Origin of the sequence: Anderseniella sp. Alg231-50 (assembly GCF_900149695.1) — a bacterium.
Taxonomy (GTDB): domain Bacteria; phylum Pseudomonadota; class Alphaproteobacteria; order Rhizobiales; family Aestuariivirgaceae; genus Anderseniella.
This window is the reverse complement of record NZ_LT703003.1, coordinates 511,387-567,243: the sequence shown is the minus strand read 5'-3', so window position 1 is coordinate 567,243 and position 55,857 is coordinate 511,387. Positions and strand designations below refer to the sequence as shown.

General features: G+C 59.7%; 55 protein-coding genes and 1 riboswitch (2 of these 56 cut by a window edge). Of the genes, 23 read left to right on the top strand and 32 right to left on the bottom strand.

Going from position 1 to position 55,857, the window contains the following annotated elements; translation table 11 throughout:
- From DHN55_RS02775 to DHN55_RS02760, 4 genes are all read right to left on the bottom strand, one after another.
- Positions 1-446, bottom strand: partial view of a DUF1365 family protein gene (locus DHN55_RS02775; RefSeq protein WP_108879859.1) — the 5' portion only. 346 nt of this gene lie to the left of the window's left edge; 446 of the gene's 792 nt are visible here — the first part of the coding sequence; the start codon lies at positions 444-446; the stop codon falls past the left edge of the window.
- Positions 443-1,786, bottom strand: coding sequence for an NAD(P)/FAD-dependent oxidoreductase (locus tag DHN55_RS02770; protein ID WP_337659851.1), 1,344 nt, complete (start codon positions 1,784-1,786; stop codon positions 443-445). The genes DHN55_RS02775 and DHN55_RS02770 overlap by 4 nt, the downstream gene beginning before the upstream one ends.
- Positions 1,787-2,151: 365 nt before the next feature.
- Positions 2,152-3,876, bottom strand: a complete 1,725-nt coding sequence (locus tag DHN55_RS02765) for an adenylate/guanylate cyclase domain-containing protein (RefSeq protein WP_108879857.1) — start codon at positions 3,874-3,876, stop codon at positions 2,152-2,154.
- 264 nt (positions 3,877-4,140) lie between these two features.
- A complete protein-coding gene (locus DHN55_RS02760; protein WP_108879856.1) occupies positions 4,141-5,211 on the bottom strand; it encodes a cytochrome c peroxidase in 1,071 nt (356 codons plus the stop codon).
- A 427-nt stretch (positions 5,212-5,638) separates the two neighbouring features.
- Between DHN55_RS02760 and DHN55_RS02755 the strand changes: the two genes are divergently transcribed.
- The 11 genes from DHN55_RS02755 to DHN55_RS02705 all read left to right on the top strand — a co-directional run bounded on the left by DHN55_RS02755 (position 5,639) and on the right by DHN55_RS02705 (position 18,531).
- Positions 5,639-6,490, top strand: coding sequence for an FAD binding domain-containing protein (locus DHN55_RS02755; protein ID WP_108879855.1), 852 nt, complete (start codon positions 5,639-5,641; stop codon positions 6,488-6,490).
- Positions 6,487-9,243, top strand: coding sequence for a molybdopterin cofactor-binding domain-containing protein (locus DHN55_RS02750; RefSeq protein WP_108879854.1), 2,757 nt, complete (start codon positions 6,487-6,489; stop codon positions 9,241-9,243). Before DHN55_RS02755 ends, DHN55_RS02750 begins: the two co-directional genes overlap by 4 nt.
- Positions 9,236-10,759 carry a 6-hydroxynicotinate reductase gene (locus tag DHN55_RS02745; RefSeq protein WP_108879853.1) on the top strand — a complete coding sequence of 508 codons (1,524 nt, stop codon included), beginning with the start codon at positions 9,236-9,238 and terminating at the stop codon, positions 10,757-10,759. Before DHN55_RS02750 ends, DHN55_RS02745 begins: the two co-directional genes overlap by 8 nt.
- Positions 10,756-11,613: a UPF0280 family protein gene (locus tag DHN55_RS02740; RefSeq protein WP_108879852.1), complete on the top strand. Its 858-nt coding sequence runs from the start codon at positions 10,756-10,758 to the stop codon at positions 11,611-11,613. Before DHN55_RS02745 ends, DHN55_RS02740 begins: the two co-directional genes overlap by 4 nt.
- Positions 11,606-12,190 carry an amino acid synthesis family protein gene (locus tag DHN55_RS02735; RefSeq protein WP_108879851.1) on the top strand — a complete coding sequence of 195 codons (585 nt, stop codon included), beginning with the start codon at positions 11,606-11,608 and terminating at the stop codon, positions 12,188-12,190. Before DHN55_RS02740 ends, DHN55_RS02735 begins: the two co-directional genes overlap by 8 nt.
- Positions 12,187-12,774: an amino acid synthesis family protein gene (locus DHN55_RS02730; RefSeq protein WP_108879850.1), complete on the top strand. Its 588-nt coding sequence runs from the start codon at positions 12,187-12,189 to the stop codon at positions 12,772-12,774. Before DHN55_RS02735 ends, DHN55_RS02730 begins: the two co-directional genes overlap by 4 nt.
- 38 nt (positions 12,775-12,812) lie before the next feature.
- The gene (locus DHN55_RS02725; protein ID WP_108879849.1) at positions 12,813-13,868 is read left to right on the top strand and encodes a Rieske 2Fe-2S domain-containing protein; all 1,056 of its coding nucleotides are present in this window, start codon (positions 12,813-12,815) and stop codon (positions 13,866-13,868) included.
- 48 nt (positions 13,869-13,916) lie between these two features.
- Positions 13,917-15,122 (top strand): ABC transporter substrate-binding protein, encoded by a 1,206-nt coding sequence (locus DHN55_RS02720; protein WP_108879848.1) that lies wholly within the window; start codon positions 13,917-13,919, stop codon positions 15,120-15,122.
- 73 nt (positions 15,123-15,195) lie between these two features.
- Positions 15,196-17,055 carry an ABC transporter permease subunit gene (locus DHN55_RS02715; protein WP_108879847.1) on the top strand — a complete coding sequence of 620 codons (1,860 nt, stop codon included), beginning with the start codon at positions 15,196-15,198 and terminating at the stop codon, positions 17,053-17,055.
- Complete coding sequence (locus DHN55_RS02710; RefSeq protein ID WP_108879846.1) at positions 17,052-17,825, top strand: ATP-binding cassette domain-containing protein; 774 nt, start codon at positions 17,052-17,054, stop codon at positions 17,823-17,825. Before DHN55_RS02715 ends, DHN55_RS02710 begins: the two co-directional genes overlap by 4 nt.
- Entirely contained in the window at positions 17,818-18,531 is a 714-nt protein-coding gene (locus DHN55_RS02705) for an ABC transporter ATP-binding protein (protein WP_337659850.1), read from the top strand. The genes DHN55_RS02710 and DHN55_RS02705 overlap by 8 nt, the downstream gene beginning before the upstream one ends.
- A gap of 38 nt (positions 18,532-18,569) precedes the next feature.
- Here the strand turns inward: DHN55_RS02705 and DHN55_RS02700 are convergent, their stop codons facing one another.
- The 4 genes from DHN55_RS02700 to cpaB all read right to left on the bottom strand — a co-directional run bounded on the left by DHN55_RS02700 (position 18,570) and on the right by cpaB (position 22,288).
- Positions 18,570-19,376 (bottom strand): creatininase family protein, encoded by an 807-nt coding sequence (locus DHN55_RS02700; protein WP_337659849.1) that lies wholly within the window; start codon positions 19,374-19,376, stop codon positions 18,570-18,572.
- Between the two features lie 117 nt (positions 19,377-19,493).
- Positions 19,494-19,808, bottom strand: a complete 315-nt coding sequence (locus DHN55_RS02695) for a hypothetical protein (protein WP_337659848.1) — start codon at positions 19,806-19,808, stop codon at positions 19,494-19,496.
- Positions 19,789-21,231, bottom strand: coding sequence for a pilus assembly protein N-terminal domain-containing protein (locus tag DHN55_RS02690; protein WP_108879844.1), 1,443 nt, complete (start codon positions 21,229-21,231; stop codon positions 19,789-19,791). Before DHN55_RS02690 ends, DHN55_RS02695 begins: the two co-directional genes overlap by 20 nt.
- A gap of 79 nt (positions 21,232-21,310) precedes the next feature.
- Positions 21,311-22,288 (bottom strand): Flp pilus assembly protein CpaB, encoded by a 978-nt coding sequence (gene cpaB / locus DHN55_RS02685; RefSeq protein ID WP_108879843.1) that lies wholly within the window; start codon positions 22,286-22,288, stop codon positions 21,311-21,313.
- A gap of 256 nt (positions 22,289-22,544) precedes the next feature.
- On the opposite strand from cpaB, the gene DHN55_RS02680 reads away from it, so the two are divergent.
- The 3 genes from DHN55_RS02680 to DHN55_RS02670 all read left to right on the top strand — a co-directional run bounded on the left by DHN55_RS02680 (position 22,545) and on the right by DHN55_RS02670 (position 24,231).
- Positions 22,545-23,129, top strand: a complete 585-nt coding sequence (locus DHN55_RS02680) for a tetratricopeptide repeat protein (RefSeq protein WP_108879842.1) — start codon at positions 22,545-22,547, stop codon at positions 23,127-23,129.
- Between the two features lie 7 nt (positions 23,130-23,136).
- Positions 23,137-23,748, top strand: coding sequence for a hypothetical protein (locus DHN55_RS02675; protein ID WP_108879841.1), 612 nt, complete (start codon positions 23,137-23,139; stop codon positions 23,746-23,748).
- Positions 23,749-23,856: 108 nt separating this feature from the next.
- Complete coding sequence (locus DHN55_RS02670; protein WP_337659847.1) at positions 23,857-24,231, top strand: DUF1636 domain-containing protein; 375 nt, start codon at positions 23,857-23,859, stop codon at positions 24,229-24,231.
- Positions 24,232-24,233: 2 nt separating this feature from the next.
- Here DHN55_RS02670 and cobU read toward each other — a convergent pair whose 3' ends face one another.
- Complete coding sequence (cobU, locus tag DHN55_RS02665) at positions 24,234-24,758, bottom strand: bifunctional adenosylcobinamide kinase/adenosylcobinamide-phosphate guanylyltransferase (protein ID WP_108881671.1); 525 nt, start codon at positions 24,756-24,758, stop codon at positions 24,234-24,236.
- An 80-nt stretch (positions 24,759-24,838) separates the two neighbouring features.
- Between cobU and cbiB the strand changes: the two genes are divergently transcribed.
- Complete coding sequence (gene cbiB / locus DHN55_RS02660; protein WP_108879840.1) at positions 24,839-25,783, top strand: adenosylcobinamide-phosphate synthase CbiB; 945 nt, start codon at positions 24,839-24,841, stop codon at positions 25,781-25,783.
- Between the two features lie 24 nt (positions 25,784-25,807).
- Here cbiB and DHN55_RS02655 read toward each other — a convergent pair whose 3' ends face one another.
- The 9 genes from DHN55_RS02655 to DHN55_RS02615 all read right to left on the bottom strand — a co-directional run bounded on the left by DHN55_RS02655 (position 25,808) and on the right by DHN55_RS02615 (position 37,647).
- Complete coding sequence (locus tag DHN55_RS02655; protein WP_108879839.1) at positions 25,808-26,464, bottom strand: hypothetical protein; 657 nt, start codon at positions 26,462-26,464, stop codon at positions 25,808-25,810.
- Positions 26,465-26,611: 147 nt separating this feature from the next.
- Positions 26,612-27,499, bottom strand: coding sequence for an ATP-grasp fold amidoligase family protein (locus tag DHN55_RS02650; RefSeq protein ID WP_108879838.1), 888 nt, complete (start codon positions 27,497-27,499; stop codon positions 26,612-26,614).
- Between the two features lie 178 nt (positions 27,500-27,677).
- Positions 27,678-29,150, bottom strand: a complete 1,473-nt coding sequence (locus DHN55_RS02645) for a cobyric acid synthase (protein WP_108879837.1) — start codon at positions 29,148-29,150, stop codon at positions 27,678-27,680.
- Between the two features lie 15 nt (positions 29,151-29,165).
- Positions 29,166-29,774, bottom strand: a complete 609-nt coding sequence (cobO, locus tag DHN55_RS02640) for a cob(I)yrinic acid a,c-diamide adenosyltransferase (RefSeq protein WP_108879836.1) — start codon at positions 29,772-29,774, stop codon at positions 29,166-29,168.
- Positions 29,771-33,541: a cobaltochelatase subunit CobN gene (gene cobN / locus DHN55_RS02635; RefSeq protein ID WP_108879835.1), complete on the bottom strand. Its 3,771-nt coding sequence runs from the start codon at positions 33,539-33,541 to the stop codon at positions 29,771-29,773. Before cobN ends, cobO begins: the two co-directional genes overlap by 4 nt.
- Before the next feature lie 4 nt (positions 33,542-33,545).
- Positions 33,546-34,640: a cobalamin biosynthesis protein CobW gene (gene cobW, locus DHN55_RS02630; RefSeq protein WP_108879834.1), complete on the bottom strand. Its 1,095-nt coding sequence runs from the start codon at positions 34,638-34,640 to the stop codon at positions 33,546-33,548.
- A gap of 108 nt (positions 34,641-34,748) precedes the next feature.
- Positions 34,749-35,399, bottom strand: a complete 651-nt coding sequence (locus DHN55_RS02625) for a HupE/UreJ family protein (protein WP_108879833.1) — start codon at positions 35,397-35,399, stop codon at positions 34,749-34,751.
- Between the two features lie 119 nt (positions 35,400-35,518).
- A riboswitch (cobalamin riboswitch) is annotated at positions 35,519-35,765 on the bottom strand.
- A 29-nt stretch (positions 35,766-35,794) separates the two neighbouring features.
- On the bottom strand, positions 35,795-36,577 hold the full coding sequence (locus DHN55_RS02620; protein ID WP_108879832.1) for a cobalt-precorrin-6A reductase: 783 nt from the start codon (positions 36,575-36,577) through the stop codon (positions 35,795-35,797).
- Positions 36,574-37,647, bottom strand: coding sequence for a cobalt-precorrin-5B (C(1))-methyltransferase (locus tag DHN55_RS02615; RefSeq protein ID WP_108879831.1), 1,074 nt, complete (start codon positions 37,645-37,647; stop codon positions 36,574-36,576). The genes DHN55_RS02620 and DHN55_RS02615 overlap by 4 nt, the downstream gene beginning before the upstream one ends.
- Positions 37,648-37,849: 202 nt before the next feature.
- Between DHN55_RS02615 and cobA the strand changes: the two genes are divergently transcribed.
- Both cobA and DHN55_RS02605 read left to right on the top strand, forming a co-directional pair.
- The gene (cobA, locus tag DHN55_RS02610) at positions 37,850-38,722 is read left to right on the top strand and encodes a uroporphyrinogen-III C-methyltransferase (protein WP_108881670.1); all 873 of its coding nucleotides are present in this window, start codon (positions 37,850-37,852) and stop codon (positions 38,720-38,722) included.
- Positions 38,722-40,017 (top strand): cobyrinate a,c-diamide synthase, encoded by a 1,296-nt coding sequence (locus DHN55_RS02605; protein WP_108879830.1) that lies wholly within the window; start codon positions 38,722-38,724, stop codon positions 40,015-40,017. Before cobA ends, DHN55_RS02605 begins: the two co-directional genes overlap by 1 nt.
- On the opposite strand, the gene cobM is transcribed toward DHN55_RS02605, so the two are convergent.
- From cobM to DHN55_RS02565, 8 genes are all read right to left on the bottom strand, one after another.
- Positions 39,995-40,789, bottom strand: a complete 795-nt coding sequence (cobM, locus tag DHN55_RS02600; protein ID WP_108879829.1) for a precorrin-4 C(11)-methyltransferase — start codon at positions 40,787-40,789, stop codon at positions 39,995-39,997. The genes DHN55_RS02605 and cobM overlap by 23 nt on opposite strands.
- Entirely contained in the window at positions 40,786-42,627 is a 1,842-nt protein-coding gene (gene cobJ / locus DHN55_RS02595; protein WP_108879828.1) for a precorrin-3B C(17)-methyltransferase, read from the bottom strand. Before cobJ ends, cobM begins: the two co-directional genes overlap by 4 nt.
- The gene (gene cobI, locus DHN55_RS02590) at positions 42,614-43,318 is read right to left on the bottom strand and encodes a precorrin-2 C(20)-methyltransferase (protein ID WP_108881669.1); all 705 of its coding nucleotides are present in this window, start codon (positions 43,316-43,318) and stop codon (positions 42,614-42,616) included. Before cobI ends, cobJ begins: the two co-directional genes overlap by 14 nt.
- Positions 43,315-44,514 (bottom strand): precorrin-6y C5,15-methyltransferase (decarboxylating) subunit CbiE, encoded by a 1,200-nt coding sequence (gene cbiE, locus DHN55_RS02585; RefSeq protein ID WP_108879827.1) that lies wholly within the window; start codon positions 44,512-44,514, stop codon positions 43,315-43,317. The genes cobI and cbiE overlap by 4 nt, the downstream gene beginning before the upstream one ends.
- Positions 44,511-45,146 carry a precorrin-8X methylmutase gene (locus tag DHN55_RS02580; protein WP_108879826.1) on the bottom strand — a complete coding sequence of 212 codons (636 nt, stop codon included), beginning with the start codon at positions 45,144-45,146 and terminating at the stop codon, positions 44,511-44,513. The genes cbiE and DHN55_RS02580 overlap by 4 nt, the downstream gene beginning before the upstream one ends.
- Positions 45,143-46,252 carry a CbiX/SirB N-terminal domain-containing protein gene (locus DHN55_RS02575; RefSeq protein ID WP_108879825.1) on the bottom strand — a complete coding sequence of 370 codons (1,110 nt, stop codon included), beginning with the start codon at positions 46,250-46,252 and terminating at the stop codon, positions 45,143-45,145. Before DHN55_RS02575 ends, DHN55_RS02580 begins: the two co-directional genes overlap by 4 nt.
- Complete coding sequence (locus DHN55_RS02570) at positions 46,249-46,470, bottom strand: DUF6732 family protein (protein ID WP_108879824.1); 222 nt, start codon at positions 46,468-46,470, stop codon at positions 46,249-46,251. The genes DHN55_RS02575 and DHN55_RS02570 overlap by 4 nt, the downstream gene beginning before the upstream one ends.
- A 255-nt stretch (positions 46,471-46,725) precedes the next feature.
- Positions 46,726-47,889 (bottom strand): hypothetical protein, encoded by a 1,164-nt coding sequence (locus DHN55_RS02565; protein ID WP_108879823.1) that lies wholly within the window; start codon positions 47,887-47,889, stop codon positions 46,726-46,728.
- Between the two features lie 319 nt (positions 47,890-48,208).
- Between DHN55_RS02565 and DHN55_RS02560 the strand changes: the two genes are divergently transcribed.
- Positions 48,209-48,676: a DM13 domain-containing protein gene (locus tag DHN55_RS02560; protein WP_108879822.1), complete on the top strand. Its 468-nt coding sequence runs from the start codon at positions 48,209-48,211 to the stop codon at positions 48,674-48,676.
- 8 nt (positions 48,677-48,684) lie between these two features.
- Here the strand turns inward: DHN55_RS02560 and DHN55_RS02555 are convergent, their stop codons facing one another.
- The 5 genes from DHN55_RS02555 to DHN55_RS02540 form a co-directional block, all read right to left on the bottom strand.
- Entirely contained in the window at positions 48,685-48,993 is a 309-nt protein-coding gene (locus tag DHN55_RS02555; RefSeq protein WP_108879821.1) for a YciI family protein, read from the bottom strand.
- Between the two features lie 43 nt (positions 48,994-49,036).
- A complete protein-coding gene (locus DHN55_RS22565; RefSeq protein WP_443111080.1) occupies positions 49,037-49,144 on the bottom strand; it encodes a hypothetical protein in 108 nt (35 codons plus the stop codon).
- Positions 49,138-49,476, bottom strand: coding sequence for an SRPBCC family protein (locus tag DHN55_RS02550; protein ID WP_337659846.1), 339 nt, complete (start codon positions 49,474-49,476; stop codon positions 49,138-49,140). The genes DHN55_RS22565 and DHN55_RS02550 overlap by 7 nt, the downstream gene beginning before the upstream one ends.
- On the bottom strand, positions 49,473-49,793 hold the full coding sequence (locus tag DHN55_RS02545) for a metalloregulator ArsR/SmtB family transcription factor (protein WP_108879820.1): 321 nt from the start codon (positions 49,791-49,793) through the stop codon (positions 49,473-49,475). Before DHN55_RS02545 ends, DHN55_RS02550 begins: the two co-directional genes overlap by 4 nt.
- 128 nt (positions 49,794-49,921) lie before the next feature.
- The gene (locus tag DHN55_RS02540) at positions 49,922-50,980 is read right to left on the bottom strand and encodes an aminotransferase class V-fold PLP-dependent enzyme (RefSeq protein ID WP_108879819.1); all 1,059 of its coding nucleotides are present in this window, start codon (positions 50,978-50,980) and stop codon (positions 49,922-49,924) included.
- 194 nt (positions 50,981-51,174) lie between these two features.
- Here DHN55_RS02540 and DHN55_RS02535 point away from each other — a divergent pair, with 194 nt between their 5' ends.
- Genes DHN55_RS02535 through DHN55_RS02525 form a run of 3 tightly spaced genes read left to right on the top strand, consistent with a single transcriptional unit; the run spans position 51,175 to position 53,473 of the window.
- Positions 51,175-51,882: an ABC transporter permease gene (locus DHN55_RS02535; protein WP_108879818.1), complete on the top strand. Its 708-nt coding sequence runs from the start codon at positions 51,175-51,177 to the stop codon at positions 51,880-51,882.
- Complete coding sequence (locus tag DHN55_RS02530) at positions 51,875-52,609, top strand: ATP-binding cassette domain-containing protein (protein ID WP_108879817.1); 735 nt, start codon at positions 51,875-51,877, stop codon at positions 52,607-52,609. Before DHN55_RS02535 ends, DHN55_RS02530 begins: the two co-directional genes overlap by 8 nt.
- A gap of 21 nt (positions 52,610-52,630) precedes the next feature.
- The gene (locus DHN55_RS02525) at positions 52,631-53,473 is read left to right on the top strand and encodes a substrate-binding domain-containing protein (protein ID WP_108879816.1); all 843 of its coding nucleotides are present in this window, start codon (positions 52,631-52,633) and stop codon (positions 53,471-53,473) included.
- 49 nt (positions 53,474-53,522) lie between these two features.
- Here the strand turns inward: DHN55_RS02525 and DHN55_RS02520 are convergent, their stop codons facing one another.
- Positions 53,523-54,410, bottom strand: coding sequence for a substrate-binding domain-containing protein (locus tag DHN55_RS02520; RefSeq protein ID WP_108879815.1), 888 nt, complete (start codon positions 54,408-54,410; stop codon positions 53,523-53,525).
- Between the two features lie 416 nt (positions 54,411-54,826).
- On the opposite strand from DHN55_RS02520, the gene DHN55_RS02515 reads away from it, so the two are divergent.
- The gene (locus DHN55_RS02515) at positions 54,827-55,498 is read left to right on the top strand and encodes a hypothetical protein (protein ID WP_337659845.1); all 672 of its coding nucleotides are present in this window, start codon (positions 54,827-54,829) and stop codon (positions 55,496-55,498) included.
- A 41-nt stretch (positions 55,499-55,539) separates the two neighbouring features.
- A protein-coding gene (locus tag DHN55_RS02510) for a hypothetical protein (protein WP_337659844.1) crosses the window boundary here: on the top strand, positions 55,540-55,857 show its 5' end (the start). It continues 564 nt past the right edge of the window; 318 of the gene's 882 nt are visible here — the first part of the coding sequence; its start codon is at positions 55,540-55,542; the stop codon falls past the right edge of the window.

Below are 55,857 nucleotides of genomic sequence, written 5' to 3'. Positions count from 1 at the left end.
CCGTTGCGGGTTGTGCCGCCGGTTACGAAATAGTGGGTGTGTTCGCCGAACGTATTCGACACTTCATACAGCATGGCGGTTATGTCGCCTGCTTTGGTCACGGCATAGTAGGTCGTCAGCGGGTTGAAGCAGTAGCCGAGAATTCTCGGATAACACAGTACCAGCAGCTCGCAGGCGTCCGTATCGACACCGCCTGCCTGCATGGTCCGCGTGACGAAATCCGCAACGCTTGAGCCGTCGCGCAAACCGTGGTCGCGATCATGAAAGGACACCAGGTTGAACCGGTTATGCGACAGGAACCTGGTTACTCCGCACACCTCGTCGATACCTTTCAGGGGAAGTAACATACTGAAAACACGATAGGAAAGCCGGTGCCGTACCGGTGTGAACCGCTTGTGCACAACCTTGCCGTGATAAAGCGCGGCTTGTGTGGGAGCGCGCTTCATTCCGCCGCCTCACGGACAGGTTCCGGCAACGCGGGCGATTTGCGATGTATCCTGCCCGACGGGTTTTCCACCACCCAGGGCCTTGGACAGCCGGTCAGGTCTTCTGCCACGGCAAGGCCGGACTGCAGCGCGTCCTCATGGAACCCGTAACCGAAATAGCTGCCGCAGAACCATGTCCGGCGCCGGCCCTGCAGATCCCACAAATCCTGCTGGGCGTCCATGGCCGCTGTATTGAACACCGGGTGGGTATAATTGAACTGCCTCAGGACACTGGCGGGTTCAACTGTGCCTGCGGGGTTTAGTGTAACGAACAGGTCGGTATCTGTCCTCAACGGCTGCAGCGAGTTCATCCAGTATGAAACGGTCAGCTGGTTTTCCCCCGCTTCATCAGGCCGCTCAATATAATTCCAGCTTGACCACAGCCTGCGTCGCTTCGGCATCTGGACAGGGTCGGTATGCAGAACGGCGAGGTTTTCCGAATAGCCGAACTTGCCAAGCAGGTTGCTCTCCGTTGCATCCGCATCATCCAGCATGGCCAGGGCCTCGTCGGCATGGGTTCCGATCACCACATGGTCGAACTTGTGCTGTCCGCCATGACAATCTGTGATTGTAACGCCGTCCGGCATCCTGGACACCCCGGTAATTCCACTGTTCGTGCGTACCTTGAACTGCGCTTGGGCAACCAGTTTCTGGACATACTGCCTGGAGCCGCCGGCGACGGTGCGCCAGCTGGGCCGGTTGCGCACCTTCAGCAGGCCGTGATTGGCGAAGAACCGCATGAAGCTGGCGGCAGGAAAGTCCAGCACATCGGCCGACGGGGTCGACCAGATTGCAGCGGCCATCGGTGTCAGGTGGTTGTGCACAAAGGCTTCGCTATACCTGTTCTGTTTCAGCCAGGTGCCCAGAGACACCGAGTGATCAATGCCAGGTGCGTCCGCGGCGGCCTGTTTGAAGAAACGGGATATATCGGCAATCATGCGCCAGTGCCTGGGCGACGCGACATTTGACATCTGGCCGAACAGGCCGCGGGGCCCACTGCCGGAATACTCATACCCACCATCGTCGAGCGATGCTGAGAAGGTCATGTTGGTTTCCGGTGTGTCCACACCCAGGTGGTCAAACAGTGCCACCAGGTTCGGATAGCTCGCCGGGTTGAAGACAATGAAGCCGGTGTCGACCCGCACTGAGCCGTCGCCGGTGTTTACGTCGACAGTGTTTGAATGGCCGCCCAGCCGCCCGTTCCGTTCGAAAACCGTCACGTGATGATGCCGCGACAGGTGCCAGGCTGCTGACAAGGCCGAAATGCCGGACCCGATAACAGCAATGGAAAGTCTATTCATGTGCATACAACTCCCGGTACAGGCACATCGGACCGGGTAACCGGTGACTTGTTTGTTCTTGTTCCGCGTCTATTAACGAAACCAGTCGGGATATGGTTCAACGCCCACGTGTCAATAATCCGGTTGCCATGAAGACAAGCCGCTGCCTCAACATCTGCGAGACTTTCGTATGGCCTGGGGACAACCGCAATGAACTTGAGGTTGGTCAGGAAAGTTGCTGCAGTGCAGTCAATGGCGGGAGAGGGCAGAAAGCGGAATTTCGCTGCGACTGGCATGAACGGCAACTTAGCGGACAAAACGACCACGGACCATGGATGCACGAATGTCCGCTTGTGACCCGCTGCGGACATTGTTCTCCATTTCGTTCAATCAATCAGGCCAGCCTTCCGATACCCATCAAGCCAGTGGTCGGCCTGTACTGGCTGTTTGCAGAGCCGCGCATGGGCCGAAGCATAGAACGAGAAATCGGAACCCTCAGGGCGCCTTTTGTTGAATATCGTTGCAGCATGGCGCATGGCTTCCAACTGGCCCAGTTGGGCATGGCAGGCCGCCAGGTGAGTGTACATGTGTATGGGTGGGTCCCGCCAACGCTGGTAAAGCTTAATGGCTCCGTCATACTCACCAAGAAGGTAATATGTTTCCGCAAGCATTTCGTAGTCTGAGTCTGGTGCGAGGGGATTGTGGTCAAGCGCCTGCTTCAAAAGTATGACCCCTTGACCGGGATCACCTGTATAGCTTGTGACGAAGCCTCGGACTAGCAGTCCTTCAATTTCGTTTGGGTTAAGCGCCACTGCCCGTTCTGCATGGGTCTGAGCGTGATCGTGCAGACCGCAGCTTAGGTAAACGTGGGCTGCCTTGGCGTGGACATAATGATCATCTCCCCCCAACTTGAGCGCTTGTTCAATGTATTGACGCGCTGCGATGGTTGGGTCGTCGCCAAGGGGGCTGAACGTATAAACGCTGTAAGCATGTAAATCGGCCATCAGCGCATAAGCAGGCGCATAATCGGGGTCAATTGCAATCGCCCGGGAAAGAAGATCCAGCACTTCGTCACGGACCCCCTCTGCGGTCTTATGACCTAACCAGCGTGCCCGCATAAAGCAATCGACCGCTGTCAGGTTGTCGCTCCGTTTGGTTCTGACATTCTCAGCCAGCATCGTGCGCAGGCGAAATGGGAGCATCGTCACGATGGCCTGTGTGATCTCGTCTTGAAGGTCGAAAATGTCCTCCAGTTCCCGGTCGTAACGCTCGGCCCATATGTGATTTCCCGTCGCTGCCTCCACGAGCTGCACAGTCACGCGGATCCTGTTTCCGGCCTTGCGGACGCTTCCCTCGACCACATATTCAACGCCAAGATTCTCGCCGATCTCCTGAACCTTCGTCGATGCTCCCTTGTAAGAGAATGAGGAATTGCGCGCGATCACAAAGAGGTCCTGAAAGCGGCTCAGCTCGGTGATAATGTCCTCGCTGATTCCATCTGAAAAATACTCCTGCTCAGGATCATCAGACATGTTGTCGAACGCCAAAACCGCAATGGAAGGTCGATTGGTTTGTACAGGGGCCTCAAGTTCCTCTGTCTGCCTGTTTTCGCCAGTATCCAGGGCAACCCGGTAAACCTGAATCGGGCTATCAATGTTCTTCAGGCGATGCTCGCCTGCGTCTTCGAAGGCAAAATCTACTTTGCGCTCAACCTGCTGGTAGGCGAACGCGCTCAACACAATGCCGCCCGGGTCGGCGAGGGGTTCAATTCTCGCAGCTATATTGACGCCGTCCCCATAGATGTCGTCACCTTCGACAATGATGTCGCCGAGATTAATGCCTATGCGTAGTCGGATCGGGCCATCGGCGATGGCCTGTGCTGATTGAATGGCGACCGCACATTTCACCGCTTCGACGACACTGGAAAACTCTACCAGCGTACCGTCACCCATCAGTTTGATAATGCGGCCACTGTGCTCGACAACACACGGTTCAAACAACTCAGATCTATGTGCTTTTAGGTGAGTCAGCGTTGCCTCTTCATCTTCACCCATCAGCTTGGAATAGCCAACGACATCAGCGGCAAGTATGGCACACAGCCTTCGTTCCACGCGCAGTTCCTCCTGGCTGAAACGTTAGAGACAATAGGCTTCAAAAGCTACGGTCTAGATGTAACTGGTGAGAGTCTCTTATTGGCACAAAGCGGACATCGGTTGCATCTCAATAGACGTCTGCAATGGGCTCAGAGCTGAAGTTCGCTGCGTCGCAGTGAACGTCTTGGTTGGGCTCGCTCCCGTCGTTCGCTGCGCGACAAACGAAAGACCGCTATGGGCCGCATCAGCGCGGGAGCGCTGACACCGCCAATGCACCTTGTGTCATTGCTTGCTTGCCAGCCCCGGAATATCCGGAACCTGAACCTTGAGCGTATGGGTAAGTGAATTGAGGAACGCTACGAGGTCCCATTTCTCACGGTCGGTCAGGCCCAGGGGTTCGATCAAAGGCGACAGGTTGGCATCGCGGTCACCGCCACGGTCGTAGAACTCCACCACACCTTCAAGCGTGCCGATCGAGCCGTTGTGCATGTAAGGTGCGGTCAGGGCCACGTTGCGCAGTCCGGGCGTTTTGAATGCACCACGGAACTGTGCCTTTTCATCTTCGGTCTTCATTTTCGCGCCGCGACCGTCATCGTCGCTGTCGACTCCGATATTGTGAAACTGCCAGTCGGTCAGATGCGGGCCGCTGTGACAGGCCGTGCAGTTTCCCTTGCCTTCGTAGATCGCCAGTCCGCGCTGGGCCTCAATTGACAGGGCCGACCGGTCGCCGGCCTTGTACTTGTCATAGGCGGAGTCGTTGCTGACAAGCGTGCGCTCGAACGCAGCGATGGCCAGCGCCAGGTTCAGGTGCGTGACTTCGCCTTTGGGTGGAAAGGCCTGTTTGAACATCTCCTGATAGGCAGGCTCGGCCTTCACCTTCGGCAGGAAACCCTTGTAGACCTTGCGCGAGCGCATGGATTTGAACGCCTGGGCCTCCAGGGGTTCCAGACAGGTTTCAATCCCGGTGTCTTCAGCCGTCAGGCATTGACCCGCCGGTGTGCGCCCGTCCCAGTGGACAACCGGCGCATCGCTCAGATTGTAGATGGTTGGCGAGTTGCGCTTGGCGCGCTTCCATCCTTTGTGCCCGGTAAGGTCGAGCGCCACACTGTCGGCATATCCGGCATGCGGGCTGTGACAGCTCGCACAGGACTGGTCCTGTGAAAGCACAAGACGCGGGTCAAAAAACAGGTACCTTCCAAGATCCACGGCGGCATCGCTGCGCGGTGTACCTTCAGGCCAGGCGCTTCGGTCATTGGACGGTGTTACAGAGTTGTCTGCCAGCGCCTGACCGGTGCCAAGCGCCACAAGAACCAAAGCTGCAAGAACGGTTTGTCTTTGGACCCGAAATTTCATTTTTAACCTCCTGATCAACGTGTGTTCGTGAAAACCCGCGGATGCGCGACCTTTGTCCGCCCTGCCTTGCTGCAATGGGCGACCAGACAACCTGTTAGCTTGAGCGATAGTCTGACCAGTTCGGAGAACGGATACTTCGGGTAGGCGTTCTCGAATGTGTCGGTCTGTTCGGCGGTGTCCTTCACAGGTTGGCGCTCCGTCTCGAAAGTCGCAACTGCCCCATGCCGTCCCCACTATGCCAGTCTTTCAGCCATCAGAATGTGGGATAGCCCACATAAACGGCATTCCTCCTTCGGAAAATCCGGCAAATAATGCGGCATGGCTTCTGCTCGCCGTCGGTTCCGCGGTTTTCTGCATCCCGAAAGACAGCGATTGACTCTGTTTCAAAACCGGTCCTATCATTAGTGTACAAACAAAAAGGGCAGGCATGGAGAGCTACGCACAACCCACGTCGGTGAAAGAGGCGATTGAGCTTCTGGCTACTGATGCTTGGGTTATGCTTGCCGGCGGAACCGACTTCTATCCCGGCCTTGGCGAAGGTCCGGTTGCCGGCCCGGTGCTGGATATTTCCTGTATAGAAGGCTTGCAGGGCGTTTCCCGCGACGATGACGAGGCAGGCTGGCGCATCGGCGCGCTTGCCACCTGGACACAACTGGTGCGTGCAGATTTCCTGCCGCAATCATTCGATTGCCTGAAGCAGGCCGCCCTTGAAGTGGGCTCCGTCCAGATACAGAACCGGGCAACCATTGTCGGCAATATCTGCAATGCCTCGCCCGCGGCTGACGGCGTACCTGCGCTGCTGGTTCTGGATGCGGAAGTTGAACTGGCCTCGGTGCGCAAGACCCGGCGAATGGGGTTGGGCGAGTTTCTGCAGGGTAACCGCCGGACCGCACGTCGCCCGGATGAGATTGTCACGGGCATTTTCATTCCCGACAGCAGCGCGCAGGGTTCGTCGGCGTTTTTCAAACTCGGCGCCCGGCGCTATCTGGTTATCTCCATCGCCATGGTTGCAGCGCGCCTCGAACTGGATAGCACTGGCCTCATCAAGGCTGCCGCCGTCAGTGTGGGAGCGTGTTCGGTCGTGGCGCAGCGCTTGTCCAGCCTTGAAAATGACCTGATGGGCGCCAGCCCGTCGGATATTCAGTCAGTCCCGGAAGCCCGCCATCTCGATGGCCTGTCGCCGATTGACGATGTGCGCGCGCCCGCCGGCTACCGGCTCGATGCGGCACTTGAAGGCGTGCGCCGGGCGCTTGCTGCGTGTGTGGAGGACCATTCATGAACCGCCATGTGCCGCCGCCGGTCACGAAACTGACTATCAATGGCAACAAGGCCGTCGTCACCAGTGCGCCCTACAAACGCCTGTCGGGTGTGTTGCGGGACGAGTTTGACCTGCCCGGAACCAAGGTCGGCTGTGACGCAGGTGACTGCGGCGCCTGCACGGTGCTGGTGGACGGCGAGCCGGTGTGTGCCTGTCTGACGGCAGTCGGCCAGGTGAGCGGCACTGACATCACCACCATTGAAGGCCTGAGCAGCAATGGCAGCCTGAGCAGGCTGCAGGATGCATTCCTGCAGTTTGGTGCGGCCCAGTGCGGCATCTGCACGCCGGGCATGCTGATGAGCGCTGCAGCACTGCTGGCGTCTTCCGCCACACCAGAAAGGACTGAAGTCGAAGACGCACTGGGCGGTGTGCTGTGCCGCTGTACCGGATACGCAAAGATCATCGATGCGGTGTTGTTTGCGGCAGGCTCAAACACCGTGTCGCCGGTGGATACTACCCGGCAGGTGGTCGGAAAGCCGATGCGCAGGGTTGACGGGACCCCGAAGGTCGACGGACACGAACAGTTTGGCGCAGACGCCATTCCCGCCGGCGCCCTGATGGTGAAAATCATCCGCTCGCCATATCATCGCGCGGCATTCCGGATCGGTGACGTCGACCGGTTCATTGCAGGCCATCCAGGCATTGATGCAGTGATGACGGCCGCCGACATTCCCGGCATCAACCAGCACGGTGTCATTCCGCAGTTCGCCGATCAGCCGGTGTTCGCAGAAACCGAAGCCCGCTATCGCGGCGAAGCTGTTGCCATGGTGGTGGGTGACGCCGACACCGTTGCGGGCCTGCACATCGAGGATTTTCCGGTTTCATGGCAGGAACTGCCGGCTGTGCTTGTCTGTGCAGATGCAATGGCCGTAGATGCGCCGCTCGTGCATGAGGCCCGCGCCGGCAATGTCATGGTGGAAGGCCTGGTGCACAAAGGCGATGTGCCTGCCGGTCTGGACGAGGCCGCCCATATCGTCGAGCGCAGTTTCTCCACGCCGTTTATCGAGCATGCCTATATCGAGCCGGAAGCAGGCTGGGCGGTCCGTGACGGTGATACGATTGCAATTCATGCCTCTACCCAGGCCCCGCACATGGACAGGGACGCCATGGCCGCGATCATGGACCTGGACGTTGACCGGGTTCGCATTGTGCCGACGGCCTGCGGCGGTGGCTTCGGCTCGAAGCTGGATATCTCAATGCAGCCGTTTATCGCGCTTGCCGCCTGGAAACTGAACCGGCCGTGCGGCATTGTCTATACGCGCCAGGAATCCATGCGGTCTTCCACCAAGCGCCATCCCAGCGAGATCAGGCTCAGGGCGGGCTGTGACAGCGAAGGCCGCATTACCGGGTTTGATTTCAAGGGCTATTTCAACACCGGTGCCTATGCGAGCTGGGGTCCGACCGTGGCCAACCGCGTGCCGGTGCACGCATCCGGCCCGTTTCACATAGCCAACTATCGCGCCCACTCGATTGCAGTGCACACTAACTGTTCGCCTTCGGGGGCCTTCCGCGGCTTCGGCGTGCCGCAGTCGGCAATAGCCCAGGAGTGCGTTTTCGACGAACTGGCCGACGCGGCCGGTATCGACAGGCTGGAGTTCCGGTTGATCAACGCGCTTGATGATGGCTTGCCGACCGCAACCGGCCAGGTGTTCGCATCCGGTGTCGGCATCAGGGATTGCCTGGAAGCATTGCAGACTTCTTGGGAACAGGCCCGGCAACGGGTGGTTGATTTCAACGCCACCGGGTCGCATGTGCGCAAGGGCGTTGGACTGGGCACCTGCTGGTACGGCTGCGGCAACACCTCCCTGCCCAATCCCTCCACCATGAAAATCGGTGTGACCGGCGATGGTCGCATCGTCCTGCATCAGGGTGCGGTGGACATCGGTCAGGGGGCCAGCACGGTGATGGCACAGATTGCAGCCGATGCGCTGGGCGTGCCGGCAGACACCATCTTCCTGCAGTCAGCCGACACCGCCATCACACCGGATGCGGGCAAGACATCCGCCTCGCGCCAGACATTCGTGTCCGGCAATGCCACCAGATTGTCCGGTGAAGCCTTGCGCGCCACTATTCTGCGCCATGCCAACGTGACTGATGGGGCGTCGATCAGCGTTGAAGGCCAGGCTCTGGTCATCAGCGACGGCGACAGCGAACGCAGGATTGACCTGGCCGCACTTGCATCAGATGACGAAGGCTATGTCTTCAGGGCGGAAGAAACCTATGACCCGCCCACAACACCCCTGGATGAAAACGGGCAGGGTTCGCCATACGCCGTGTTTGGCTATGGCGCGCAGATGATTGAACTGACCGTCGATACACGGCTTGGCACCGTCGCGCTGGATCGCCTGACCGCGGCCCATGATGTGGGCAGGGCGATCAATCCCCTGTTGGTGGAGGGCCAGATCGAGGGCGGCGTGGCACAGGGCATCGGCATGGCGCTGATGGAGGATTTCCAGCCGGGCCGGACCGAGAACCTGCATGACTACCTGATCCCCACCATCGGTGACATGCCGCCGGTTACATCGATCATTGTCGAGGTGCCGGACCCGCACGGGCCTTATGGGGCAAAGGGGCTGGGCGAGCATGTGCTGATCCCCACGGCACCTGCGATCCTTAATGCCATCCGCGATGCAACAGGTGCCAGTGTGCGGCATCTGCCGGCCACTCCGGACAAGGTGATGGCGGCCATCCAGGAGGCATCCGAGCATGGCTGAACCGGCAAGACAGGGCGACAAGATCCGCTGCGACGCCTGCCCGGTAATGTGCTACATCGCGCCGGGCCGCTCCGGCGCGTGTGACCGCTACGCCAATGAAGACGGCAATCTGGTGCGGGTCGATCCGCTGGTGATCATCGACAAGACCATCGAGGCGGGCGGCGAAATCGTCCCGTTCCTCGACAAGGGTCCGGACTGGGACGGCGAGATCATCAATCCCGACGACAGCTTCGTCACTGCCATCGGTGCCGGCACGACCTATCCCGACTACAAGCCGGCCCCGTTCATCGTGTCGCGCGAGGTTGACGGTGTCGACATGATCACCGTCGTGACCGAGGGCATTTTCTCCTATTGCGGCGTCAAGGTGAAGATCGATACCGACCGCCATCTCGGCCCGGAGCGCAGCCTGGTGCGTGTCGGTGACGAACCCATCGGTCATGTGACCACGGCGGAATACGGCTCGCAAATGCTGTCGCTGGGCGGTGTGCACCATTTGACCGGCGGCGGCAAGAAGGAAGGCCGCGTCACCTGCCAGGCGCTGCTCGACCTGTGCAATGGAAAGCCGGTAGAGGCCACCATCGACGAAGGCTCGACAATCGTCATCGAGGCGGGTGCTGCACCGGTCGTAAACGGAGTCCGCGAAGAACGCATGCGGGTTGGCTGCGGCTCTGCCACGGTCGGCATGTTCGCCTCGCAATGGCACGGCCTGGTGGACGAGGTCGTGGTGGTCGACGATCACATCACCGGCGTCATCTCCGAACACCAGGCGGGCAAGGTTCTCGACTGGCAGCCGACCGGCATCAAGATCAAGGGCAGGCGGTCGACGCCGGGCCGCTATTTCCAGGTGGCTGACCCGGGCACCGGCTGGGGCGGTACCGATGTGGACGATCCCCTGACCATATTGGGGGATTTCAATCCGAAGTTCGCTAAAGCAGGCCAGTCGCTGCTGATGGTGTCGACAACCGGCGAGCAGTTTGCCTATTACGAACTCGACGACGATCTCAAGCCTGTCGCCCGTGACATGCCCGAGCGGTTGCTGAAATCCGTCGGCCTGATTGAGGAAAACTGCGAACCTGCCCTGTGCACGGTGTTGTTCATGGGCGGTGCGGGCGGATCGCTCAGGGCAGGTGTGACCGAAAACCCGGTCAAGCTGACCCGCTCGGTCAAGCATGCACTGACCCGGATTACCTGTGGCGGTGCGCCGGCCTATGTCTGGCCCGGCGGCGGTATCACCATCATGTCGGATGTCACGCAGTTGCCGGACAATGCCTTCGGCTACGTGCCTACACCGGCCCTTGTTGCGCCGATTGAATTCACCATGCGCCGGGAAGATTATGAAGCGCTCGGCGGCCATATGAAGCACGTCATGCCGCTGGAAGAAGCGAGCAAGGGTACCAAGGCCATTCAGAACGACCATGTGCTGGCCGGCCAGACCAATACCGGCTCCAAGTCCGGCGTGCCGTGGCCCACGGAGCCTGCGCATTTCGGCTGGTCAAAGAAGGCGGGCAAGTCATGAGTATTCAGGCCGCCATGTTGCCGGACGGAAAGCGCCTGCACCTGCAGCATGGCCCCATTGACCTGATCATCGAGGCCGATGGAAAGCCGGACCAGGTCAGCCGGGCCTATACGGCAGCCCGGGCGCGCTTCGAAACGGTGCTCGGCGTTCTGGCCGAGGAACTTCCGACGCTGCGCTCGCTGATGCCGCAAGCAGGTCTTGAGGTATCCGGTCCGATTGCAAGCCGCATGGTGGCGGCGGTTCGTCCGCACTGGACATCAAAGGTCACACCCATGGCAGCCGTGGCCGGCAGTGTTGCCGACGAAATGCTTGATGCCATGTGCGCAAGCGCCGACCTGTCACGGGCTTATGTGAACAATGGCGGCGACATTGCGCTGCATCTGGCCGATGGACAAACATTTTCGATTGCATCGGCAAACGGGCCGGTTGCTGTGCACGCGGCGGATCCGGTGCGCGGTATTGCAACTTCCGGCTGGCGTGGCCGCAGTTTTTCCTTTGGCATTGCCGACAGCGTGACGGTGCTGGCAGCCACTGCGGCCCAGGCCGATATTGCGGCAACGCTTGTTGCCAATGAGGTGGACTTGCCACGATCCATCAAGGTTCGCCGAGCGCCAGCTGCCGCGCTGTATCCCGACAGCGATCTGGGCCAGCGCCGGGTGACAGTCGAGGTGGCGGAACTGACGGACCGTGAGGTTGCAACGGCGCTGGAGCGCGGCCTGGAGTTTGCCGGCCGGTTGCAAGGCCGCGGTCTGATCGTGGCGGCGACGCTGGGGCTCAATGACGAAGTACGTACACTGGACGCAGGGTCTGCCGATGCAGGGCCTGCCATGACGGGGATCAGACAACATGCCTGAAGTGAAAGTCAGGAAGACCGTAACCGGCGTGGAGGATGTCTTCCATGAAGGTGGCCCGACGGCAGCAACGCCGTTTCGGCGCGGCTACATTCTGAAAGTGATCGAAAACCCCTATGCGGGCCGTTATGTCGAAGACATCCAGCCGTTCATGGAAAATCTCAAACCGCTGGGCATGCAGATGGCCGGCGACCTGATTGCCGCCATGGGTGTCGAGCCTTCAGGCATTGAGGGCTACGGCAAGGGCGCCATTGTCGGTGAGGCGGGGGAGGTCGAACACGGCGCCTTGTGGCATGCACCGGGCGGCTATTCCATGCGTGAACATGTGCCGAACTCCACCGCCATCGTGCCGTCAACCAAGAAGGTCGGCGGGCCGGGCACCCGGCTCGATGTGCCGGTCACCCACGTGGCGGCGTCTTATGTGCGTTCACATTTCGATGCCATTGAAGTGGGTGTGGAAGATGCGCCGCGCGCCGGTGAGATGGCAGTTGTGCTGGTGATGACCACAGGTGCCAGGGTGCACAACCGCGCCGGCGGCTTGCCGGCCAGCGATATCAAGGGAGAGGACGGGCTGAGATGAGCAGTGCAAAGATCAGGAAGATCGCCGTGTTTGTTGATGAGATTCACATTGAACAGGGCAGGCAGATCGACCCGCCGACACGGCGGGCCTGCGCGGTGGCGGTCATCGACAACCCGTTTGCCGGCAAGTTTGTCGAAGACCTTGCAGACCTGATGCAGGTCGGTGAAGAACTTGGCGGGTACTTGGGCGAAAGAGCCGTTACCGCACTGGGTATCGCCCCGGTCGACGCGGAAAGTTACGGCAAGGCCGCACTTGTCGGTGAAAACGGTGAACTGGAACACGCTGCCGCCATCCTGCATCCCAAGCTGGGCGCCCCGTTGCGCAAGGCGGTGGAAAAAGGCGCCGCACTGGTGCCGTCATCCAAGAAACGTGGTGGCATGGGTACGGTGCTCGACGTGCCGCTAGGCCACAAGGATGCAGCTTACGTACGCTCGCACTTTGACGGCATGGAAGTGCGCATTTCAGATGCGCCGCGCGCCAATGAAATTCTGGTGGCCGTCGCCGTGACCGATTCCGGGCGGCCGTTGCCGAGAGTGGGCGGGCTGACCAAGGATGAAGCAAAAGGTGAAGACGGTTTGCGCTGATCCTGAAAGGGACCAGCCAGTTGAAGGAGGACGCCGATATGAAGTTTGTTCGCAATGCCTGGTATGTCGCCGGCTGGGCGAGTGAATTTGATCGCACACTGCGCCGCTTTACCATTCTGGGTGATGACATTGTCATGTATCGCGGCGAGGCGGGTGAGGTTTGCGCCCTGCGTGACCGGTGCCCGCACCGCCAGCTGCCGTTGTCCAAGGGGCACCTGATGGCCGGTGATGCGATCCAGTGCGGCTACCACGGCCTGACCTTCGACAAGGCAGGCGCCTGCATCCGCGCACCCGGTCAGGACAATATCCCGAAGACATCCGTGCACGCTTATCCGGTGCATGAGAAAAATGACATCGTCTGGATATGGATGGGCGAGGCAAAGCTTGCCGACCCGGATGACATTTTCAGCCTGCCCGAGTTCGCCGACCCGCAATGGCATGCTCATCAGGGCGATGCCCTGCATCTCAGGTCGCACTACCTGAACGTGGCTGAAAACCTGGTTGACCCGGCGCATGTGAGCTTTGTTCACCCGACCACACTGGGCAACGCGGCCAGCGAGGACGTGCCGGTACACGCAGATGTAGAAGGTGATGTCATTGTTGCCTGGCGCTGGATCCGTGATGCGCCGCCGGTCGGGTTCTTCCAGAAGTTCGGCGGTTTCACCGGCAATGTGGACCGCTGGCATTATTACTACCTGCATCTGCCGTCCATTGCCGTGATCGATTTCGGCAGCGCTGATGCGGCACTCAACCTGCCTGAAGACAAACGCCATGAAGGCGTGCGGGTGTTTGCGCTGCATTTCCTGACGCCGGTTGACGATACCAACACCATTGATCGCTGGATGCATTTGAGAAATGTTGCGATTGAAGATGAGAAAGTGTCTGAATCCATGGACGCCATGTTCCGGATCGCATTCAATGAGGACAAGGAGATCCTTGAAGCCATTCAGCTTGAGGAATTGAAGCCGCAATATCATCGCCCGGTGCGGCTGGCCTTTGACAAGGGGCCGAATGTATACCGCAGCCGCATTGAAAAGCTGCTGCAAGCTGAAGAGACGGGTAACGAGGGGTGGGCTCAATCTGAAACTGGATGACGCGGTGGTTGAGCCGTATCATCGTGATTACAACGAAAGGGAGAGAGTATGAAAATCTTGAGATACATGGCCGGTTGCGTGCTGGCTGCAGGTGTTGCCCTGACCGCGATTGCGGCGCAGGCGGCAGAACCGATCCGCATTGGCGAGATCAATTCGTATTCACGCCTGCCGGCGTTTCTCGACCCCTACAAGAAGGGGTGGCAACTGGCGCTTGAAGAGGTCAACGCAGCAGGCGGCATCAAGGGCCGTCCGCTTGAATTTGTGGATCGTGATGATGGTGGTAAGCCCGGTAACGCCGTGACCATTGCCGAAGAAATGATCTCGAAAGAGAAGGTGACCCTGCTGACCGGAACCTTCCTGTCCCATATCGGGCTTGCTGTGACCGATTTCGCCAAGCAGAACAAGGTATTCTTCCTGGCAGCAGAGCCGTTGGCCGACGCCATCGTGTGGAAGTCAGGCAATCGCTACACATTCAGATTGCGCCCGTCGACCACCATGCAGGCTGCAATGCTGGCCAAGGAAGCGGCCAAGACAGGGGCAAAGAAGTGGGCAACGGTTGCACCCAACTATGCCTATGGCAAGGAAGCGGTAGCGGCATTCAAGAAAGAACTGACCAAGCTGGTTCCGGACGCTACATTTGTTGAAGAACAGTGGCCGACGGTGTTCAAGATCGATGCCGGTCCCGTGGTGCGCGCTGTGGAGGCGGCCAAGCCGGACGGTATCTACAATGTTACGTTCGGTGGTGATCTTGCGCAGTTCGTTCGTGAGGGAAACCTGCGCGGCACGTTTGAAAACCGCACCGTGGTGTCCCTGTTGTCCGGCGAGCCGGAGTACCTGGAACCTTTGAAGGGTGAGGCGCCCAAGAACTGGATTGTTACCGGTTATCCGCAAGGCGCCATTGAAACACCGGAGCACAAGGTGTTCTTCGATGCCTATATGAAAAAATGGGGCGAAGCACCCAAGCTCGGTTCGATAGTCGGATACAATGTCGTGGCTTCACTGGCTGCGCTGTTGAAGAAGGCCGACGCCTATGACGCCGAAACCCTGGTCAACACCATGAAGGGTCTCGAGGTCATGTCGCCGTCTGGCAAGTTTACGTTCCGGGCACAGGATCACCAGGCTACCATGGGGACATGGGTCGGCAAAACCGATGTCAAGGACGGCGCCGGTGTCATGGTTGACTGGTTCTACGCCGACGGCGCGGACTATCAGCCGTCCGACGAAGACGTCAAGTCACTGCGCCCTGCCGAATAGGCTCATTACGCAAAAAGGCGGGTCCGGGAATTGCCGGGCCCGCAGTCTCAATGCAGCACATCAAGGGGGCTGAATGAGCTTCTATTTCGCCCAGTTCCTGACGGGCCTTTCGAGCGCTTCGTCGCTGTTTCTGGTGGCCTGCGGGCTGTCGCTGATATTCGGCGTCACCCGTGTCGTGAACTTCGCCCACGGCTCGTTTTACATGCTTGGCGCCTATGTCGCCTATGCACTGGTGCAGTTTGTGCCGGGCAGTATTCTGGGCTTCTGGGGATCTGTCCTGGCTGCGGCGCTGATTGTCGCCCTGGTCGGTGTCGTCGTCGAAATCCTGATCCTGAAACGTATTTACAATGCACCGGAACTGTACCAGCTGGTCGCGACATTCGGCGTGGTGCTGCTGATGCAGGATGCCATCCTGCTGATCTTCGGCGGCGATGACCAGTTCGGTCCGCGCGCGCCCGGGCTGGACAGCGTGGTGCGTATTTTCGGCGAACCGATACCTGAATACGACCTGGTGCTGATTGCCCTCGGTCCGATTGTGCTGGGCGCGTTGTGGTTGCTGCTCAACCGCACTCGCTGGGGCGTGCTGGTGCGCGCTGCCACGCTGGATCGCGAAATGGTAGCCAGCCTGGGTGTCAACCAGTCATGGCTGTTCACCACGGTGTTTTTTCTCGGCTCGTTTCTGGCCGGTCTCGGCGGCGCGCTGCAACTGCCGCGAGTATCGATCAACCTGCTGATGGATCTGTCGATTATTGCCGAAGCGTTCGTTGTTGTCGTCATTGGCGGTATGGGCTCCATTCCAGGTGCGTTTATCGCGGCGTTGCTGATTGGTGAACTGAATGCATTTGGTGTCCTGGTGCTGCCCCAGGCGACCATTGTTCTGGCATTTGTCGTCATGGCTGTCGTGCTGGTGATCAGGCCCTATGGCCTGCTCGGAAAGGCCGAAACGCTGGCCCATGTCGCGGGTCAGGTTGAGTTGCCGATCCGGCCTGCAAGCACGCTCGCGAAATCCATTGCCGGATTGTTGCTGGTGGGCCTTGTCGTCATGCCCTTCCTGGCCGGCGAGTTCGCCATTGTACTGGCCACGGACGTGCTGATCTTCGCGCTGTTTGCAGCCAGCCTGCATTTCATCATGAGCAATGGCGGCATGGTGTCGTTTGGCCATGCGGCCTATTTCGGTCTCGGCGCCTATGGCGCGGCATTCGTCATAAAATACGCTGGTGGTTCGATGGAACTGGCGTTGCTGGCGGCGCCACTGATGGCGGCGGCCGGCGCCCTCATATTCGGCTGGTTCTGCGTGCGTTTGTCTGGCGTGTACATGGCCATGCTGACGCTTGCTGCCGCCCAGATCGTATGGTCAACGGCCTACCAGTGGCAGGACCTGACCGGTGGAGACGACGGTTTGCTCGGCATCTGGCCGTCTGAATGGGCCAAATCGAAAACCGCCTATTACTACCTGGCGCTGGTCCTGTGCGGCGGCGGCATCCTTGCCATGCGTCGCATGATCTTCTCACCCTTCGGCTATACGCTCAGGGGCGGACGCGACAATCCCAACCGCACCGAGTCCATCGGTATCAATCTCAGGCAGCACCAATGGGTGGCTTTAATCGTGGCCGGTGTGTTTGCCGGTATCGCCGGCGGCGTTTACGTGTTTTCGAAAGGCTCCATATTTCCTGATGAAGCGGCCATTCCACGCTCGGTTGATGCACTTGTCATGGTGTTGCTGGGCGGTGTCCAGACACTGTCCGGCCCGGTTGTCGGGGCAGGCGTGTTCCGGCTTCTGGAGGACGAGATTTCACGGCTGGATTACTGGCGCGCCATATTGGGCGCCATCATCATCTCAATCGTGGTGATCGCCCCTGAAGGCATTGCCGGGTTCATCAAGAAGATCGCGGTAAAGGCAGGGTTTGAACGCAACGAGGAGCAGGCGTCATGAACGATCCCGTCCTCAGTGTCCGCAATCTGTCCAAGTCCTTTGGCGGCCTGAAGGCCGTATCGGATGTTTCCTTCGATCTGGCGAAAGGCGAACTGCTGGCGCTGATCGGGCCGAACGGGGCAGGCAAGACCACATGTTTCAACATGCTCAACGGGCAATTGCGGGCCGATGCCGGCCAGGTCAGGCTCAATGGCACCAGCATTCTGGGTCTGAACCCGAGGCGCGTCTGGCGAATGGGAGTAGGGCGTACCTTCCAGATCACCGCAACCTATGCCTCCATGACAGTGCGAGAAAACGTGCAGATGGCGCTGATCTCGCATCACCGCAGGACCTGGGATATCTGGCGCCCGGCATCCGGTCTGCATGTGGATGAGGCCATGCAGCTTCTTGCCCTTGTAGGTATGCGCGAACAGGCCGAACGGGCTGCCGCAATCCTGGCCTATGGCGACCTGAAACGGCTTGAGCTGGCAATTGCACTGGCCCATGCCCCTGAACTCCTGTTGATGGATGAACCCACTGCCGGCATGGCGCCCAAGGAGCGGGTGCGCCTCATGCAGCTTACCGCCGACATTGTCGCTGAACGCGGCATATCGGTCTTGTTCACCGAGCATGACATGGATGTGGTGTTTGCCCATGCACACCGCATCATGGTGCTCAACCGGGGTGAGCTGATAGCCTCCGGCAGCGTTGATGATGTTCGAAACGATGCTCGCGTGCAGGAGGTTTATCTTGGCGGCGGTACCTTGTTCGAGGGTCAGGCTCATGGCTGAAACGATGCTTGAACTCAATGAAATCAACACCTTCTACGGCAAGGCCCATATCCTGCACGACCTGTCGTTCAAGGTCGCGGCAGGCGAGGTTGTTGCGCTGCTGGGGCGCAATGGCGCCGGCAAGACCACCACCATGCGCACCATCATGCAGCTGGCACGCCCGCGGTCCGGGACGGTCCAATTCGAAGGCTCGGACATAACCAGGTCGGCCACGCACAAGGTGGCCCAGGCCGGTATCGGGTATGTGCCGGAAGAACGCCGTATCTTCGGCGATCTGACGGTGATGGAAAATCTCGAAGTGGGGCGTCAACCGGTGCGCGACGGCTTGCCTGCCTGGACGGTCGAACACTTGTTTGAGCTGTTTCCCAACCTGGCCGAGCGCAGAAACAATCGCGGCAAGCAGATGTCGGGCGGTGAACAGCAAATGCTGACTATCGCGCGCACTCTCATGGGCAATCCGAAGCTGCTGCTGCTTGATGAACCGTCTGAAGGTATCGCGCCGGTGATTGTCGAGCAGATGGCGCAGACGCTGCTGGAGATCAAGGCCAAGGGCCTGACTGTCCTGCTGTCCGAGCAGAACCTGCACTTTGCCCGCATTGTCGCGGATCGCGCGATCATCATCGAAGGCGGCAGCGCGGTGTTTGACTCAACGTTCGAGGATCTGGAAACTCACCCGGAGATCAGGGACCAGTATCTCAGCGTCTAGAGCAACATGGGTTCTATTGAACCCATAAAGCTGCTCTATCATCCTGATCTGAAATGTTCCGGATCGAATGCTTTCACGTCCTCCAGCAGTTCGATGAACCCGCGCGACTGGTGGGCGATGACGGCGGCGCCTTTTTCGGCCGTGGCAGCACCGGCATTGCCGGTTACGCCCTGACTGTTGAGATCATGCATCATCCATCCGAAGCGGTGTGGGCCATAGGCACGCAAGTGCTTCATGCTGCCGATCATGTCCTGCTGCAGTGACGGAAAGTCTTCCGCCTTCGCCAAGTCCACGGTGTCGGGCCGTGCCGCCAGCATGATGGATGTTTCAATGTCACCGCCATGAATGCCCAAGGCGACCTCGTCACTACTGAACAGTCCGTCGGGATATCCGAACCGTGACCATGATGTCGCGACCGCCAGCATGCCAAGCTCGATGCGTGCGCGCTGTATGACCATGTCGCACACCGGCGTGTTGCCGCCGTGGGAGCTGACCAGCACCAGTTTCTGTATGCCGTTTATGTTGAGGTCGGCCGCGATGCCGACCCAGGCCTCGGCAAGTTCGCACGGGTCACGCGAGACGGTGCCGGGCGTGTCTCCGTGCTCGGCAGAGGCGCCGACTGCCTCAACCGGCAGGAACGAAACCTTCACATCGCGTGGCAGGATCGCCACCGAGGCGGCGACCATGGCCCGGGCGATATCTGTGTCCGTTGAAGCAGGCAGGTGGGGTCCGTGTTGTTCGGTGGCTGCCACCGGCAGCACGGCAATCCAGTCACTGCAATCGGCATCCGCGATCAGGCTTGCCGGCATGTCTTTCCAGTATGGATGCGGTTTCAATTTCTTCATCTCGCCAGATTGAACAAAACAGGCAGGAGCCGGAGCTCCTGCCTGAAACAGTGTTTAAGCGAGAATAGGGTAAATCACAAAGCCTGTCAGCACGCCGGTTCTGTCAGGCCAGCGGGATCATCCTCCCGCGGAGACCGATGAACCGCCTGACGAGCGTTCGCCCTGAAGCGGTTTGGTCCTGCCCTTCTTGTAATCGTTGGCGCGTTTGACCGCCAGTTCGCCATCCATCGTTACGTCCGTGTCGAGGACATAATCAGGCCATGGATCAACGGTTTGCATCACGGTTGCAGCGCGCACCGCATCACCTGATGAAGCAGAAATCTTGTCTGAATGACTGAGATTGCTCTGGCTACATCCTGCAAACAGCAGGCACAGAAAAGTGGCGCCGACGCTGCGGTACAGCGTGCTTGATTTACTTGGTGACAATTTCATTTGAACCTCCTGGCAGATCGATCATGTGACCGTAGGGTCCCTTGATTTCACCACCGTTTTCGATGAACGAAAGATAGTTGCGGCTGACTTCGACCTTGCCGTTCAGGAACAGCTCCTCGTCATTGCTCGACGCGGTCAGATCCAGCGGGGTTGGAATCCGCTTGGTCGGATCGACCGGCTTGGCAAGCCGTGGCGTGATGATCACCAGCAGGTCGGTTTCCGATTTCTGGAATCCGCTCGAACGGAACAGCGTGCCCAGCACCGGCACATCACCCAGCCATGGAATCTGGTCGGCGTTGCGTGCATTGAATGTCTGCAGCAGCCCGGCAATTGAAATGCTTTGCCCGTCGCGCAGTTCCACCGTTGTCCGGGTCCGCCTGACAATCAGACTTGGAATCTGAATTGCGCTGGTGGTTACCGTACGGCTGAAGTCAAGCTCGCTGACTTCCGGTTCGATAGCCAGGTTGATCAGGCCGTTGTCGAGTACGGTCGGTGTGAACGCCAGGCTGACACCGAACTTCTTGAATTCGATGGAGATTTTGTCGTTGTCCTGGGCAACCGGCACAGGAAACTCGCCACCGGCCAGGAAGCTGGCCGTTTCACCGGACAGTGCGGTGAGGTTTGGCTCTGCAAGGCGCCGTGCTGCGCCCTTCTTTTCCAGGGCCTGGACGATAATGTCGGCTGACGCACCACCGGTCAGCATGTCTGCAACAAGCCGGCCAAACGGCGCAGTTGCGGCGTTTGATGCCAGCGCATTGCCGAACGGCTGAAAACTGATGCCGCCGGCACTGACCGCATAATTGACGCCAAGATCACGGCTGGCGTTGCGTTTGGCCTCGATGAAGCGCACTTCCAGGGTTACCTGCTGGCTTGCACCGACCGTCATGGCATTGGTTACATTGCTGCCGGCAAAATCCTTGGCCACCTGCATGGCCCGTGCCGCGGCGGTTGAACTGCGTACGGCACCTTGCAGGAGAACCCTGCCATTGACGCTGCGTACCCTGATTTTTTCGCGCGGCAGAACCGTGCGAAGCGCATCCTTCAACCCCCTGGTATCGAATGTCACCTCCACATTGATGACACCGAGAAGTTTGTCGTCGGCATCATAAAGCGACAGGTTTGTGCGCCCGGTCTTGCGTCCCAGGACGTAGAAGGACCGGGTTCCAAGCGGCGAGGCATCGGCGATTTCAGGATCGCCAACCACCAGGTTGGAAATGTCTGCGCCGGATTGCACGGTCTCGGATTGTCCGACCGGCACCTTCATTTGCTGGATTGTGCTGGTGTCGGCGTTGAACTTCGTCGCGGCCTCGACCTGATTAACTGCCAGTGTCCATACGCACATGCAACTGAACAGCACCACCACCAGGCGGGCCATCAGGTGGCGCAGGTTGCTGCCGGGCAGCGTGTTTGTCATTATACTCATTGTCTATCTCCCTGCACGCCTGTCTGATCCATGGTGTCTGTTGTGACAGATCATCCAGGGCGCTCCCTTTGCTGTAATTCTACTCTGTCGGTGTGTCCTGGACCTGCGCAGGCACCTGGACCGGTGTCGCGGCGGGCTGGCGTGATGCCGTCGCAGTCCTGCCCTTGACGCCACGCACAATGGTCATGGTACGGCGCCGTTGCGTATCGCCTGCAAGATCAGCCAGAGATACGGAGCCGACATCGGCACGATGTGCAGATCCGGCTGCCCGCAATGTCAGCGACAAGCGACCGATGGATCCGCCAAGTGCCAGTTTCTGGGCCATTTCCGTATCAACCTCGAGGGTAACCGCACTTGATACGCTCGGCGCATCAAGACGCTGGTCTGCCTGTTGGTCGATTGCCAGTACCTTGACGTTCTGCACAAGCACATCTGCCTGCGACGTCGTCGGATCGCCGGCCGTCATCGTGCGCGTCAGCATGACATCCACCCGGTCTCCCGGCAGGATAAAGCCGGCCACGCCAAACACTTCATCGACCGGTACCGTCAGGGCACGCTTGCTGTCACCAACCAGCGCAGACAATGTCGGGCGTTCGCCCGGTCCGGTTACCTTTGCTGCAAGAATGGGTTCGTCCATTTCGATGGGCCCCAATGCAGCGCGTGCGTCAACGCCGGCCTGGAACTCCTCCAGGGTTTTGAACGATCCGGCTGGTTCGGTTCCCGCAATCCATGTGGTGGCGCGAACCGCAGCGCTGTCTACCTTGTCCCCGAAACGCAGGGCACGGGTTGCGACCAGCACTGTCGATGTTTCCATCTTTGGTTCTGCCGGGGCCGGCTTGACAATGGCTGTCTTGTCCATGTTGCGAATTTTGTAGGCGAAGACCTGGCCGGTAATGGTGGCTCCCACAACGCCGGACACCAGCGCAATACAACCCAGCGCAAACATGCGCCCGGTCTTGCTCGACAGCTGCACGCCGGAAAATCCGCCGCCCAGCTGCTTGCTGGTTCGTGTGTGGTGTTTGCCGCGCCACTCGCGCCGCGTATTGTTTTCTGCCATCCCGATGCCTCCCAGAAATCAGTAGAATTCCAGTCAAGATACATCATGGCGCGTCATTTATAGAGCGTTCAGTGATAATAGAGTAAAGTGTTCGTTCACTAATGTGGAAAAATGTAATCAATTGTATTCAGTAACAGTATATTCATAAAAATTTAACCTTTGAATTTTGCAGAAAATTTGAATGGATATGATGAATGTTCTTTCATGGACCATCGTCATAATGCCTGCCTGAGTCTGAATTTTGGGAGGGCGAGTTATGAAGTTTACTCAATTGTTTATTACGGGCGTGTTAGCGCTTGGTGTTACCGGTTGTTCGCAAGGGTTCTCTTTGCAGCATGTGGCCGATTTCGGCGCCAGCATATCCACATCCGAGCCGCGTCTGCCGGGTCCTCATCCGGCAACATCGGATCATCTGCAGGGTGAAACAGGCACCAAGCATCACGCTGGGCGTGCGCCTTATCACCCGTCTGACAATCTGTTGCAGACTGCAAAAGGTGAATTTCGTGAAGGCCGCTTCGGTCTGGCGGAAAAGAGCTATCGCAAGGCTGTGGAATTGTCACCGCGTGATGTGGAGGCGTGGATCGGCCTGGCTGCTTCTTATGACCGCCTGCGTCGCTTCGACCTGGCGGATCGCGCCTATGCCCACGCCATCAAACTGGTTGGACACAATACGATGATGCTCAATAATCTGGGATATTCGCAATTGTTGCGTGGTGATCTCAAGAAGGCACGCCAGCATTTCCTGGCAGCCTTTGAGCGCGAACCTGACAATCCGATCATTCAAAACAATCTTGAATTGCTCAACCAGAGCGGCAAGCGCATCGTGCGTGAGAAGGCTTGATAGTATCATGGCTGACAAACGTGCAATACCACAAACCTTGCGTACCGGCTTTGCTGTTTCAGCGCTCGCGCTGCTTCCGGTGTTTTCCTGGCAGGCTCTTGACGGGCGGTCATCTGTAACTGTGGCCGCACCCGCGGCTGCAATTGCGGCGCGTTCTGAAACGATCATCAGGAAATCCAAGCTGACCTGGGGTCACACAAAGTCCGACCGGCTGGCCGTCCAGCAGGCCGTTCGGCAGCAAGCCTCAATCCGGGCTGCCGCAGAGGCTCAGTCTGACAAGGCAGACCGCGAAACCATGCCGGCGGTCACGCCGGTGGCTCTTCCCGGTGAGTTTGCTGACTGGCTGGTTCCAGGCAAGTCCGGAACCGGCGCTGCCCGCATCATCGACTTTGCCGCGCGTAAATCCAGTGACAACAGAAAATCCTGCCAGTCGCGCCACGAGGACATAGTGAATGCGTTTTCAATCAAGCATGCCCGCGTCATGGCCGATCAGCCGGTTATGTTCCAGTCGAGCATCTGCGCCGCAAATGGCGAAATTGTCATTACCTGCTTCGGTACCAGCGCGACGATTTCTCCGCGCAAGGTGCATCCAGGCGGGCGTTGCTCAAGGCAGGGTTGAATTCCGCCTGTCGGCAAGCATTTACCCTCGCCAACCCGCTTCATGATCGTGTAAAAGCTGGCTTTGTTTCCTGCTTGGCAGGCCGTTTTGTTTCGAAAGCCGTTGTTCATGTCGTCCATGCCCACCACGATCACCGTTTGTACCACCTGCCGCCAGCCGGCTGTGCGCGAAGACAAGCAACGCACGCCGTGCGGAGAAGCCATGCTGGCAAGCGTCGTCAAGGCTGCCGGTGGTGTGGATGGTGTTGACGTGCGCGGTGTACCGTGCCTGATGGGATGCGAGCATGGCTGCAATGTAGCGATTTCCGCAGACGGCAAGCTGGCCTACGTTCTGGGCTCGTTTGAACCCGGTGAGGACGCAGCCTCCGCGCTGGTCGAGTACGCAGCCGGCCATGCCGCCAGCGACACCGGTGTGGTGCCGTTCAAACAATGGCCGCAAGGCGTGAAGGGGCATTTTGTTGCCCGTATTCCGCCGCTCGACTGACTTCAGCCTTTAAGTCTCAGGGGCAGGCCCGCGGCCACCAGTTCCACAATGTCTGCCGCCGCTGCAACATCCTGATTGAGGCGGCCCTGTGCGTCGCGAAACTCCCGCGCCAGGCGATTTTCCGGCACGATCGACAGGCCGACCTCGTTGGACACAACAAAGACCGGTACCGGGCAGTGTTTCAACGCTGCGGTCAGCTTGATGGTTTCCTGCGCAATATCGCTCTCGTGATGCATCAGGTTTGATAACCACAGGGTAAGGCAGTCGATAAGCACAACGTCACATGTACTGCCCGCCGAGGTGACCGCATCGGCCAGCTCCAGCGCCGCTTCCAGTGTTGTCCAGCCCTCACCGCGGTCGGCGCGGTGGGTTGCAATGCGAAGCTTCATTTCGTCGTCAAAGGCCTGTGCTGTCGCTATGTAGCAGCGCTTGGGCCCGGCAGCTTCTGCCAGGGATTGCGCGCGAGAGGACTTTCCGGACCGGGCGCCGCCCAGGATAAAGGTTATGAGGGGTAATGTGCCTGCCATGTTGGCCTCTGTCCTACCCCCGGATGAAACAAACAACAAGCGGCTTGGCGTGATCAGGTCGGGCTGGTATGGCAACATGCATGACATTCGCACTGACAATGGCGCTGGCATTGCTGCTCGACTGGCTGTTTGGCTGGCCCGGCTGGCTGTACGCACGCATCGGCCACCCGGTGACCTGGATCGGGCGCGTGATCACCCAGCTTGAGACCCGGTTGAACCGGAGTGATGCCTCGCGCAGTCACCGGATCATGGTCGGGGCGGTTGCCGGCCTGTTTGTCGTGGCGATGTGCGCTGTCGCGGGATTGCTGTTGCAGGCCGTGTTGCCGGACGGCTTTTTGGGCGCGGTGCTGGGCGCCCTGCTGGCATGGCCTCTGCTGGCTGCCCGGTCCCTGCATGATCATGTTGCCGATGTGCAGCAGCCGCTTGCTGCAGGCAATGTCGAGCGCGCCCGCAATGCGGTTTCCATGATTGTCGGCCGCGACCCGGCGCAACTGGATGAGGCCGGAATTGCGCGGTCTGCCATTGAAAGTCTTGCCGAGAACACATCCGACGGTGTTGTAGCGCCGTTGTTCTGGGGGGTGTTGTTCGGCCTGCCCGGAATTGCCGCCTACAAGGCCGTCAACACGCTGGATTCCATGATCGGCTACCGCAATGACAAATATGAAGCTTACGGCAAGCCGGCGGCCCTGTTCGATGATCTGGTGAACTGGATACCGGCGCGCCTGACCGGGCTTGTCCTGGTGCTGGTATCGCCTGACCGGCACCAGGCCTGGCAGGTCATGCGGCGCGATGCAGGGCTGCACCGCTCGCCCAATGCCGGCTGGCCGGAAGCGGCCATGGCAGCAGGACTGAACTGCCGTCTCAGCGGTCCGCGTACCTATGGCGACAGGCTGGAGCAGCATCCATGGGTAAATGACGGCGCGCCTGATCCGGATGCCGCGACAATTGCCAGCGCGCTGGTCATGCTGAAGCGCTGTCTGGCTGTGGTTGCCGGCTTACTGGTTGTTCTGGCGATTCTCGATTAGGGCCAGGATCGGGCTCAGGGACGGTCACAAGCCCTGTGGAGACTGCTGGCTCGCATTTTCAGTTTCACTGATGAGCAGCTGCCTGATCTGATGAATGATGAAGATGGTCACCAGTATCTCGCCGCCATCCTCCAGGATGCCGACCAGCAGGCAGAGCAAGCCACGCGGCGAACAGGTCTGTTCGTGAATGCTGTCAACCAGAACGCCGAACAGGGCGAACAACACGATGAGGCAGGCAAAGATGATGAACTGTTTCCTCACCTCTGCGTTTGCACCGAAAAACCGCTTGATCAGCAGGACGCCGAGCAGCCCGCCCACAACAGCAAGATAAGAGATTTCACCCAGCGAGCGGGCCGAGAAAAACCACAATGGGCCGGGGATGACATGTTTGCCCAGGAGCCAGCCGGCCGTTTCATGCAGTGTCGTCATGTCGTCCACCAGCAGGTAGGCGAATGCGTAAAACCAGACGTCGTAAGCCCGTTCCAGTTGCATCAGCTGGTAAAACCCGAAACAGCAGATCGACAAAAGCAGGTAGTGGTACAGGCTCGGCAGCGAGTATTCCTTGTCGAAATTGAACAGGAACACATTGCCGGCATAGGCGTAACTTGCCACTGACAAAACGCACAAGGTCAGCAGCCCGGCGAAGTAATACTGGTCTTTCGTGAATAACAAAGTGTCCATGTGTGTTTGGATAACCTGCTGGCGCGGCACAACGTGCTCGGGAAAATCGCAATATGGAGTGAAAGTGTGCATGACATCCGGTCGGATGTATGGGCGAAAAACTGCGAGTTTGCGGCAATAATCGGGTTTGTTTCCGATGCCCTGTGCCTAGGCGGCGGTCAGGTCCTCAACGGTCACGCCGGGATCGGTGAACAGGCGTCCGAGTTTGAGCTCGGCACTTGGATCAGGAAAGAACGGTCCGGTTGCGTTGCCATCAACGTGGGTAAGCTCACCAATCAAAATCCGGCTTCCGTCTGAATAAAGATCCACGCGGACAGAACTGAAGTCCGCAGCAAGAATCTCGGCGGCAGTGATCAGGTCCGACAGGTTGACCGGGCGTTTGACAACCGGCATCAAGGGTCCCCTGATGACAAAATTCAGGGGCTTCCAGTCCGGCGTGTACCACCGCTTTACCAACCCGTCCGGACCGTCCCTGCGGTCCCATTGGATGATTTTGACCTTTCCGAAGAAGCAGAACAGCTTCAGGTCCGGCGGCAAGCCGGAGCCATTGAAGTCTATAAACTCTTCCACGATGATCTTGGGCTGCAGGTGCTTGTAAAATTTCTCCCTGGTCCAGCGATAGTGGTTTTGGTGAAAGAAGCTCATTAGCACTTTGTGATCGAGCGGCTCGCCATTGTGACGCGGCATGTACGGGCCCGACGCATCCGTTGGCTTGATCATGCATTGATCGGGAAACGGCCAGTCGTGAAGCTCGTTCTCGTCATGGATGACGCCAATGGTCGGGACAACATATGTTTCTCCAAGACGCTCGGCAAAATAGGTCTTGGCGAACTCCTTGTCTGTTACCCGGTGCCGCAACTGATTATCGCGTTCGTGCAGTTTGACGCGCAACAGGCCGTCATTGAAACCGGGAACCGACCTGAGCCTCGGCCAGCGGCCATGGATTTGCCGAAAGGCGGCATATGACCACACCGTGTCGCCGCGGTCCGTGAACGGGCATCTGGATTTGATGCGCTGGTATATATCCGGGAGCATTGTGGCTGATCGCGCTTAGGGGCCGTACCGGGAGGGCTTGCCATCTCATGACTGGTTCCTAGCATGGGCAGCTTCCATTTGATACGCATAATGATGGATTGATGTGGCTTCCAGGAGACTGCGCCGGTTTTGCCTTCAAAAAACAGGTATCGCCAAAATCTCAAGTTGCCGGTTCGGATTATGAAGATGCGCCCCGACTATGCTTGCGCGCAACGTCAAGCAGGCCATCAATATTTGCGTGAGCTTCAAGATGTTCCGCCAGGTTATTGAGTATCGTGTCGATGCTTTTATCGTAGGATGATACGCCGGTAGCTGCGCCAAGGCCGTTTACAAAGCCGGTCCTGAAATCGTCGGAACCGAAGATACCGTGCACGTAGCTGCCCATGATGCGGCCGTCGGCCGACATCGCGCCTTCGGTCCGGCCGTCAATCTCGAGCATCGGCCTGACCCTGTCCGGGCCGTCGGTGCGGCCGATATGGATTTCGTAGCCGGTGACGTCGCAATTGCTGGCAATGTGTTTTGCCGTAATCCGTGTCAGCGTCTTGTCCGGGATCATTGTGGTTTCCACATCCAGCAGGTCGAGGCCCGGCGTGATACCGGCAGCGCCTTCGATGCCGTCGGGATCAGCAATCGTGCGGCCCAGCATCTGGTAACCGCCGCACAGGCCCAATACATGGCCGCCGCGCCTGACGTGGGCTGCGATGTCAATGTCCCAGCCTTGCTGGCGCAGAAACTCAAGATCGCCGCGGGTTGATTTAGACCCCGGCAGGATGATCAGGTCGGCGTCGCCCGGCAGTGCGTTTCCGGCCCTTACCATTTCCACACTCACGCCGGGTGTCGCCTTGAGCGGGTCAAGGTCGTCAAAATTGGCAATCCTCGACAAAACCGGGCACACCACCTTGAAATCGCCGGTGCCTGACGTGCCGCCAATATCGAGGGCATCTTCCGCCGGCAATTTATGGGCATCGCCAAACCAGGGAATAACCCCGTAGCCCGTCCACCCGGTCTGCTGTTCAATCAGTTCATAGCCATCACCAAACAATGATGTATCGCCTCGAAACTTATTAACCAGAAACCCGGTGATCATAGCAGCATCTTCAGGATCGATTACATGTTGCGTGCCGACAAGCTGTGCGATCACACCGCCCCGGTCGATGTCACCGGTCAGGATGACGGGCACGTCTGCCGCGCGCGCGAACCCCATGTTTGCGATGTCGCCGGCGCGCAGGTTGACTTCTGCCGGGCTGCCTGCGCCTTCCACCAGCACAATGTCTGCTTGCGCCTGCAACCGGTTGAAACTGCTCAGCACCGCATCCATGAGCTGCGGCTTCAGGCTGGCATAGTCGCGCGCTTTCACAGTAGTCAGCCGTTTGCCGTGCACCACCACCTGGGCGCCGGTTTCGGTTTCAGGTTTCAGCAGTACCGGGTTCATGTCGATGACCGGTTCGACATTGCAGGCGAGCGCCTGCAGCGCCTGCGCCCGCCCGATCTCACCGCCGTCGGTGGTGACCGCGGCATTGTTAGACATGTTCTGCGGCTTGAACGGCAACACCTTCAGCCCGCGCCGCGTCAGGGCTCGTGCCAGCCCTGCCACGAGCATGGACTTGCCCACATTGGAGCCGGCTCCCTGGATCATCAGGCTGGAGGCCATGACGCTGTTGTGCCTTTAAAACTCGACGCCGGCCTGGGCCTTCACGCCGGACCGGAACGGGTGCTTGATCAGTTCCATCTCGGTCACCAGGTCGGCCGCTTCAATCAGCTCCTCCTTGGCGTTGCGCCCGGTGCACACCACGTGGCTCATCTCGGGCTTGTGCTCGGCCAGAAACGCAACCACTTCATTGACGTCGATATAGTCATAGCGCAACGCGATGTTGATCTCGTCAAGCAGCACCATGCGGATATTGTCATCCGCAATAAGCTCTTTCGCCTTGGCCCAGGCTGCCTGGGCCATTTCAATGTCCCGGGACTTATCCTGGGTTTCCCAGGTAAAGCCTTCGCCCATGGTATGAAACTGGCATTTGTCGGCGAAGGACGACAGGATCAGGTCGCGCTCACCGGTGGACATGCCTCCCTTTATGAACTGCACCACGGCACACGGCATGTCGTGGGCTATGCACCTGAAAATCATGCCGAATGCGGCGGATGACTTGCCCTTGCCCTTGCCCGTATGGACAATCACCAGGCCCTTTTCCTCGGTCTTTGTGGCCATGATCTTGTCACGGGCCACCTTCTTCTTGAACATCTTGGCATTGTGCTTTTCAACGTCGTCGGTCATCTCTGTTCTCCGCTTTGCAATTGTTCTATCAGGCCGCGTGCCGAGTTGGACTTCGGCGTCCACATGCCCCGCTCCATGGCCTCGCTCAAACGTTGTGCGATTTCTCGCAGGGCGGCCGGGTTATGGGCCTCGATGAATTCCCTTGTTGCATCGTCTTCAAGATAGGCCTCGTGCACAAGGTCGAAATGATGCGGGCGAACCGCGCCGGTGGTGGCGGCAAAGGCGAACAGGTAGTCAACCGTCGCGGCCATTTCGAAGGCGCCCTTGTAACCGTGCCGTTTCACCCCTTCTATCCATTTCGGGTTGACCGCACGCGATCGTACCACACGCCCGATTTCTTCATCCAGGGTGCGCACCACCGGGCGTTCAGGGCGGGAATGGTCATTGTGGTAGATTGCCGGTGCCTGTCCGCTCAGTTTTTCGACTGCCGCACTCATGCCGCCTTCGAACTGGTAGTAGTCATCGGAATCCAGCACGTCGTGTTCCCGGTTGTCCTGGTTCTGCACAACGGCCTCCACCCGGGACAGGCGGGTTGCAAATTCTTCATGTGCCGCCCGTCCGCCGGCATTCTGGCCATAGGCATAACCGCCCCATTCAAGGTAGGCGTCGCCCAGGTCTGCACGCTCTGCCCAGAGCTTCTCGTCGATCATGGCCTGCAGACCGGCGCCGTAGGCGCCTGGCTTGGATCCGAACACCCGCGCCCCCGCCTTGAGTGCAGCGTCGGATTGGCTGGCTCCGGAGGCGGTTTGAGCTTTGCACTCCTGATGGTATCGTATCGATGCCGGATTATCGTCGGCGGCCTCGTCGCTCAGTGTCATAACGGCGCGCGCGGCGCTGTCGACCAGTTCAAGCTGGGCCGGAAAGGCGTCGCGGAAGAAACCGGAAACCCGCAAGGTTACATCGACCCGCGGTCGACCGAGTTGCGCCAGCGGCATGACCTCGAAACCGGTCACCCGGGTGGAAGCTGAATCCCATTTCGGTTTCACCCCCATCAGGGCCAGCGCCTGGGCGATGTCATCACCGCCGGTGCGCATGTTGGCGGTACCCCAAGCCGTCACCGCCATGGCCCGCGGCCAGTCGCCATGATCCTGCACATGGCGTTCCACCAGCAGGTCGGCAGATTTGCGGCCCAGTTCCCAGGCAGCCCGGGTCGGCAGCGCACGAGCGTCCATGGAGAAGAAATTTCGCCCGGTGGGCAGGACGTCGAGCCGCCCGCGCGTCGGCGCACCGGAAGGCCCCGGTGGCACAAAACTGCCATTCAGGCCGGTCAGCAGGCCGCCAAGCTCCCGTGTTCCACAGGCGCGAACCGCCGGGCGGATGCGGTCATCTATCTCGTCAAGGACATCTTTGGTGGCGGGCATTCCTGCCGGCAATTCCATGCCACCTGATACCAGCTGTGCCGCCAGCAGTTCCAGCCGTTCAACAGTATCTCCTGCGGTGCGCCATGTATCTGTGCTCAGCGCAGCGAGCACATCCGGTTGTTTCCCGGTCCACGAACTGCCCATCTCGCTGTCCAGCGGATCAAACCCGTCCTGTAGTTCAAGGTCGGTTGCCAGCGCCCTGATCAGCGAGGCATTGCCGCCGGATCCGTCACCGCGCGGAATGCGGGTCAGCGCAATGACAAGGTCGGTTTCAAGCCGTCCGTCGGGTGCTGCGCCAAACACATGCAGCCCGTCCCTGATCTGGCTTTCCTTCAGCTCGCACAGATACGTGTCCAGCTTCTGCAGCCGGGCATCTGAGTCATCGGAATCGGCCATGCCGGCATCCACGTCAAGGCCGGTTACCTGTGTCAGCGACAGAATTTCATCGCGCAGGTAACCGATACGTCGCGGGTCGACACCCGCGGCTTCGTAGTACTCATCCACCAGCGCTTCCAGATCACGCAGCGGACCATAGGTTTCCGCCCGGGTCAGTGGCGGCGTCAGGTGATCGATGATGACGGCCTGGGTTCGGCGCTTGGCTTGCGTACCTTCGCCGGGATCATTGACGATGAACGGATAAAGGTTTGGGACAGGACCCAGAACGGCTTCGGGCAGGCAGGATTGTGACAGCGCGGTTGCCTTGCCCGGCAGCCATTCCAGATTGCCGTGCTTGCCCATGTGAACCATGACGTCTGAGTCAAATGTCTCGCCGCGCAACCAGAAATAAAACGCCAGGTAATTGTGCGGCGGCACCAGGTCGGGGCTGTGATAGGTTTCTTCCGGGTCGATATTGTATCCGCGCGCCGGCTGCACGCCGATGGCCACATGGCCAAACCGGTGGATGGCCAGCGCAAACCCGCCGTCACCGAAGAACGGATCATCTTCGGGCTTGCCCCAACGGGATTCAATGCGATTCCGGACATCTTCCGGCAGCAGGGTGTAGTGAGCCTGATAGGTCTCCGGTGACAATCGCTCGCCGCCGTTTCGCTGGGCCCGGTCGGTGAGCCAGTTGGTCGGTCCAGCCAGAATTGCCTGCATCAGCTCATCGGAGGTTTCCGGCTCGCCGTCCACCAGGTATCCCGCCGCCTTCAGGGCAGACAGCACGGTAATCGTGCCTTGCGGGGTGTCCAGCCCGACGCCATTGGCCAGCCTGCCGTCTTTGTTGGGGTAGTTGGCCAGGATGATCGCCACCTTGCGGTCTGCAGCCGGCTTGTTTTTCAGGCGCGCCCAGCGCGCGGCCATGTCGGCAACGAATTCAACCCTGTCAGGCAGGGCCCGGTGCGTGGCGATGGCACATTCGCAAGCCTCATCGCGGTAATCTTCATCCTTGAAGCTGATGGCGCGCGACAGTAGCCGGCCATCGACTTCGGGCAGTGCCACGTTCATGGCTATGTCGCGGGCGGTCAGGCCGGTTGTGCCGTCAGCCCACGCCTCATGCGAATGCGCCGCCAGCACCGCCTGCAGAACCGGCACGCCCGGTGCATCAAGCACCGTTGCGACGCGCTCGTCACGCCAGTTGCCGGGATCAGGCGAGGACACGGCAAAGCTGGTGGCGTTGATCACCACATCCGGTGGTGATGCATCAAGGATACCGCCAAGCGTGGCGGCGGAAACCGGATCTTTCAGGGAGGCGACAAACACCGGGTTCGGGTTCAGGCCGCGCGCCTGCAGCGCTTCGATCATCCGGTCGACCGGGTCCAGCCCGCCGCCCTGCACCAGCGCCCTGTAAAACACGATTGTTGCGACAGGTGCCTCCGCAACCCAGTTGGCCGCCACGGTTTGCTGGTCGGCCTGGGCCGTACCGGGCCAGTAATGGCCCGCCCTGAGCAACGGGCTGGCAGCCGGAGGACGCTCTTCACCATCCAGCATATGACGGGTGAGACGCAACAGGTTGCCGGCGTTTTCCGGGCCACCTTCAACCATGTAGGACCATAACGCCGCCCAGTCCTCATCGGAAACGGTCGAAACAGACCGCAGGGTTTCATCGGGCTTGTCGTCTCCGGGCAATGCCGCAAACAACACGCCTGCCTGCTTCAGGCGGGTGGCGAATTCGTCAAGCCCGTAAGTCCAGTACGCACGGCCACCGAGCAGGCGGGCTATGACCAGCCGGGATTTCGTCGCGGTCTTGTCGAGATACAGGTCGACGGAATAGGGGTGCTTCAGCCAGCCCAGCTGCGCCAGTCTCAGAGCTGGAGCGTCTTCACCGAGCCCGGCGCGCGCCTGGGACAGTGCGGCAAGTTCGGTGTCGGCTGCGGAAATGAAAATCACGTCCGCCGGGCTCTGGTCGGGATCAACCGGTTCGGTACCGTCGGTTATGTCGCCCGGACGCGCGGCGAGAAGATGCATCGGCTCAGGCCCCTGCCGCGGTCTCCAGCGCCGATGTAATGGCTGCCTGATCCAGCCCGTGCTGTCCGATCACCACAAGCCGCGTGGCGCGAGCCTCATCATCTGCGAATGCTCGGTCGAAATGCGTGTCAATGCGCGGACCCACGGCCTGTATGACCATTCGCATGGGCTTGCCCGGCACCGCCGCAAACCCCTTTAGCCGCAGCACGCCGTGAGCTGAAATGGCGTCCTGAACCCGGGTCAGGAAACCATCCACCTCGCCGATTTCCGGCAGGCTGACAACGAAGCTGTCGAACTCGTCATGGCCATGCTCATGTTCGTGGTGATCGTCATGATCCCCTTCACGATCGTCGTGGTCATCATCGTGATGGTGATGATGGTGGACCTCATGCCGGGCCTCCAGGTCGTCCTCGGCGCCGATACCGAGACCCAGCAGCACTTTAGGGTCAATCACACCGTGGCTGGCCTGCAATACCTGTACGCCGGCGCGCAATTTGGTTTTCAGCTTGCCGGACACATCGCTTGCACCGGTTTCGCCAAGAATGTCGGCCTTGTTGACGACGATCATGTCGGCGCAGGCCAACTGGTCTTCAAACAGTTCGCTCAGCGGCGTCTCGTGGTCGAGGCCGTCATCGGCTTCGCGCTGGCGGTCCACCGCGGCCAGGTCATGGGCAAACTGTCCTGCTGCGGTTGCCGGGCCGTCGACAACCGTTACCACGCCGTCCACCGTTACCCGTGTGCGAATGTCGGGCCAGTTGAAGGCGCGCACAAGCGGTTGCGGCAGGGCCAGGCCGGAGGTTTCGATTACAATATGGTCGGGAGCGTCTTCGCGCTCGATCAGTTTCTGCATGGTCGGGATGAAGTCTTCTGCAACCGTGCAGCAAATGCAGCCGTTCGACAGTTCAACCACGTCATCCTCGCGGCAGTTTTCGATACCGCAACCTTTCAGGATTTCGCCGTCAACGCCCAGATCACCAAATTCGTTGATGATCAGCGCGATGCGCTTGCCGTTTGCATTTGCCAGCATATGGCGGATCAGCGTTGTTTTGCCGGCACCGAGAAAGCCGGTCACAACAGTAGCGGGGATCTTTTGAACCATGGTTTGTTGTCTCTGGTTGCTGAGGGTTTGAAAAAGGCGCTGCCCTGTTTTGCGCAAGGCAGCGCCCGATCAAAAGCGGTCTGGCTGAAACGCCGAAGGCGCGCTCGTTCAGGCAACACCGGGGAAGATCATTCCTTCAATGTTTTCAAACAGGAAGGTAAAACCGACACCGGCGGCAACACCACCTGCAACCCGCAGGCTGACGGAAGCGGCATTTGCGCCATCCCAGAACAGCTTCGCCACGGTACCGGCACCGTAGGCAATTGCATACTGGGTGATGAGCAGGCCACCGAGATAGGCCAGCAGAGGCGTGCTTTCCGCACCAACGATGGCGCCGCCATAGGCTGCGCCATGGAACAGCCCGGCCGCGGCAAACAGGCCGAGGGCAACCGGCATGGAGAGCTGGCGGCCTGACAGCACGATGGCGCCGATCAGTGTCGCGGAACCTGCCACCATCAGTTCAATCATCGGAACGGCGATGCCGTTATAGGTGAACAATACCCCGATCATCGACGCTGCCAGGAATGCCAGCGGCGCCGTTGTCAGCCGGCCCATGGCCACGGCGGCAAATGCCATCGCAACAATAAAGGCGAAATGGTCGATACCCAGCATCGGATGGCCGATACCGGACAGGACACCGTGCGCGAATGTCTCAGGCGTGCCGCCACCGAGCGGGTGGTGGGCTAGTGCCGGGCTCGCTGTCATAGCAGTTACAGCCAGTGCGGTCAGTCCGTTTCGGACATGTTTCAGTTGGATCATAAAAGTCGTCCTCTCCATATTCTTCCATGGCAGAGGAGTGCGCTGGCCTCGCGCCGGATCAGTTGCCTGCCGACGTCGCGACACGGGAGCACCCCGCCCGTTTCACGTTTCTCAACCGGCGTTTGCCGGCATCAGAGGCAGGTCTCCTGGCTGACGGGTCATCACAGTTTCATCCACCTTCCCGTGTCACTGGCCTTAGCTGGCCTGCATCACAGTGGCAACGGATGATCGTTCACCGTCTACAGTCGCGGGGGCGGCTACGTTTTTGAACCCCCTGTTTGGGTCGGTTCATCGCGTATTCCCTTTTCATCCCATTCGCCGATGTTCAACACCGGACAATCAGGAACCTCTGAATGTATGATTGCACGGCACCGGGCTTTGGTGTCAAGCAGCCATTACGCCTTGTCAGGCTCGCTTTGCGACATGATGTCAAAAACCATTGCCATCAGGTCCTGCACCGTGGCCGCGGTGACCTGCCCGTCAGGCTGTCGGGGCCGTCTGATCGCGATCACTTTTACACCCAGTTCGCGTGCCGCCTGGAGCTTTGCCCTTCCCGAACAACCGCCGGCATTCTTGGTCACGAGATGCGAGATTTTAAACCGCCGCATCAGGTCAAGTTCTTCCTCGAGCGGAAACGGTGGTCGGGCCAGGATGAACTCGCCATGTTGCAACGGAAACTGTTGATTTGATTGATCAATCAGCCGAATTGCCCCCCACAGGCGATGGCCTGGATTCGCCGCCGCAATCTGCTCCACCGACCCGCGTCCTGTCGCAAACAGAACCCGCGCATTATCGGGCACAGCCGCAACGGCGTCAGCCATGTCAGCAACATCCAGCCACTGGTCGCCGTCCGCGGGCCGCCAGGGATCGCGCAACAGTCGCAATAGCGGGCGCCGGGTTTTCATGGCGGCATTGGCGGCATTGGCACACATGACTCGGGCGAATGGGTGGGATGCATTCAGGATCAGGTCAAAACCCTGCTCATCTATGTAGCGCGCAAGACCTTCAGCACCGCCGAATCCGCCTGTTCTGGTTTCAACAGGGTAGGGTTTCGGGTCTTGTGTCGCACCGGCCAGCGACGCAATCACCTTAAGGTTCCCGGTTTTGCTCAACTGCTCTGCAAGCTGGCGCGCCTCGAAGGTGCCGGCCAGCAACAGGATGCGAAACGGCTTGCTCACAACGTGCGTTCTCCGCCGGAATCGGCACTGGCCAGGGGCTTGCCATCACGGTCTATTATCAGCACATCTACGTCGACTGTTGCACCTTTCAAAGCGGCCAGCGCGCTATGCCGGGCACCCGCAGCCACCCGGGCGGCCAGTTCCGGCCCGGCGATTTGCAAGGCCTGCATGGCCGTATTGGCAGTCTTGATCTCGTCATTGTCGGCCAGCGCCGCCAACGCATTGAAATCCACCTGCGAACGCGAAGAGTGCAGGTCCAGTGCACCCTGGGCCAGCTTGGTCAGTTTGCCAAACCCGCCGGCAATGGTCAGGCGCGGCACCGGGTGCACTTTCAGGTATTTCAAAAGGCCGCCGGCAAAATCGCCCATATCGAGCATGGCATGATCGGGCGCTGCGAACAGGGCTTGCGCCACCCGTTCCGAGGTCGCGCCGGTTGACCCGATTGCATGGCTCACATCATTGGCGCGGGCCACGTCGATGCCGCGGTGTATCGAGGCAATCCAGGCTGCGCACGAAAACGGCCGGACGATACCGGTGGTGCCCAGAATTGATATGCCGCCTTCAATGCCCAGCCTCGGGTTCCAGGTCTTGAGCGCCAGTTCGCGTCCGCCGGGTACAGACACTTCGATTTCCAGATCAGCCGCAACACCATGGTCGTTTGCAACTTCGCTGACGTGATCGGTGATCATCCGGCGCGGTACCGGGTTGATGGCCGGTTCTCCCGGCGCTATCGGCAGGCCGGGCATCGTCACCATGCCGACGCCGTCACCAGCCTTGAAGCGAATACCGCTGTCGCGCTGGCCGCGACGCACGGTAGCAATGATCACGGCACCATGTGTGACATCAGGATCATCTCCTGCATCTTTCTGCACACTCGCGCGTGCCCAGCCGTCACCTGCTGCGGTGTCCGCCAGCTCGAACGACGGTGTTTGCCCGCGCGGCAGGGTGATGCTCACCGGGTTTGGAAAACCTGCCCCGAACAGTGCAGAGGTGGCCGCCTTGGCGGCAGCGGTTGCACATGCCCCGGTGGTAAATCCTGTGCGCAACTCTGTGTCGGGTTTTCTGCTCATTCTGCGCCAGCGTAAACCGTTTCAGGTTGCGTTGAAATCAAAACCACTATTCCAGCTGATCGCACCCGGGGGTCAGATTTCGCATTTCAGAGCGGTGCTGTCGCGGGATATGCTGACCTGGTTGGAGGCTAGTGACGCCAGCGTAGCAAACCTGTCGTTTCCTGTCTCGCCAATAGCGATCAATGCGTGTAGTTTCAACAACATGACAACCAATGTAGCTCATATACCCAAACTGCCCGAGGGCGACTGGCCGGTGTTTTCACCCGGCCTTGTCTGGCTGGTCGGGGCCGGTCCCGGAGATCCGGGCCTGATGACGCTGCATGGTCTCAACGCGTTGCAGCAGGCTGATGTCATTGTCTATGACGCACTGGTCGACGAACGCATCCTCGACTGGCGCAAGCCCGACAGTAAAATCGAGTATGCCGGTAAACGCGGTGGCAAGCCGTCGCCCAAGCAGCGCAACATCTCGCTGCGGCTGATTGAGCTTGCGCGTGCCGGAAAACGGGTGCTGCGTCTCAAGGGCGGCGACCCGTTTGTTTTCGGACGCGGCGGCGAGGAAGCCCAGACACTTGTGCAGGCAGGTATTGCCATTCGCATCACGCCGGGAATATCTGCCGGGATCGGCGGGTTGGCTTATGCCGGCATTCCGGCAACCCATCGCGATGTAAACCAGGCGGTGACATTCCTTACCGGCCACGACCAGACCGGGTTGACGCCATCCGCCATAGACTGGGCCGCCATTGCCAAGGGCTCCCCGGTCATCGTCATGTATATGGCGATCAAGCATATCGGCCAGATCTGCGGCAATCTGATTGAGGCAGGCCGTGATCCGTCCGAACCGGTCGCGGTGGTCTCCAATGCCACCTTGCCGACCATGAACGTGCTGGAGACCAGCCTGTCCGCTGCACCTGCCGACATCGTCGAACACGGCGTTGAACCGCCCGCTATTGTCTGCGTCGGCCGTGTCGCCCTGTTGCGCCAGACACTGGACTGGGCCGCGCAACTTGCAGGCCATCAGCCGCGTTCGCTGGACCCGCTTGCTACCGGTCGCAATCTTCTGGAAGACGCGTCCTGATGTCTGCCCGCGGGCTGGTGATTGCCGCCCCGGCATCCGGTTCCGGCAAGACCCTGCTGACGCTTGCCTTGTTGCGCGCCCTGAAAAATCGCGGCCTCGCCGTTGCCGGTGCCAAGTCGGGCCCGGACTATATAGATCCGAAATTTCATGAAGCTGCCTGTGGCCATCCCTCAGTCAATCTGGACGCCTGGGCCATGCCGGCGGAACAGTTGACACACCAGGCCGCCGGGCAACCGGGTGAGTTGCTGATCGTTGAAGGGGCCATGGGAGTGATGGATGGAGCCGGGCCAGCAGGGTCAGGCTCGGTTGCCGACCTGGCGCTCACACTCCGCCTGCCGCTGGTGCTGGTGCTCGATGTTGCCCGGCAGGGTCATTCCGCAGCGCTGCCGGTTGCGGGACTGCGCGCATTGCGCCCGGATCTGCCGGTGGCCGGTGTCATTCTCAACCGGGTCGGTTCACCGCGCCACGAGATCATGGCGCGCACGGCCCTGGCTGAAACCGGTGTGCCGGTACTCGGCGCGATTGCCCGTCATGCCTCGCTCGCCATGCCGGAGCGGCACCTGGGACTGGTGCAGGCAGGCGAGCATGGCGATCTTGAAGCGTTTCTGGAGAACGCCGCCGGTATTGTCGGCAACAGTGTCGATCTGGATGCACTGATTGCCGCCGCAACATCCCTGGCAAAACCGGGCAGCGCAGCGCCGTTGCCGCCACTGGGCCAGCGCATGGCCATTGCCCGTGACATCGCCTTTTCATTCGCCTATCCGCATCTGTTGCAGGGCTGGCGGGCACAGGGTGCGGAACTGTCATTCTTCTCGCCACTGGCCGACGAGCCACCTGCGCCTGACGCAGACGCGGTATTTCTGCCCGGCGGCTATCCGGAATTGCACGGTGAAGTTCTCGGCAAAGCGTCGCGGTTCAAGACCGGACTGCATGCTGCTGCACAATCATGCAAACCGGTTTACGGTGAGTGCGGCGGCTATATGGTACTGGGCAATGCCATCATCGATGCTGACGGGAAGTCACACGAAATGCTGGGATTGCTGCCGGTCGAGACATCCTTTGCGACCCGCAGGCTGAACCTCGGCTATCGCCGCTTTACGCCCCTGGCCGGTGGGCCCTGGGACACCCCCTTGATGGGGCACGAGTTTCACTACTCCACCGTTGTCAGCGAAGCCGGTGCAGACCGCCTGTTCGAGGCCGCAGATGCCTTCGGCGAGAAACTCGCGCCGATGGGATTGAGGTCGGGTTCGGTATCCGGCTCATTCGCGCATATTATTGCGCCAGCTTCTTCTTAGGGGCCTTGGCCCGTGTCCTGACCGGGCGCAGCACATGGGCGTGTGCGCCGTCATAAAGCGCACTGTCGCGGAAGTCGGTTTCGCCCAGTGCCCTGCCGACGAAGATCAGTGCGGTGCGGGTGATCTTGGCGTCGCGCACCTTTTCCCAGATGTCGCTCAGCGTGCCGCGGATGAAATGCTGGTCCGGCCAGCCGACCCGGTAGGCCACCACCGCCGGGCAATCCGCGCCGTAAAGCGGGATCAGCTGGCGTTCGATCTCACGGATATTGCGCACTGACAGGTGGATGGCCAGCGTTGCGCCGGTGCGTCCCAGCGTCGCCAGGTCCTCGCCTTCCGGCATGGCCGACGATTTCATGGCGGTCCGGGTGAGGATGACGGTTTGCGAGACTTCCGGTATGGTCAACTCCTGTCCCATGGCGGCAGCAGCGGCTGCATAGGCTGACACGCCGGGAACAATTTCATAGTCGATGTCATGGTCTTTCAGGCGCCTGATCTGTTCGGCAATGGCCCCGTACAGCGACGGGTCACCGGAATGCACGCGCGCCACGTCTTCATTGCGCTCTTTCGCGGTCAGCATTTCGGCGATGATGTCATCCAGTGTCATCGGTGCGGTGTCACGCACCAGCGCGTCCTGCGGTGCGCACGCCACAACCGCTTCAGGCACCAGCGAACCGGCATACAGGCACACCTTGCAGGCCTCAATGATGCGGCGGCCCTTGACGGTAATCAGGTCCGGATCGCCGGGGCCTGCTCCAATGAAATAGACTTTCATGATGCTTTGCTTTCTTTGGCGTCAATGCGTTTCGCATAACCGCGCGGGGTGTACATGCGGGTGCCGGCGGCTCCGGCGCCATGATCGCCTGTCTTGAAGGCTTTGGTGTTCGACGATCCGACCAGCACGACGGTCAGCATGTCGACCTCGTCGACTTCAAGTGTCGCCAGTGTCCGCTGTTTCAGCGCCTCGTCCGGGCGTCCGAGATTGCTGGCCAGCAGCACCGGTGTATCCGTGGGCCGGTGCTGCAACAGAATGTCCCTGGCTTCCGCCAGCAGCGTGCGTCGTTTCATGGAAACCGGGTTGTAGAAAGCGATGACGAAATCTCCCTGTGCAGCCGCATTGAGCCGCTTGATGATATCGTCGCGCGGCGTCAGCAGGTCCGACAGGGAGATGGTGCAGAAGTCGTGACCCAATATGGCACCGGCGCGTGCGGATGCTGCCTGCAGGGCCGATATGCCCGGCGCATTGGTGATTGCCACCCGCTTTGCGGCATCCGTTACGCCGCCGTCATTTTCTGCCCGGTCCATCAGCTCCATGACCAGCGCACCCATGGCGTAGATGCCGGCATCGCCGGAACAGATCAGGGCGACATGCTTGCCTTCCCCGGCGCGTTCAAGCGCATAGCGGCAGCGGTCTTCCTCTCCGCCCAGCGGGAAGTCCTGGCGCGGCTTGCCGGCGGCAAGCGGTCCGAGCAGGTCGATGTAAAGTCCATAGCCAACCAGCTCATCAGCCTGTGCGACCAACCGTGAGGCTTCCGGCGTACGCCAGTCTGCAGCGCCCGGGCCGATGCCGATGACCGACAGCGATCCGCGCACCCGAGATGGCAACGCCTCGTCAACGATGAGAGCCGCGGCGCAGGTGGCATTCGCGGTTTTTGCCTTCTCGATCAGCAGGCCGGAGGATTTGCCTGCCGCCGCCAGCGCGGCGCCTTCCGCCACGCCATGGCATCCGACTTCAGCAAAAACCAAGTCTGACGGATTGGCCAGCCGTGGGCTTTGCGCCTCCAGATCGGTGGCCGAATAGAAATTGGCGGCAACACCGAGATTGCCTGCCAGCACATGAACCGCAGCCTCGTCGGCTTTCACGTCAATGGACCAGACACCTGCCACCTCATGAGGCGACCGGCCCGCATCGCTCAATGTCTTGTGCACCAGTGCGATCATCTCGTCCGGGTCGCACCCGCGGGCACACCCGACACCGAGTGCCAGGCACTGCCGGCGATAGGTCAGGGCTTCGCATCCTTCGACTTCCAGCACAATTGGTGCGTCGGCATCGGGTGCTGGAAAGGCATCTACCGTCTCCAGATTTGAAATGGACGCCAACCAGTCCGCCGCTCCTGAAAGCCTTGCAGGCTTGCTTGCCAGCAGCCCGGCCATGGCCCGTTTGGCATCAAGCGGGTTTTCCAGGCGCCAGCCCTCCGGCGGGTTGTCGAGTGCCACACCGAGGCGCACGTCGCCTGCCGTGGTAAGGGCAGCATGGCCGCCGAGGGTGTCGGCTATCGCAAGCGCCAGCCGGTTTGCACCATGGTGACCGCCAAGCAACGGCACTGCGCTCGACCCGTCTTCCGCCACGGCGACAACCGGCGGTTCATGCCATTTGTCCGATACCAGCGAGCCAATGCTGCGAATGAGAATACCGGCGGCACACACGCCGATGATGGCGTGTCCGGCTGCAAACAGCGCGCGCAGGTGCGGGCCCACGTCTTCAATGGCCGCATCGGTTGTCCCGGCAGGGTTGCGGCCATGCAGCTGTGCTCCCAGCGCATCGGCAATCTTGCGGGCCGTGGTTTCCGCCGAGGGTGTGAAAAACACCACTATTGGATCAGGATTTTGCATAAGGGTCCGTTCCACCAATCAGGATCATCGAGAAATAGGGCGCCTTGTCGGGCGCGTTTTCCAGGGCTGTCACGGTTTGCTGCGGCAAGGAGGCATGCGAGACATACATGGCGCGGCCTGTAAGGCCGAGCTCGTCAATGATCTTGCGGACCTTGGCCAGGTGCCGGCCGACTTTCATGATGACCGCTGCACCTGACGCCTGCAACCGGTCGCGCAGCAAGGCCTCATCGACCGGTGCCGGGATCACGGTCAGGATTTCGTTGCGCGCGCACAAGGGCCGCGCGGCCATCCCGGCGCATGCCGTCATCGATGTGACGCCCGGCACGATCTCGGTCTTGTGGCGTTCCGCCAGCCGTCCGAACAGGTACATGAACGAACCGTAGAAGAACGGGTCGCCCTCACACAGGACCACGACATCGGTGCCGTCATCAAGGTGCTTGCTGATGGCAGCAGCCGCCTCGTCATAGACGGTCTGGGCGGGAAACCGCTCGACCCGCATCGGGATCACGATAGGGATTTCGATCGCTTCGTCGCTTATCGACTGTGCGGCGATGGACCGGGCAAAGCTGTCGCCGGTATCAGGGGCTGGATAGGCCACGACATTTGCCGACGTGATCAGCCGGTGCGCCTTGAGCGTCATCAGTTCCGGGTCGCCGGGACCAAGCCCGATGCCATACAAGGTGCCGCTCATCTGGTCATGCTCCATTGCGTTACCGGCATGAACGGTTTCCAGCCGTGAAAGCTGCCGACCGGCTCTGCCCGGGCCACGGAAAGGCGGATCAGGCTGCCGCCGTGACGGTCATGGCAGGCTGTCAGAACCTGCTCGCTTTCCAGCGTGACGGCATTTGCAACCATCCGGCCATGTGGTTTCAACACCGACAGACAGGCATCAACAGTTTTGCTGCTCAACCCGCCGCCGATGAAAACAGCATCGGGTGCATCAAGTCCGGCCAGACCGTCGGGTGCCAGGGCATCGATCAGGTGCAGGTCCGGCACCCCGAGCCTGATCGCATTGCGTTGCGCCATGGCTCGCCGGTCATCATGCGGTTCGAGCCCAACGGCCCGGGACCGGTCTGCCGTTCGCATCCACTCGATCGCCACTGATCCGCAACCGCAGCCGATGTCCCACAACAGTTCACCGGACCGCGGTGCCAGCCGCGACAGGGTGACGGCCCGGATTTCAGACTTGGTCATCTTGCCGTCGTGCTCGAAAACATCATCCGGCAGGCCCGGGCCGCGCGGCAAAACCTTTGTGCCGGTATCGGCGACGCATTCGATACACAGCGTATGAAAATCCGCCGGTCTGCCTGACCAGTCTGCTGCGCTGCCTTCAATCCGGGCCTCATTCGGTCCACCCATGTGCGACAGGGCCGTGATCCGGGAGTGCCCAAAGCCGAGTTGCACCAGCAATTTGGATAGTTGCTCCGGCGTTTCGGCATCCTGCGTCAGCACGATAAGTTTTGCACCCGGTGTGACAGCAGGACCGACGCTCTGCAGCGGCCGGCCATGCTCGGTCAGCTTAACAGCGTCCTGCAACGCCCAGCCCATGCGGGCGGCCGCCAGCTGGAAGGCCGAAACATGCGGGTGGATGCACACATCATCTGCCGTGAAATGCGATGCGATTTTTATACCTGCCGAATACCAGGCAGGGTCACCCGTAACCAGCACGCAGACCTGCTTGGTCCGGCGTTTTTCGATCTGCTCGATCATGGCATCAAACGGGCTTGGCCACGTCAGGCGCTCGGCCTGCACTGCTTCGGTAAGGGCATGATGACGGGCCCCGCCAATCAGGACATCGGCGCGTTTCACCGCTGCCTGCGCTGCGCCCGACAGGCCTGCAAATCCGTCTTCACCGATGCCGACTATGTTCAGCCACGCCTTGCTCATCGGCCGTCTCCGGCCAGACCAAGCGACAGGGCGTTTACGGCAGCCGATGCCATGGCTGATCCGCCACGCCTGCCGCTGAGTGTGATGAACGGCACGCCGCGCGGGTTGGCGGCAAGCTCGGCCTTGCTTTCCGCAGCTCCGATGAAACCTACCGGAAACGCCAGGATGACAGCCGGTTTCGGCCAGCCCTGATCGAGCAGTTCAAGCAGGTGAAACAGGGCTGTCGGCGCGTTGCCGATGGCGACTACGCTGCCGCCCAGATGCTCTTGCCACAGCTCGACGGCAGCGGCAGACCGTGTGTTGCCGATGCGCTGTGCAATTGCTGCGGTCTCCGGATGGCCGATGGTGCTGACGATGTTCGCTTGCGCGGCCAGTCCTCGCCGGATAATGCCGCTGGCAACCATTTCCACGTCGCACAGAATGGACGCGCCTGATGCAAGCGCCGTCCGGCCGGCTTCAACGCAATCGGCCGTACAGGCAATGTCTTCTGCTATGTCTGTCATGCCGCAGGCATGGATCAGCCTCACCACCAGGTCGGCAGTGTCTGCAGAAAACCGTCCCAGCTGCGCTTCCGACCGGACGGTCTGGAAACTCAGGTCATAGATTTTCGACGGTTCGCGTTCATAGATCACTTGTCGTCCTGCTTCATGTGCTTGCGCACACTTTCTGGCCCATGCGGATGGGTGGCATGGGGGTAGGGCGGATGATGGTGATCATGGTCATGATCGTGCGAGTGATCATGCGAATGATCATGGTCGTGATGGTGGTGGTGATCATGCGCGCCATCCAGCCGGCAGGCACCGGTGCAGAACGTGTCACACAGCTTGCAGTCGGCCACGTTGGAACCCGGTGCGGATGCGCCCTGGCCTTCGACATGATGGTGATGGCTTTCCTGCGGCATGCCGACTTCGGCTTCAAAACCCAGAACCTGTGCACGATACTTGCACAATGCGCAGTTCATGACGTTCTGGCCTTCGAGAATTTCCGTCACCCGTTCGGCAAAGGTTGCCAGGACCTGCGGGTGGTCATTCAGGTACCCTGCCTTGACGAAATCAATGGTCGGATTTGCCTTGGCCACCAGATCGGTGAAGCCGTAGATGCGGTCGATCAGAATGCCGGTGAACAGGAAATACGGAAACACCACGATGCGCTTGTAACCGAGCTTTGCAGCATGTTCCAGGCACGGTTCGACCAGCGGGAAGGTAACACCCGAATACCCGACCTCGCACCAGCCGAACCCCATGCCTTCCCACAATATACGGGCAATCTTGGAGACATTGGAGTTGGCATCCGGGTCCGACGCCCCGCGTCCGATCACAACCAGGCAGGTCTCCGACAGCGGTACGTCGCCATTGTCGGCATTGGCCTTGTCGACCGCCTCCTGAACCCTCTCCGAGGCGGCAAGGATCATCTTCGGATCAACACCCAGCTCGCGGCCATACTGGACCTTGAGGTCGTGGGTCGCGCCATAGGTATTCAGTACGGACGGAATGTCGTTCTTGGCGTGCATGGCGGCAAACAGCATGCCGGGCACCGCCAGAATGTGATCGCACCCTTGTTCACGCAGGCTGTCGAGGCCGTCTCGTATCAGCGGGTTGGCAAATTCCAGATAACCGTATTCGACCGGCCAGTCCGGCGGCAGGTAGTCGGGCAGTTTTTCGGCAAGCACGGCAAACTCGTCCACTGCTGCCTGGCTGCGCGAACCGTGACCGCAGATCATGACGCCGACCTTGCTCATGATGAAGCCTCCTCGGTCTCTTCCCGTTTCGGCTTCCGCTTCTGTTTCAGTTTGCGGGCGGCCAGGGCAGCGGCAATGGCTGCAGCGGCGCCAAGTGCTGCGATACCGGCAAGGTGACCGTGGCCGGCAAGCTCACCAACATGGCCAAGATGTGCGTTTGCAGGGCTTGCCATGGTGACTAGCCCGCCAAGGAAAATTGCTGTCTGGTAAAATTTCATCTCGTGACTTGCCTTCCTGCCCATACGGTTCACATCAACGATGGCAGGCTATCAGGCGTCACAGGCCGGTAGGCGCAATTTCCAGCGCTATTATCCGGTCGTCTGACGATAATCCTCATCTGCTCCTGAATTGGGTCAGCAGACGTAAAAGGATTTTCCGTTCAAGCCAAAAAGGCATCGTCTTGAGCAAAGGCTAGCAGACCGGTGTGGTGGCGACAAGACGGCAAGCGACGTTTCTGGTCGCGGCAGCGTTTTTTACTCCGCAGAGCTGGTCACCAGTATCTGGCTGTCGCCCTTCGGCAGGCCGATCCCGGATTTCAGCAGATTGAGATGAGCCAGGAAGGTGTCGATCTTTCCGACTTCCAAATCCTGCAGCGCCAGTTCGGCTTCCAGCACCGCGGCACGGGTGTGAGCAGACAGGGAAGACTCTGCACCGGTCGCTTGAGAGGAGTGGTCGCCTGCGGCCTTTAGTTCCGCGGTGATCGATTTCAGGTGCGCGATGTGAGCCAGAAACTGTTGCTTGAGTTTCTGTTGTTTCGAAATCTCCAGATCAATCGTCCGCCTGGAAACCAGCAGTCGAAACCTGGCATCGAGCCTGCTCAGTTCGGCCGCTGCCAGCGCAGGCATGCTTTGATGGAGTGACGGCGTCAGTTGATCAGCCTGTTCCCAGACCTCGCCGGGAGCAGCGCTTGCAGGCGAAGCCGCGGCTTGCTCGCTGGCCGCCAGGGTGTGCTGGCTGGTGGCTTTGACCGGCGCTATGAAACTGCCCGATGCCAGTGATACGGCACTGATGGTGCCCAGGCACAGGAAGGCTGAGGCTGCAGCCGCTATGACCGGTCGCGTGACAAAACGCCCCGTCAGCTGGGTCCAGTAGTGGTGCAGGGATTTGCGGCGGATTCCGTCGGCGATTTCCTGCAACCCACTGCGGTATCCGGATAGCTTCGCGCCAATGTCGTATGAACCTGTTTCAGCTGCGACAACAGGTGGTGCAAGAATGTTGATCATGGCCGCGACGGGCAGGCTGACGGGCGCGGGGACTTTCGCGCGCTCAAGGACGGCATCTATCACCTGCTGCGACGTTGCCGGGCTGGACAGCACCTGATGCACGCCGTCAATGGTTTCGATTTCAGCTCGGCTGGCCTGTGGGGCGACAACGATCAGGTGCTTCACCGTCTTGACACCTGCCAGCAGAACCAGTTTCAGGCCGCGACTTTCCGTCGGCAGGGACTGATCGACCACTGCGCACTCGACATCATTGTTTTCTATGTACATGAGCAGGTCATCGATTGACCGCATGTGACGCGCGCGCACCGGCACATCGTCTTCCATGATTGCATCACTCACCTGCTTCATGGCAGCGCCGACGAAGATGGTCTCGATCACCCGAGACGGGTTTTTTGTGCTGGTTTGCGTGGGCATTTTGCGCCGTTCCCTTGTAGTCATCAACGTTCATGGACAAGCTGCCATGACTGCCAAATTCCCGGACACATTGGGCTGAATCATTTGTTAAGAGGTAAATTCAATTTTTAATTAACCGGTTTCGGCGGCTTTGTTGAATTCATGCTTAACCCGGTCCTAAAAATCAGGGTTAAGCAACCAATAACGCGGTCCGGACAGCTGTTTCTCAGGCACGGTCTGCAGGCGGAGTTTGGGTCTCCCGCAGCACCACAATTGTGACATCCCTATCGGCATGATACGGGTTCGGCCTGAGGTCTTGATTTCGAGTTAGGAGCCGTCTATGCGCTGGATCGTATTGTCCGCCACCCACATCGCAGTGCTGGTCATCGGCTTTGCGCTCGGGGTGTATGCACTGCCCATTCTCACCGCACCTGCGAGCCTGGACAGGGAAATGCTGGCGACGACCGCCAAGGACGCGGTTTTCAAGGCCAGTTTCACCCGTGACCTGAAGGGAAGCGATTTCCTGCATTGGGGCGAAGGCAGTGTCAGCCTGACGCCGGGCAAGATTGTTCATGAAGGCGACCTGGCACCGGGCCCGGACTACAAGTTGTATCTCGTCAAGGAGTTCGTTGAAGACGAAGAGCAGTTTAATGCAGTCAAGCCCGACGCGCAGCTGATCGGGGATGTGAAAACCTTCGACGGTTTTCTCCTGGACGTGCCGCAGGGCGTGGATGTCGGGTCATACTCGACCGTTGTTGTCTGGTGCGAAGCGTTCGGTGAGTTCATAACGGCAGCCAAATATCAATAGCCCGCCGGTTACATCGCCATCGTTTCAGCGATTTCAATACTGCCGTGCTCAATATGAGGGCAGCCCCTGGCCATCTCGATGGCTGCATCCATGCTGTCAGCCTCAACAAGCGAGAAACCGGAAAGCGGATTTGAGCCGCCATCGTCTGTGACGCCGGAGGAGGTGACCGTGCTGGACTTGCCGACCGGATGGCCCGGATTGACCACGGCCTTTCCGAGGCCGGCCATCCAGGCTTCCCATCTGGCCATGAGTTTTGCGCCTTCGTAAGGGTCTTCCGGCATTTTTCCGCCGTGATAGGCAAAAATGAACTGGGGCATCTGGTGTCTCCTTTCTCGGGGTTAAAGCAGGTGACGGCCGGCCCTAAGACTGCAATTCCGGGAACTGTTCCAGTTTCCGCAGCGACGACGTCCATCCCAGTTTGTGGTTGGCGGCAGCTTCGTCATCGGCAAGGCCGGAATGGGTCAACACAAACAGGGTGCCGCCGTCGCTTTTCGGACGGACTTCAAACAGCACCCGGGTTTCGTAGCCGCGTTGATCCTTGCGTCATGCCAGCCCCAGGTGAACTCGACGGACTTCGGGGGGTCGACGGCGACCACCTCTCCGCTCATCTTGTGCAGCGCGCCCTGGGAGTTGACCAGCGTCGATGACCAGGCGCCGGGCCGGGACAGGTCCAGGTTGTGTTCTTTCATGCTGACCCCCTCCGGGCCCCACCATTTCAGCAGATGGTCGGTCTGGGTCACGAAGGCGAAGACCTTTTCAGGGGCAACGGGAAATGTCCGCTCGATTTTCAAAATACTCATTGGTCATCAGCTTTCTGCAACAAGGCAGTTTCCAGCCGGTCGAGGCTGCCCTGCCAGAATTCGCGATAGGTCATTGCCCACTCGCTGATAGACTGCACCGCATGCGGGCGGACCGAGTACATGCGGCGCTGCTTGTCGATGCGCTGTTCGATAATGCCGGCTTCACGTAACACTTTCAGGTGGCGCGAAATGGCGGGCGGCGAAATGCTGCCGACGTTCTGCAGGTTTCCCGCTGGCAGTTCGCCTTCCTTCAGCAGTTTTTCGACGATCGCAAACCGCGTTGCATCGCCGAGCGCGGCAAAGGTGTCGTGGATCATGGGTTGTGTTTCTTTATTTTTAAATTAGGTTAATTAACATAAATAGAAAATAAGGATTGTCAACCTGGCAATCGCGGTGGCTGCCGTGAATTCACAAGTCTCGGAAATGTGCTGGCGGGTCAGGTGCTTCAGCTTGCCCTGAGCAAATCGAAAACCGCATCAATGTCGTCCGTGCTGTTGTAGACGTGGGGGCTGATGCGCATGATCGCGTGGTCTGCCTTGCCGGTTTCGGATGCCGGTTCATCCTGCCCGGCGTCTGGCCACTTGATGTGAATGCCGGCCTCGTTGAGCGCGTTTTGCAGGCGTTCGCGCCGCTGTGACGGGACATAAACCGAACAGGCACCGGAAATCGGCGGTGCTTCGCCGAGCGGCATCACGTCGTCTTGCAGGGCAAGCGCATGGGCATGCCGGGCGAGGCTTTGAACACGGTGTTCAATTTTTTCTACAGACTGCAGTGTCGCCTCCTTTATGGCGGCGCCAAGGCCGAGCCGAAGCGCTATGTTTGCATCAAACGGTTCGACTTCCTTGATCGAGAACCCGTGCCTGTCCGGGTCGGCAATCCACAGCACGGCAGTGCCGCGCGGACCGCGCAGCCATTTCCGGCATGTTGCGACCAGCACGTCACAGCCCATTTGCGATACATCTATAGGAGTTTGTCCAAGCGCCTGTGCGCCATCCACGATCACAAGGGTGTTTTCCGGACGGGGCAATGCGCCGATGGCTTCAACCGGATACCTGAGCCCGGCCACGCTGCTGATATAGGGGGTGAAAACAGCCGCGACGTCTTCGTCGATGCAGGCGGACCAGGCTGCCAGATCCGGTGCTGAAAGGTTCAGTTCGGGCAGGGTTTCAACCGTGCCGCCGGCATTGTCTGCCAGCACCCGCAAGGCGGCAATGTTCTCTCCCCATTCATGGGGCGCTACCAGCAGTCTTTTGCCTGCAATGGGAAGCCGGGCAACGATAGACAGCCAGCTTGAAAACGTGGTTGCGGCCAATCCAACCGTGCCTGGTGATGCCGAGATGAGGTGTTCAGCCCTGGTTCTGACATCTGACAGCTCGTCAGCAACTGCCTGCAGGGCCGCAAGCGGGCCAAGCTCCAGTTCCAGGTCGAGATGCGCCCGCATGCGCGCGACGGTGTCTGCAGACGGCAGGCCGTGGCTGCAGGCGTTCAGGTATATCTCATTCATCCGGCACTTCCGTTCGAACAAAAGCAACAACTTGCGAAGTTGGCGCGGATTCGAACATCCAGTCAACGCCGTGAGCTCCGGGAAACTGCAGGGTCAAATGGGGCAATGGACCCGAAGGGTGAAATCGGTGTTGCATCCTGCGGTTCGTTTTCATACGGTCCTGATCTCGAAGAAAAACAGAAAAAAACATAATTATGCAGGATTTCGCAGAAGCGTTTCGGTTGGCGTTTGGCCTGGTTGCAGCGATGGACGCTGATCTGGTTGAGATCATCGGCCTGTCGCTGCGCGTCAGTCTGACCGCTGTCCTGGTCGCAGCCGTGCTCGGAATGCCGCTTGGGGCGTTGCTGGCCACGGTGCGGTTTCCCGGTCGCAGCGCGGCCGTGATTGTCGTCAATGCGCTGATGGGGCTGCCGCCCGTGGTGGTTGGACTGCTGGTCTACATGGCGCTGTCGAATGCAGGCCCGCTTGGCTTTCTGCAGTTTTTGTACACGCCGGCAGCAATGATCATCGCACAATCCATCCTGATCACGCCGATAGTGGCCGCGCTGACCCGCCAGGTCATTGAAGAGATGAACTTTGAATACGCCGAGCAGTTCGCCTCCCTGTCGGTGCCCTGGCACACGCGCATCGTCGCCTTGATAAGTGACGCCAGATACGCATTGCTGACTGTGTTGCTGGCGGGGTTTGGCCGCGCCATTGCCGAGGTCGGCGCGGTTATCATTGTCGGCGGCAACATTGCCCATCTGACCCGGGTCATGACCACTGCCATAGCGCTGGAAACCTCAAAGGGCGACCTGGCGCTGGCGCTGGCGCTTGGCATTGTACTGCTTGTCATTGCGCTGGTGGTGAATGCGGCTGTGATGAGCTTGCGGGCCAGCGCGAAAGGCAGGGCTCATGCTTGATCAGCCGGTTGCAAAATCAGCAACACAGCTGCCGCTTGCCGTAACTGGTCTTTGCTTCAGCGCCGGCGGCGCACAGCTGATCAACGGACTTGATCTTGTTTTGGCTGACCATGGCATCACGGTTGTAATGGGCCCCAATGGGGCCGGCAAAAGCCTGCTTGTGCGGTTGTTGCACGGGCTTATTGAGCCGGTATCCGGTAGCATCACCTGGAATGGGCGACGCTGTGACGAGGCCACCAGGCTGCGCCAGGCTATGGTGTTTCAGAAACCTGTCTTGTTGCGCCGCTCCGTTGCCGCCAATGTGGATTTTGTGCTCAGGCTCAAAGGGGGTTCGAACAGCGAGAGACTGAACCAGTTGCTGGCACAGGCAAACCTGCTCGACAAGGCGGACCAGCCGGCACGGGCCCTGTCGGGCGGTGAACAGCAACGCCTGGCACTGGTGCGGGCTCTCGCCAGTGACCCTGAGGTTTTGTTTCTGGATGAACCGACCGCCAGTCTGGATCCGTCGTCGACCCAGGTTATCGAAACCGCGATCGCCCGGGCAAGCGGGCGCGGCGTGAAAATCGTGCTGGTGACCCACGATGCCGGTCAGGCACGAAGGCTGGCCAACGACGTGGTGTTCATTCATCGCGGCGCTGTCGTCGAGCACATGAGCGCAAAGGCGTTTTTCAAACAACCGGCCAGCACCGCTGCGCGAGACTACCTCGCCGGTAAACTGGTCATTTAGTCGAGAGAGGAAAGACTTGTGATGAAGGTGAGAAACAGCGGTTTTCTGGCGGCGGTCGCAGTGTGCGCCAGCATGGTTCTGACTGTGCCTGGTCATGCGGAAGACAAGTCGATCATCGTTCAGTCGACCACGTCGACCCAGAACTCAGGCCTGTTTGACTACATTCTGCCAATGTTTGAAGAAGCATCCGGCATCAAGGTGAATGTCGTTGCCGTGGGCACCGGGCAGGCCATCAAGAACGCCCGCAACTGCGATGGCGATGTGCTGTTCGTGCATGCGAAGCCGGCCGAGGAAAAATTCGTTTCCGACGGATACGGCGTGAAGCGTTATGACGTCATGTACAATGACTTCGTCATTGTCGGCCCGGCAGCCGACCCGGCCGGGGTGGCAGGTCGCAATGACGCCGCAGCCTCGCTCAAGACGATTGCCGGAGCAAAGGCCGTATTTGCCTCGCGTGGGGACGATTCAGGTACTCACAAGAAGGAACTCAGGCTGTGGCAGGACGCAGGCGTTGATGTCAGGGCGGCCAGCGGTACCTGGTACCGCGAAACCGGCTCCGGCATGGGCGCAACACTCAACGTAAGCGTCGGCATGGGGGCTTATGCCATGACCGACCGGGCCACCTGGATCGCGTTCAGGAACAAGGGTGAGTTCAAGATCGCCGTCGAAGGAGACAAGGCAATGTTCAACCAGTACGGCATCATTCAGGTCAACCCCGCCAGGTGCCCGAACGTGAAGGCGGCAGCGGCGAAAAGTTTCGTTGACTGGGTCATCACCAGAGACGGCCAGGCCGCCATTGCTGCCTACAAGCTGGACGGCAAGCAACTGTTCTTTGCCAATGCTGCCAAGGAGGGAGCGTCTTAGGACGACTCCGCTTCAGCAGCACCTGAAACCCAGACCCAGCTGGCGCCGATCAGGTGGAATTGTAGTGTACGTGAAACTGCCCGGAGATATCGTAACCGGACATCGCGGCTGCCCGTTCGGCAAAGGCGGATGACCTGCAAAAAGCAGCCAGTGCCTGCATGGGCGGGTCAAACCAGGCCTGCCTGTCAACTGCCAGGTCGTAGCGTTCCTCAACAACCGGCACGAACTCCAGCCGTAACTGGGCAGCGACACCTGACAGCCCGAAGGAGATGTCGGCATTACCGTCCTGCACAAGCAGGGCCGCATCCGTCTCGCTGCGCACCGGGGCGGTCCAGTTGATGTCCGCTCCGGCAAGCCCGGCTTCGTCAAGCAGTTTTGCAAACAGCATCTGGCTGCCTGCCTCGGGCTGGCGGGACGCAAGTGTCCTGGCCTTTGCGTCGCTGAGAGTTTTGACACCGTCGGGATTGCCCGCTGGCACAATCAGCCCCCGTTGCCGTCTGGCCCATTCGACCACGACAACAGGCTGGTCTTTCAGTTTGTCTCTCGCAGCCTCAATATTCCAGCCGCTACCCGAAGTGTCGGGGATATGCAGGCCGGTTGCGATGCCTTCGAGATTGGCAAAGCGCTCAAGGCCATCGAGCGAACTGTCGAAGTTTGCCGCCAGACCGCAGCGGCTTTCGCGCATTGCCCATTCCAGCAACGGATCATGACTGCCCAGCAACACGGCCGGACGCGCCGTGGCGAGCGAAACATTCGGACCTGACGAATTGTCAGCCAGCCATGCTTCCACCTGATCGCGCGGAAACAGCAGTTTTCCGGTCGCGCGCGAGCACGGGACCGCGCCGGAAGCCGCCAGTTCATAAACCTTGCGCTCTTTTATGCGCAGAAGATCAGCCAGTTCTCTGGTCGTGAGATATCTGGACGCGAGTTCGTTCATCTGTGTTGCCCCGATGTATTAACCTGCAAATACCTGCATGGTTTTCGCAAGGCTGGCAAGAGTCCACGCTCAGGTTACCGCGCCGCCGCGGGTCAGGCTGGTGATTGCATCATCGCTGGGGGGCGACCACGGACATCATCTTGTGTTGGCGCTTGCCGGATCCGGGCGCGTTTGACCCGGTTTCAAGGAATCTGTTGATGCTGTGGAGGATGCTCACAAGTGTGGCAATGCGAATCGTCGTGTCTGTGGCAGGTTGCTGTCGACGGGCCAGAAAACGCCGGAATTGGCGTTCAAGGTGCCGCCGGGGTTCCAGTATTGCAAAGAGCTGGTGTTGGGTGGATAAAGCGATCGAGCGAAGGCTTTTGACAAAAAGGTTACGGTGCGTGTCTCAGCTTGCAACACAACCGGAAGTTATCATGCTGGCGACACGTGAGATCGAAGGGTATGCTCTGCACTCGCGTGCTGCCTGGAAACGATTTTGCGATGATCGCGGCTACCGGTTTTTCCACTATGGCGAGAGCTTGCTGCCGGACATGCATGTCAATTGGAGCAAGATCGAGATGGTGCGGCGCCATCTGAGTGAAACCGATGCGGAGATCGTCGTACTGGTCGACGCCGATACGTATGTATGCAGTCGTGATTTCGATCTGAATGCGCTTGCCGAAAAGTACGCCGACAAGGACATCCTGTTTGCGAAAGACTGCCATCATCTGGGACCGTTCCTGTTGCCGCTCAATTTTGAGGCGGCGTTCAAGTACCAGACCAGAAATCTGCCGAATGCCGGTTTCGTCGTTATCCGGAACAACGATTTTTGCAGGCAGTTTTTCGATGACTGGCTCTCGCTTTCTCAAGGCCAGTTGAGTGGTATCGCGGACAGGCATCCGAGAAATCAGAGGGTGCTTTGGCAAGGCCTGTATTTCAAGCACATGAAGAGAATCGGATTACTTGATCGAATTGTCGAACGGGTCCGCAACGTCGCTCACATTCCCCGCGCAATCCGTTCCGGTGCCGCTGTGGTACATGTCAAAAACGGATTGTCTCAACAACAGGCGGATGAATTGGAAGTTTCGCTGCGGAAAAATGGCTGATCAACGGAACGATCCGGTGCCGGTTGCGAATGGATGTCGCGATGCGTAGTCGCAGTCTCGCTTTCAGGACTGATATTGCTGAATTCCTGGCCTATTTGCCGGCACTGGCCGGCACCCAGTTCCAGTATCACAGGTACGCCGGGGCTGTACGGCAACCCGGCAGCGCGAACGACATCGTGGTTTCACTGACCAGCTTTCCCGGCCGTTTCGGCAAACTGCACAACTGCATCAAGTCGCTTCTGGGCCAGCGCTTGAGGCCGTCAAAAGTAGTACTTTATCTCATCAAAGAGGAATGTCGCGGCATTGCGTTGCCTGACGCACTTACCCGGTTGCAGAACACCTGCTTCGAGATTCGTTTT

Excerpts from the sequence above, each read along its gene's own strand:
- DHN55_RS02770 (WP_337659851.1), bottom strand. The coding sequence starts at position 1,786 with ATGAATAGACTTTCCATTGCTGTTATCGGGTCCGGCATTTCGGCCTTG.
- DHN55_RS02760 (WP_108879856.1), bottom strand. The coding sequence starts at position 5,211 with ATGAAATTTCGGGTCCAAAGACAAACCGTTCTTGCAGCTTTGGTTCTT.
- DHN55_RS02755 (WP_108879855.1), top strand. The coding sequence starts at position 5,639 with ATGGAGAGCTACGCACAACCCACGTCGGTGAAAGAGGCGATTGAGCTT.
- DHN55_RS02750 (WP_108879854.1), top strand. The coding sequence starts at position 6,487 with ATGAACCGCCATGTGCCGCCGCCGGTCACGAAACTGACTATCAATGGC.
- DHN55_RS02745 (WP_108879853.1), top strand. The coding sequence starts at position 9,236 with ATGGCTGAACCGGCAAGACAGGGCGACAAGATCCGCTGCGACGCCTGC.
- DHN55_RS02740 (WP_108879852.1), top strand. The coding sequence starts at position 10,756 with ATGAGTATTCAGGCCGCCATGTTGCCGGACGGAAAGCGCCTGCACCTG.
- DHN55_RS02735 (WP_108879851.1), top strand. The coding sequence starts at position 11,606 with ATGCCTGAAGTGAAAGTCAGGAAGACCGTAACCGGCGTGGAGGATGTC.
- DHN55_RS02730 (WP_108879850.1), top strand. The coding sequence starts at position 12,187 with ATGAGCAGTGCAAAGATCAGGAAGATCGCCGTGTTTGTTGATGAGATT.
- DHN55_RS02725 (WP_108879849.1), top strand. The coding sequence starts at position 12,813 with ATGAAGTTTGTTCGCAATGCCTGGTATGTCGCCGGCTGGGCGAGTGAA.
- DHN55_RS02720 (WP_108879848.1), top strand. The coding sequence starts at position 13,917 with ATGAAAATCTTGAGATACATGGCCGGTTGCGTGCTGGCTGCAGGTGTT.
- DHN55_RS02715 (WP_108879847.1), top strand. The coding sequence starts at position 15,196 with ATGAGCTTCTATTTCGCCCAGTTCCTGACGGGCCTTTCGAGCGCTTCG.
- DHN55_RS02710 (WP_108879846.1), top strand. The coding sequence starts at position 17,052 with ATGAACGATCCCGTCCTCAGTGTCCGCAATCTGTCCAAGTCCTTTGGC.
- DHN55_RS02705 (WP_337659850.1), top strand. The coding sequence starts at position 17,818 with ATGGCTGAAACGATGCTTGAACTCAATGAAATCAACACCTTCTACGGC.
- DHN55_RS02700 (WP_337659849.1), bottom strand. The coding sequence starts at position 19,376 with ATGAAGAAATTGAAACCGCATCCATACTGGAAAGACATGCCGGCAAGC.
- DHN55_RS02695 (WP_337659848.1), bottom strand. The coding sequence starts at position 19,808 with ATGAAATTGTCACCAAGTAAATCAAGCACGCTGTACCGCAGCGTCGGC.
- DHN55_RS02690 (WP_108879844.1), bottom strand. The coding sequence starts at position 21,231 with ATGAGTATAATGACAAACACGCTGCCCGGCAGCAACCTGCGCCACCTG.
- cpaB (WP_108879843.1), bottom strand. The coding sequence starts at position 22,288 with ATGGCAGAAAACAATACGCGGCGCGAGTGGCGCGGCAAACACCACACA.
- DHN55_RS02680 (WP_108879842.1), top strand. The coding sequence starts at position 22,545 with ATGAAGTTTACTCAATTGTTTATTACGGGCGTGTTAGCGCTTGGTGTT.
- DHN55_RS02675 (WP_108879841.1), top strand. The coding sequence starts at position 23,137 with ATGGCTGACAAACGTGCAATACCACAAACCTTGCGTACCGGCTTTGCT.
- DHN55_RS02670 (WP_337659847.1), top strand. The coding sequence starts at position 23,857 with ATGTCGTCCATGCCCACCACGATCACCGTTTGTACCACCTGCCGCCAG.
- cobU (WP_108881671.1), bottom strand. The coding sequence starts at position 24,758 with ATGGCAGGCACATTACCCCTCATAACCTTTATCCTGGGCGGCGCCCGG.
- cbiB (WP_108879840.1), top strand. The coding sequence starts at position 24,839 with ATGACATTCGCACTGACAATGGCGCTGGCATTGCTGCTCGACTGGCTG.
- DHN55_RS02655 (WP_108879839.1), bottom strand. The coding sequence starts at position 26,464 with ATGGACACTTTGTTATTCACGAAAGACCAGTATTACTTCGCCGGGCTG.
- DHN55_RS02650 (WP_108879838.1), bottom strand. The coding sequence starts at position 27,499 with ATGCTCCCGGATATATACCAGCGCATCAAATCCAGATGCCCGTTCACG.
- DHN55_RS02645 (WP_108879837.1), bottom strand. The coding sequence starts at position 29,150 with ATGGCCTCCAGCCTGATGATCCAGGGAGCCGGCTCCAATGTGGGCAAG.
- cobO (WP_108879836.1), bottom strand. The coding sequence starts at position 29,774 with ATGACCGACGACGTTGAAAAGCACAATGCCAAGATGTTCAAGAAGAAG.
- cobN (WP_108879835.1), bottom strand. The coding sequence starts at position 33,541 with ATGCATCTTCTCGCCGCGCGTCCGGGCGACATAACCGACGGTACCGAA.
- cobW (WP_108879834.1), bottom strand. The coding sequence starts at position 34,640 with ATGGTTCAAAAGATCCCCGCTACTGTTGTGACCGGCTTTCTCGGTGCC.
- DHN55_RS02625 (WP_108879833.1), bottom strand. The coding sequence starts at position 35,399 with ATGATCCAACTGAAACATGTCCGAAACGGACTGACCGCACTGGCTGTA.
- DHN55_RS02615 (WP_108879831.1), bottom strand. The coding sequence starts at position 37,647 with ATGAGCAGAAAACCCGACACAGAGTTGCGCACAGGATTTACCACCGGG.
- cobA (WP_108881670.1), top strand. The coding sequence starts at position 37,850 with ATGACAACCAATGTAGCTCATATACCCAAACTGCCCGAGGGCGACTGG.
- DHN55_RS02605 (WP_108879830.1), top strand. The coding sequence starts at position 38,722 with ATGTCTGCCCGCGGGCTGGTGATTGCCGCCCCGGCATCCGGTTCCGGC.
- cobM (WP_108879829.1), bottom strand. The coding sequence starts at position 40,789 with ATGAAAGTCTATTTCATTGGAGCAGGCCCCGGCGATCCGGACCTGATT.
- cobJ (WP_108879828.1), bottom strand. The coding sequence starts at position 42,627 with ATGCAAAATCCTGATCCAATAGTGGTGTTTTTCACACCCTCGGCGGAA.
- cobI (WP_108881669.1), bottom strand. The coding sequence starts at position 43,318 with ATGAGCGGCACCTTGTATGGCATCGGGCTTGGTCCCGGCGACCCGGAA.
- cbiE (WP_108879827.1), bottom strand. The coding sequence starts at position 44,514 with ATGAGCAAGGCGTGGCTGAACATAGTCGGCATCGGTGAAGACGGATTT.
- DHN55_RS02575 (WP_108879825.1), bottom strand. The coding sequence starts at position 46,252 with ATGAGCAAGGTCGGCGTCATGATCTGCGGTCACGGTTCGCGCAGCCAG.
- DHN55_RS02570 (WP_108879824.1), bottom strand. The coding sequence starts at position 46,470 with ATGAAATTTTACCAGACAGCAATTTTCCTTGGCGGGCTAGTCACCATG.
- DHN55_RS02565 (WP_108879823.1), bottom strand. The coding sequence starts at position 47,889 with ATGCCCACGCAAACCAGCACAAAAAACCCGTCTCGGGTGATCGAGACC.
- DHN55_RS02560 (WP_108879822.1), top strand. The coding sequence starts at position 48,209 with ATGCGCTGGATCGTATTGTCCGCCACCCACATCGCAGTGCTGGTCATC.
- DHN55_RS02555 (WP_108879821.1), bottom strand. The coding sequence starts at position 48,993 with ATGCCCCAGTTCATTTTTGCCTATCACGGCGGAAAAATGCCGGAAGAC.
- DHN55_RS02550 (WP_337659846.1), bottom strand. The coding sequence starts at position 49,476 with ATGAGTATTTTGAAAATCGAGCGGACATTTCCCGTTGCCCCTGAAAAG.
- DHN55_RS02545 (WP_108879820.1), bottom strand. The coding sequence starts at position 49,793 with ATGATCCACGACACCTTTGCCGCGCTCGGCGATGCAACGCGGTTTGCG.
- DHN55_RS02540 (WP_108879819.1), bottom strand. The coding sequence starts at position 50,980 with ATGAATGAGATATACCTGAACGCCTGCAGCCACGGCCTGCCGTCTGCA.
- DHN55_RS02535 (WP_108879818.1), top strand. The coding sequence starts at position 51,175 with ATGCAGGATTTCGCAGAAGCGTTTCGGTTGGCGTTTGGCCTGGTTGCA.
- DHN55_RS02530 (WP_108879817.1), top strand. The coding sequence starts at position 51,875 with ATGCTTGATCAGCCGGTTGCAAAATCAGCAACACAGCTGCCGCTTGCC.
- DHN55_RS02525 (WP_108879816.1), top strand. The coding sequence starts at position 52,631 with ATGAAGGTGAGAAACAGCGGTTTTCTGGCGGCGGTCGCAGTGTGCGCC.
- DHN55_RS02520 (WP_108879815.1), bottom strand. The coding sequence starts at position 54,410 with ATGAACGAACTCGCGTCCAGATATCTCACGACCAGAGAACTGGCTGAT.
- DHN55_RS02515 (WP_337659845.1), top strand. The coding sequence starts at position 54,827 with ATGCTGGCGACACGTGAGATCGAAGGGTATGCTCTGCACTCGCGTGCT.